The sequence below is a fragment of the Undibacterium sp. Ji22W genome, assembly GCF_049340305.1.
GTDB lineage: Bacteria > Pseudomonadota > Gammaproteobacteria > Burkholderiales > Burkholderiaceae_D > Undibacterium.
In genome coordinates this window covers 807,403-865,073 of the sequence record NZ_JBMPOU010000001.1, presented here as the reverse complement: position 1 = coordinate 865,073, position 57,671 = coordinate 807,403, and the positions used below count along the sequence as shown (strand labels likewise).

The following is a 57,671-nucleotide window of genomic DNA, read 5'->3' as shown; positions in this document are numbered from 1 at the left end:
ATTTTCAGGAAAAATCAATTGCACCACAAACTCACCATTCGCTTGTGTGGTCTGCAATTGTGCTTCGATATCGTAAAGTAATTTCAAGCGCTGGCGAATGTTGTCCAAGGCCATATGATTTCCTTTGGAAAGTTGCGCATGAGGATGATAGATGTTTGTCACTTTAATTTCAATTTTATCCAATCGTTTTTCAATAGAAATATGCACTGGCTTGTGGTTTATGGCAGGCTCTACACCGTAGTGAATCGCATTTTCTAATAAAGGCTGCAACAACAAAGCGGGCATTTTAGTAGTGCTTAGTTCTTGCTTAGTAAGGTTTTGAATATCCCATTCAACTTGTAAACGTTCGCCCAAGCGCAATTTTTCAATCGCCAGATATTGCTGACATAAAGTGATTTCATCCCCAAGTGTCGTCAAATTTCTGGTGTCGCGCATGAGGGCACGAAATAAATCTGCTAAATCTTCCAAGGCTGTTTCTGCTCTGAGCGGCTCGGTGCGAATAAGGGACAAGACTGCATTTAAGCTGTTAAAGAGAAAATGTGGTCGTATTCGCGCTTGCAACGCTTGTAAGCGAGCTTCTCCCAAGGCGGGTGAAAATGCCTTTGTGCGCATCTCAAAATAATGTTGCAAGGTCAGGCCAATGACAAAACAAAACAAAACTGCTTGTCCAATATCCAAATTGGGAAAACTATAGATAAACCACTCCATTTGCCTAAAGCCCAGTACGATCAGAAAGCAAATAATGGCAGGTATCGTTCCACAAACAATTCTTTGCATCCATGCAGTAACAGGTTCACGCTCCACTAATCGTCTGATACCACACAACGCAAACAACGAAAGCAAGCAAATTAATTCCACCAACATCGACGTTTCAACAAAATCTTGCAATGTTTGACCCCATCCTTGTCCGCGACCAAGCAAGCATAATAAAATTAATAAATTGACAGCAACGAGCGCCCTGACAACGATCCCCAAATTACAACAATCGGGGATATAGAGCTCAGATTGTGACGTTTCTTTGTTTGTCTGCATACCCATCCAAGTTTAAACAAGCAATTGATTCTTCTAATTTTTACTAACCAGTGCTTTGCTAACAGTTAGCGAAGTTAACCTCGCCGCTTAGCGTTATCGTTCTCAATGCAGTTCACGCGATATAAAATGTACTTAGAAGATTATGCGGTGAAATCTAAAAGGCGAAAGCGAGTCGCGGTATAATCTGCGACGAACTTTACACTACAAATCAATTTAACTGGCATTTTCGATAACATTGCTCATTAGGGCAATGGCAACATCGCGCGACACAATCGCAGTGAAAATCGGGAGGTAGCTTACCTATTCGGACAAGCAACGACAACTTGCGGATTGACCGCCCGTCGCCAACTAAAAACTTTTTGTGGTCTCATCATCTCTCTTATTTTATCGCTACTTTTACATCCACTATGACATCACAATTTTCTAAAAAAAGCGAGGCTTGGTCAGCGCGCTTCTCTGAACCTGTCTCTGATTTGGTGAAACGCTACACCGCCTCGGTGTTTTTTGACAATCGTATGGCCGCAGTTGATATCCTGGGATCGCTAGCACATGCAGAAATGCTGCAAGCACAAAACATTATTACGGCACAGGATTACGCGGACATTCAGCGTGGCATGGCACAGATCAGTGCGGAGATCGAATCGGGCAAATTTGAATGGTTGTTGGATTTAGAGGATGTGCATCTGAATATCGAAAAACGTCTGACTGAATTGGTCGGCGATGCTGGCAAACGTTTGCATACGGGGCGCTCGCGCAATGATCAAGTGGCGACCGATATTCGCCTGTATATGCGCACTGCGATTGACAATATCATCGACTTGATCGGTGCATTCCGTTTAGCATTATTAGATCTGGCGGAAAAACATAGCGACACCATCTTGCCCGGATTTACCCACATGCAAGTCGCGCAGCCAATTACGTTTGGTCATCACATTCTGGCCTATGTAGAAATGTTTGGGCGCGATGCTGAACGCATGGCCGATTGCCGCAAACGCGTCAATCGCCTGCCTTTGGGAGCAGCAGCACTAGCCGGCACGACTTTCCCGATTGATCGCCAACGCGTTGCCCGTACACTAGGATTTGACGATGTTTGCCATAATTCTTTAGATGCGGTGTCTGATCGTGATTTTGCGATTGAGTTTTGTGCCGCTGCTTCCCTCGTCATGACGCACATTTCTCGCATGTCAGAAGAGCTGATTATCTGGATGAATCCTCGCGTGGGGTTTATCGACATCGCAGATCGCTTTTGCACTGGTTCATCAATCATGCCGCAAAAGAAAAATCCTGATGTACCAGAATTGGCACGTGGCAAAACCGGACGCGTGAACGGCAATTTGATTGCTTTGCTCACTTTAATGAAAGGCCAGCCACTCGCCTACAACAAAGATAATCAGGAAGATAAAGAGCCATTATTCGACACCGTCGACACGTTGGTTGACACTCTACGTATTTTTGCCGATATGGCGACTGGCATCAACGTCAAGCCTGAAGCGATGCGGGCGGCGGCTTTGCAAGGTTATGCCACTGCGACCGACCTGGCGGACTATTTGGTGAAGAAAGGCTTACCGTTCCGCGATGCGCATGAAGCAGTGGCCTTGGCAGTGCGTACTTGCGTAGACAAAGCTTGTGACCTCAGCGATATGTCATTAGCCGAATTGCAGGCATTTTCTGCCTTGATTGAAGCGGATGTGTTTGAAGTATTAACACTAGAAGGTTCAGTCGCAGCACGCGATCATGTTGGTGGCACTGCACCAAATCAAGTGCGCCTGGCCATTACACGTTTGCGCACACAATTGACGAAATAAAACCGCCTCTGCACAGATAAAACTTTGCCTGCAGCTTTTAAAAAGACCCATTGATAATATCCGCTGATAAGGTCAACAAACATTAGTGCAATTCATTTATCATAGCAAATTAATAAAATAAATACCCTTCACGTCTTGTTGCAAACCAGGCAGCAAGACGTGATGACGTTTTGGATATTGGCATTGATGATTCACCCCATTTATACCGTTCGTATTCATCAGAAAATTTTGACGTAACACTAAAAACAAATAAAAAATAGGGAGACGATACATGCAAATTTTGATTGCCTTATCGAAAAAAATTGACCGTTTAAATGAAAGAGTAGGCAGTGCCCTGAACTGGGCGCTACTATTGGCAGTACTGATCTGTACCGGTAACGCCTTAATACGCTACAGCTTTAATAATAGTTCTAACGGTTGGTTAGAAGTCCAATGGTACTTATTTGCAGCCGTCTTTTTGCTTGGCGCACCGTACACCTTACGTCGTAACGAACATGTCAGAATTGATGTGATCGCTGGTCGATTCTCCAAGCGCACTCAAGTTTGGATTGATTTATTCGGTTTTCTATTCTTTCTGATGCCTGTCGCCGGACTCATACTCTATCTCGGCACACCGTACGCGCTACACTCATTTACACGTCAGGAAATGTCCAGCAACGCGGGTGGGCTGATTGAATGGCCTGCAAAATTCCTAATACCGATAGGCTTTGGCTTACTGGTACTCCAAGGCATTTCCGAAATCATTAAGCGTGTTGGCTATTTGCGCGGCCTTGTTGCGGCCAGTGAATTCGACAAGCACGCCAAAACGCCTGAAGAAGAAATCGAAGCTATCCGCCTTGCAAATGCCGACAAGCTCAATCAGCAAAGTACAGGAGCATCTGAATAATGGAAGCATTTTTGATCGCGAATCTGGCACCGATTATGTTCGCAGCCTTAGTTCTTTTTCTGCTGTCCGGCTTCCCTGTCGCGTTTGCTTTGGCCGCAAACGGACTCTTTTTTGGTTTAGTCGGTATCGAACTCGGACTTCTTCGACCTGAGCTGTTACAAGCTTTACCAAACCGTATCTACGGCATCATGTCGAATGACACCTTGCTGGCAATCCCCTTCTTCACCTTTATGGGCTTGGTCTTGGAGCGCTCAGGAATGGCGGAAGACTTACTTGACACCATCGGGCAACTGTTTGGCCCTTTACGTGGCGGCGTTGCCTACGCTGTGATTTTCGTCGGTGCTTTGTTAGCGGCGACGACGGGCGTTGTCGCCGCCTCCGTAATTTCTATGGGCTTGATTTCGCTGCCCATTATGCTCAAATATGGCTACGACAAAAAAGTTGCTTCCGGCGTAATTGCTGCATCAGGCACTTTAGCGCAAATTATCCCTCCGTCACTAGTGTTGATCGTGATGGCGGATCAATTGGGTCGCTCAGTCGGCGATATGTATCAAGCCGCTTTCTTACCAGGTTTGCTGCTAACGTTGATGTACGCTGGTTACATACTACTCCTCTCATTTATCAAACCTAAATGGGTACCAGCCTTGCCACCAGAAGCACGTAATTTACGTCAGGCGAATGGCGATAGCGGTGCAATTTCTCTTCTACTGTTGCTGATCGTTAGCACAGCGGCGGCACTGGCATTTGCACGTTACTTCAAATCCAGTCATCCCGATGTCGCTGCGGATGCCTTGGGCATTTACGCTGCAAGTGTCGGTATCGGTTTTGCATTTTGTTTTGCCTTCATCAATCGCCAATTAAAAATCGGCCTCTTATCGAAGATGGCAGAGCAAGTCACCTTTGTTTTAATTCCCCCACTCGCTTTGATTTTCTTGGTGCTAGGAACAATTTTCCTGGGAATTGCCACACCAACCGAAGGTGGTGGGATGGGAGCCTTTGGGGCGATTATCTTAGCCTTAATGAACCGCAGGTTAAATTGGAAACTGACGAAACAAGCACTCGATTCAACTTCACGTTTATCTAGTTTTGTGATGTTCATCCTGATCGGTTCTACAGTCTTCTCGCTGGTCTTCCGTGGTATCAATGGTGACTTGTGGGTGGAACATTTGTTGACAGGACTACCCGGTGGTCAAATCGGCTTTCTAATCGTGGTTAACATTTTGTTCTTCGTTCTAGCCTTTTTCCTAGATTTTTTTGAACTGGCGTTTATTTTGGTTCCTTTGGTTGGTCCAGTCGCAGAAAAATTAGGTATCAACTTGATTTGGTTCGGCGTTTTACTCGGTGTGAATATGCAAACCTCGTTCATGCATCCACCGTTTGGATTTGCCCTATTTTACCTGCGTTCGGTCGCGCCAAAAACCGTCAAAACCAGCGATATCTATTGGGGCGCGATTCCATTTGTGGTCGCGCAAATTATTATGGTTGGCTTAATTATCGCCTTCCCTAATTTGGTGTCAGTCGATAGTAAAGAAGCGCAAAAAGAAGAATTGCAGCTCAATCTTACCGTGCCAGATAGTGAACCGCTGATGTTAGATCCTCCAAGCGAACCTAGCAAAGAAGATCAAAGTGAGACTCAAGCAACACCCGCTCACATTCTTTAAGCAACTTAGACCTAAACAAAACAAAAACCGCTTAAACGAGAATCTCGTTTAAGCGGTTTTTGTTTTGAAAATAGCAAATTTATTACTTCAAACCATTTCCGTCTATTTCAACTTATGCATACTGTTAAAGCGTGAAAAGGTATCTTCTGCAAAACTAAACCAGGTCGTTTGATTTTGACGGAAAGCGACCCAATCGGTATAAATTTTCTTGAATTTTGGATTAACCGCGGCTTCTTCCGTAAACACCTCTTGCGCTGCATTGAAACAGGCTTCCATCACGGTTTGCGGGAATGGTTTCAAGACGATCTTACTTTGATTTAAGCGCGCCAAAGCAGAGGGATTACGCGCATCGTACTTCGCTTGCATATTTACATGCGCCTCCAAACTGGCGGTTTCAATCGCGGCTTGATATAGCTTAGGTAATTTATCCCACTCTTTTTTACCCACATAGAATGACAGTTGCGCGCCGCCCTCCCACCAACCAGGATAATGATATACCTTGGCGACTTTATTGAAACCTAATTTTTCATCGTCATAAGGGCCAACCCATTCCGCAGCATCAATTGCGCCCTTTTCCAAGGAGGTATAAATCTCACCGCCAGCGACCTGCACCGGCACGGTACCCAGTTTTGCAAGAACCTTACCGGCAAATCCACCGACGCGGAATTTCAATCCTTTTAGATCATCAACGCTCTTAATTTCTTTGCGGAACCAGCCGCCCATTTGTGTGCCGGTATTTCCGCCCATAAAATTGACGATATTGTGTTCGGCAAAAAATTCACGCATTAATTTCATTCCGTTGCCGTGCATCATCCACGCGGTTTGCTGACGCGAATTCAATCCAAATGGCACAGCACAATCGAATGCGAAAGTAGCATCTTTACCATAGTAGTAGTAAGAAGCTGTATGCCCCATTTCTACAGTGCCGTCTTTAACCGCATCTAATACCGCGTTAAAAGGGACTAATTCAGGCGCTGCATAAGGACGAATATTGAACTTCCCATCGGTCAACTCCTTTACACGACTACAAAAGGTTTCTGCTGCACCGTAAATTGTGTCCAAATTTTTTGGAAAACTTGAAGCCAAGCGCCAATTCAAAGTCGGTAGGGCAGCATCTGCGGCCAAACTTGGCGCAGCTGCACTAGCAACCGATGCGCCGACAGCAGCTTTTTTCAAAAACGAACGACGTTCCATGCAATCTCCATTCTTTTTGGTGAAAATGAGTGAGAATTAGTAAAAATAGTGAGTTGATAAACCCAAACTGGCAAATCAACATTTACAAAATTACAGGGCATTCTATTAACAACTTACACTTTAAGCAATCGCCAACTGTTGTGCATTGCGATGTTTCATTTTGGCGCTTCGCTTTTACGTAAAATTGACGCAAATTAGCTTCCAGCAATGGTCATACCATCGATCAAAATCGAACCCGTAGTTTTAGTTCCACGTGTCAAGATATCATTTCCTATCGCTACAATGTTTTGAAACATTTCGCGCATATTTCCCGCGATCGTGATTTCTTCAACTGGATACTGAATCACACCGTTCTCTACCCAAAAACCTGATGCGCCACGTGAGTAATCGCCCGTCACGTAATTCACACCCTGCCCCATCAACTCTGTGACCAACAAACCCGTTCCCATTTTCTTCAACATTTGTGCGAAATTATCACTGCGCTTAGTCAAGTTTGAAATTAAATTTAAATTGTGTGAACCACCAGCATTGCCGGTCGTTTGCATACCCAATTTACGTGCGGAATAAGTTGAAAGGAAATAGCCATTCAATACGCCATTTGTGACAACTTCGCGCTTCAAAGTCTTAACACCTTCGTCGTCAAATGGAGAGGAACCAACGGCGCCCAAAACATACGGGTCTTCCAGTATTTGAATATGATTCGGAAAAACTTGTTTTCCTAAAGTATCGAGCAAGAAGGTCGATTTGCGATACAAAGCACCGCCGGAAACAGCCTGGACAAAAGCGCCCAATAAGCCAGCAGCCAAAGGGGCTTCGAACAAAACCGGGCACTTACGCGTATCAATCGTGCGTGCGTTTAAACGAGCCAGCGCACGTTCCGCCGCATAGCGTCCAATGGCTTCTGGTGTCGCAATTTTCTTAGGATTACGATGTGAACTGTACCAGTCATCGCGCTGCATCCTAGAACCTTTGCCCGCAATTGGAGCGACCGAAATCGTGTGTCGGGAAAACGGATAGCCCCCCACGAAACCGCGAGAATTAGCTGCGACAAAATGAGATTGCTGCGCGTGTACACTTGCACCTTCGCAATTAGTGATACGCTTATCTACAGCATAAGCCGCGGCTTCAGTACGACATGCCAGATCAATTGCCTCTTCGGCAGTGACTAACCAAGGGTGAAATAACTTTAAATCTCGAGGATGCATTTCTAACATCTCTGCATCTGGCAAACCAGCACAATCATCTTCGGCGGTAAAACGTGCAATGTTATAAGCGGCCTCGACGGTGTCTTCCAAAGATTTACGTGAAAAATCCGAAGTGCTGGCATTTCCGCGCTTCTTGCCGACATAAACCGTGATTCCTATGCCTTTGTCGCGATTCTGCTCTATCGTCTCAACCTTGCCTTTACGTACACTAATCGACAAACCGCCGCCTTCACTGACTTCTACCGCCGCATCTGTTGCACCTTTGTCACGAGCAATGCGCAACATATCCTGGGTAATTTGTTTAAATTGATCCTGAGTATGGGTAAAAACTGGTTTAGACATAGCTTCTGTTTCTTTAGCTGAAAGGATAAAGAGAGTATCATAGCAGTCGTTTCAATAAGTTTATAGAAGATTTACCAATGCCAAATCCGAATCGAGGCTCTTGCGGCTATCAGTCCAATGAGTTTGAACCAGAATACGACCGTCCATCCAAATCCGAGCTCAAGCGTCAAATGACCGCCCTGCAAAAAATGGGGCAAGAGTTAGTTGACTCCGCACGCGATCGCGTCAAACGCGTTCCTATGCCAGAAGATGTACGTGACGCCATTCTGGAATGCCAGAACATCACTAACCACGAAGGCCGTCGTCGCCAAATGCAATTTGTTGGCAAAAAGATGCGCACTTTAGATGAAGCCGAAGTCGCGCTGATTCAAAAGACCATCGATAGCTGGAAAGGTGCTTCCAAGTCCGAAACTGCCGCCATGCATTCATTAGAACGCAAACGCGAAAAGCTGTTGACGAAAGATGAAGCCTTGACCGAATTGCTGGCGGAAAATCCTGAACTCGACGTACAACATTTGCGTACCTTGATTCGCAATGCACGCAAAGAGCAAGCAGAAAACAAACCACCAAAAGCCTATCGTGAAATTTTCCAGATTTTGAAAGAAATCCAGGCAAAGAATAAAGCCGCTACTGCATCCGACGATGATGCAGAAAACGACGAAGATGCAGAAGATGACGACAATTGATTTTGATCGGCCACTACGTATCGGGCTTGTTTCAATTTCTGACCGCGCCTCAAGCGGCGTGTATCAAGATCAAGGTCTTCCTGCATTACAAGCGTGGTTCGGCGCAGCACTCAGCACGCCTTGGGTAATGGAAACACGTTTGATTCCCGACGAACGGCCCGCTATTGAGCAAGCCTTAATTGACCTGGTCGATCATGCGCGCTGTGACTTAGTGATTACCACTGGCGGTACTGGCCCTGCGCGACGTGATGTGACACCGGAAGCGACCCTAGCGGTCGCCACCAAAGAAATGCCGGGTTTTGGTGAGCAAATGCGCCAGATCAGTTTGCAGTTTGTGCCGACAGCGATCTTATCGCGTCAGGTTGCGGTCATACGCGAAACCGCGGATCACGCCGCACTAATTTTAAATTTGCCAGGTCAGCCGAAGTCAATTAAGGAAACCTTGGAAGGTCTGAAAGACACTGATGGGAATCAATTGGTCGCTGGTATCTTTGCCGCAGTCCCGTATTGCATCGACTTGGTCGGTGGCCCTTATGTCGAAACCCATGAGGCAGTTTGCAAAGTATTCCGCCCGAAATCGGCGCTGCGCGTAAAGACTTCTGAAGTATAAATTTTTCTGAATAAATCATGACGACTGAACTCTTAGAAACTATAGAAATCGAAAGCGGAAACAACCCAACAGCCGCAGTCATTTGGATGCATGGATTGGGTGCCGATGCGAACGATTTTGTGCCTATCGTTAAAGAATTGGATTTACGTAATTGCCCGGCGATTCGCTTTGTTTTTCCAAATGCACCCCAGATCCCAGTCACTTTAAATGGTGGCTACATCATGCGCGCCTGGTATGACATCGCTGCTGCCGGCACGGATATCAATAAGCGCGAGGATGAAGCTGGCTTGCGGCTGTCACAGCAACAAATCGATGCCTTAATTGCGCGTGAAAACGCACGTGGCATTCCAACTGACAAAATCATTCTGGCCGGATTTTCTCAAGGCTGCGCGATGAGTTTGCAAACAGGCCTACGTCACCCACAAAAATTAGCTGGCATTATGGGCTTGTCTGGTTATGTACCACTAGCAGACAAAGTCGCCGCCGAACGTCACACCGCAAATCAAGGTACATCTATTTTTCTGGTGCATGGCACGGTTGATCCTGTTATTCCTATTCAACGGGCGCAGCAATCACGAGACTTGTTAGTGAGCCTTGGCTATCCTGTCGAATGGCATGACTACTGGATGCAACATTCTGTGTCACCGCAAGAAATCACTGACATAGGAAATTGGTTGCGCAAGGTGTTAGCTTAAACCGATGTCAGGTTTGCACTGAGTTAAAAAAAAACGAAAGGGCAAGGTTATCGACCTTGCCCTTATTTTTTATATTATTGTCTTTGAAGATAAAACTGCAGTTAACACCAAAACTACATTAACGCCAAATTTGACGTCAAATTAATTCTTAAACGCAGGCACTTTCCAGTACGTAATCGCGCGCCACAGCCACTCCATCGGTCCATAGCGGAACTTACTCAACCACCAATGACTAAACAGAATTTGTAAGATCACCACCAACGCCACAAACACCACTTGATGTGCGCGTTGCATGCCATAGTAACCAAGTCCATAACTATAAAAAACCGCTGAACAGATGATGGATTGCGATAAATAATTCGTCAACGCCATACGCCCGTATGGCGCCAACACCGCCACCTTTGAAAATACGCCTTTGCTATGTAGCATTAATACTAGGAGGCTGACGTAACCTAAGCAGGCTGGCAAGTTTCCGAGATATAGCAAACCCATCGCCAATAGATAAGGATCATTTTCCATACCTTGGACTGGTGCGACCGATAGCAAACTGCCCAAGACACCCAGTCCTATGCCAAACGGTAAACCGAATAAGGCTAATTTCTTAAACATTGATAAGTAGGCTTGGGTGTTAGCCATAACGCCTGAATGCACAAACCAAAAGCCGATCAAGAACATACAGTTGATTAGCACACTGAAAATTGCCACCTCTGCCCATTTTTCGGCAAACTCATGCGCGCGAAATTTCAAAGCTTCAAGGTAAGTCCCTTTGCTCAAAATTTGTGCTTCTAAACGATTGGACTCTTCTTTCTTTTTCAGTCGCTCATCTTCTTTTTTCTTTTGATCCGCGAGTTCTGTTGCTTTCGATTTTGTGAGAGATGCTGCACTGACTGAATTTGAAGCTGTAGCTGAAGTGGAGGCAGCCGCTAGGACTTCGGTTGCGGCAGAAGCAGTTTCAAGTTTCGTGGAAGCCTGGGACATTGAGGTGGCAGATGCAGCAGCTATCGTCGCCTGAGAGCTAGTTTGAATACTGGTCATTTTTCGATCAGCAGCACTTTGTCCGGCACCAAAGTATTGCGCCGCGCCGCCCATCGTCATCGATAAGAATAATGTGCAATACAACAAACTACCGATCTTCCAAGGCCTGTCTTCCTTTGGTTGATGTGAACGTGCTAACAAGTATCCCAATAAAAAGCACAAGAGGCCGAACACCCATGCGCCGCGTAACTTAGCCATCGCAGGAATCGCAAAAGATATTAAGCCAATCAAAAACAATAATCCGCCCAACAAAGCAAAAGCCACCGTAATCAGTGGCAATACTTTGCCACCTATCTTCAAAGTCTTCTCACTGCCCAAAAGCAATGCGATACAGCCATAAATGGCGAGGGCAACAGCAAAAGCACCAATAGGATTGATAGCAGGTATTGCCGAAAGTAGGCCCACGACAATCGCGGCAGAAAAAATCCAACGTGGTTTGCCAAATAAAATCAACAGCAATCCACAGGCTGCGATGGCATAGCTGTACAAAATATCGCCAGGCCAGATAAGCACGTGGTGCAAAATTCCAAAAATCCCTAAGGCGAATAAGCGTCGTAAATAAATTTGAAAGAAGGCTTGCCCTTTCACCTTACTGCGCGTCAACATCAGGGCAAATCCCATTCCAAACAAGAGTGAAAAGATGGTCCAGAATTTTCCTGCAACGAAATAAGCAACGGCATAACTTGCTAACCAATTCAGTCCGCTTAATCCCGCAGGCATACCATTTCCCAAATCACCAACTGGGCGATTAAAGAATTCAATATTCATCAAGAAGATGCCAATTAAAGCGAAGCCGCGAATGACATCCAATACGGCAATCCTCTCGGTCGCGGCAACGGGAAGCAGAATGTCCCTTGCTGTTTCAGTTTGTGTGACCGATATTGCATCTGACGGACTGTTGTCCGCTCGCTTAATCTCGTTGTGCATAAGGTTCCTCATTTGAAGGGCTCAGGGCTCAGGGCTCAGATCTAAGGACACAGATCTCTAGACTCGGAAAAATTAAAAAGCGCTTCAATCGAAATTGAAGCGCTTTTCACTTACCTCTTGATTATGCCTGAATGAGTATCAAAGCTAGATTTTTTTGATTCAATTCATCAAAAATTAAGTCATTTGATGGTTCAATGCGACACGTTCAATTTTCAACGCAGGGATATGCCAATACGTGATTGCTCGCCATACCCATTCCATAGGACCGTAACGGAAGCGGCCCAACCACCAGTGACTAAACAAAACCTGCAAACAGATCACAGCAATCGCAAAACCAAGTTGTTGTGCACGGCCCATTCCGAAATTACCCAATCCCCAGCCATAGAAAAAACTCGCCTGCACCAATGATTGCGTCAAATAGTTCGTCAATGCCATACGTCCGAACGGCGCCAAAACTTTGATTTTTGAGAACACTGAACTGCTATGCACCATTAAGACGACAATACTCACGTAAGCCAAACAAGTTGGCAAATTTCCCAAATTCAATAACATTTGCGTCAACTGCCATCCATCACCCGATACGCCGGGTGTATGACTGACTGCGATACTGCTGGCGAACAAACTTAAGCCCCAGCCAATCGGCAAACCAAACATCGCGATCTGACGGAACAAGTGCAAATTGTCGGCAGCTTTCGTGATGACTTTAGCGCGCACAAACCATACCCCCATCAAGAACAAAGCAATCGCTGAAAAAGCCTGACCTGCTGCATTAAATGGACCGTCTAAGAACTCCTCCCAACGATGTTTCACCACGTCGGTATAACTACCCTTAGTCAATACAGCGACGTCTTTTGCCATTTTCTGTTGGTTCTCTTGAATGCGATTGATGGTGTCGGCATCACGTTCAATTTTTTTCTGATCATCGGTCTTCACAACTTTCTTGTCGTCTTTTGGTTCTGGTTTTTTCGGAATCGGTTTTCCGCTGGCCTTCGCCAATTTTTCGGCCGCCTCTTCCGCATTCTTAATTACCATTTTTTCTGCCGCAAGCTTCACGGCTTCAGGTGAATTAAACACGCTGCGAATTGGCTTTTGATAAGCGATTACGCCAAACACCACACCAATCACAAACGGCAAGCTATAGATCAAAGCACCTGCGCGCCAGAATCTGGCTTCTGCGGGTTGATGAAATCTCGCGGACAAATAAGCCATAATGAAAAATGCGGCAGCACCACCAGTTAAGCCATTACGCGCTTCCTTCATAGGCGGCAAGACCCAGCTCGCGATAGCAGCGATTGTCATTAATAAAGCGATTGTTGTCGCAATCGCGGAAAACAATGGCATTTTTTTGCCAAGATAATTCACGATTTTTTCATTCCGGGTAAATAGCGCAATTAAGCCCATAAAAGCGATACCACCCACTACCGCACCAAATGAGTTCATACCAGGAATAAAGCACACACCAATCAAGGCAAATAGACTTGCGACTACCCACTTCCATTGTCCAAACAAAACGATTAATAAACCAGCAGCGGTGAATGCATAGCTATAGAGAATATCGCCTGGCCATAACAAAATAGTGTGCAATAAACCAAAGACACCCAAGGCCACAATACGGCGAATATACGGTTTCACGAAGGCACGTCCACTCTCTTCCGAACGTGTCAGCATCACTGCAAATCCCATGCCGAATAGAAGAGAAAAAATCGTCCAAAATTTGCCAGCAACAAAGAAATTGACAAAGTAAGTTGCGAGCCAATCGATGCCTGTGGCGCTAGCCGGAATACCTGAACCAAAATCTAAAAAGGAACGGTTAAACCATTCCACATTCATGAAGAAAATGCCGATTAGCGCAAAGCCGCGAACGACATCCAAAGCTTGTATGCGTTCGTTATCGGCGACGGGTTTAAATTCTGGAAACGGCTTAGAGGCCGCACTATTGCTTGATTGTTCCATTATTTGTTCATTTTCAGGTTGGGTTGAACAAAGACACAGTGGCTTGCGCCGGAGATGATGCTTAAATGTGTCAGCTTTTTTTATTGAAACGAACATGATCGATGAGCTTAATGCAAACCAACGAATACAACGCACAAGCAAGACGTTCGATAAAAGCAAATACTAAACTTCACACACTACAGAAACAAACAAGTTGCGACGAAACGTAAAATCAGCGGAACGAAATCCATTTAATTGGACTTATACTAAGGCCAAAGAATAGCAACAACAAATATCCCCAATCAAAACTAGTCCTCTTTCACTTCCATTGACCATGACTAACACAATGACATCGAGCAACGCTGACACCTGGCTTCACACTGTAAAACACCACTACACCTTCAAGCGACTTGCTAAGCTTAGCTTAGCTTTGCTCAGTCTACAAATTTTTTATCCTACAGAAGGTGGTGCGGCGGAACTTAAAAAGTATGATGCCGCAAAGCAAGTGAGTAAGATCCTGGCAGCGCAACAGTCGTGGCAAGTGAGCGGAATACAACAACCAGTACAAATATTGGTCGATCACTGGGGCGTGCCGCACATCTATGCAAAGAGTCAAGATGATGTGTTTTTCGCGCAAGGCTTTAATGCTGCGCGCGATCGCTTGTTTCAACTCGATTTATGGCGACGCCGTGGATTAGGGCAATTATCAGAAGTATTTGGAGCCAACTATTTAGAACAAGACCGTGCTGCACGTTTATTCCTATACCGTGGCGACATGCACAAAGAATGGGCGGCCTACGGTCAACAGGCTGAACAACTAAGCACACGCTTCGTAGCAGGGATAAATGCCTATGTTGATTACGTTCGGAAAAATCGTGATGCATTGCCGATAGAGTTTAAAACGCTCAACTATTTACCAGCGCATTGGTTAGCAGAAGACGTGGTACGCATACGCAGCCATGGTTTGACGCGCAATCTCACCTCTGAGGTCACACGTGCCAAATTTGCTTGCGATGGAAATTTAGGCGCTGACGAAGTACGTCAACGCCTGTCACCAAGCTGGATGACCAAAGTTCCAGATGGACTTGATCCTTGTTTACCAGATGGCATCTTGCGCCAATTTATTTTGGCAACTCAAAATGTCGAATTCGATACTAACACCTTACGACTCTCGCAAACATCGACCTCAAGTAGTGACAATCTTGTGCATCAATCGCCAGCACTGACTGCCGACGATGAGCGCCAGGAAGGCAGCAATAACTGGGTGATTGCCCCCACAAAAACCAGCACAGGTCGGGCGATTTTAGCGAATGACCCTCATCGCGCATATTCGGCCCCATCTTTGCGCTATATTGCCCATTTGAGCGCGCCGGGATTGGATGTCATTGGCGCCGGCGAACCTGCGCTGCCAGGAATTTCTATAGGCCACAACGGAACGATTGCCTTCGGCCTGACGATTATGAGCATCGATCAGGAAGATTTATATGTCTATGAAATCAATCCTGCCAATAAGATGCAGTACAAATATCGCGGCAAATGGGAGAATTTTAGGAAACAAGTAGAAGTGTTTCAGGTCAAAGACCGCGCAGCTCTGCAATCAGAGCTACTGTTCACTCGCCACGGGCCGGTGATTTTCCAGGAAACCAATAAGAACCGCGCATTCGCCGTACGCACTGGTTGGCTACAGGCCGGCATGGCACCCTATTTTGGTAGCATTGACTATATGCGTGCACAAAATTTCACCCAATTTAAGAAAGCCATGTTGCACTGGGGCGCACCAACCGAGAATCAGGTTTACGCCGATATCAAAGGAAATATCGGCTGGGTACCGGGTGGTTTGACACCGATACGTCCTAACTGGGATGGCTTATTGCCTGTGCCAGGCGATGGCCGTTATGAATGGGCAGGTTTTTTACCTGGCGACAAATTGCCGTCGAGCTACAACCCCAAAAGTGCTTGGTTTGCTTCTGCCAATGAAATGAATCTGCCGAAAGACTTTCCTTATCGCCAACGAAAATTAGGCTTTGAATGGCCTCATCCGGCACGCTATCAACGCATTGCAGATGTTTTATCGCAAGATAAGAAATTCTCTTTAGAAGACTCTATGCAATTGCAAAATGATGTTTTATCTTTGCCCGCGCAACGTTTGACCGCTATCCTCAAAACCTTAAAAGCGCACGATGACGCCACGCAAAAAGCACTACAAGTTTTACTCAGTTGGAACCACATCGAATCTGTCGACTCTGCCGCTGCAGCCTTATTCCAGGTCTGGCTCACCCAAACCCTGGCGCCTGCGTATAAGGAATTGATGCTGGATCACTTAGCAGTTCATGTCACCAGTATGCCGGACATGACGCGCATGTTAGATAACTTAGAAAGCACGAATGGCGGTGTTAGCTATCTGACACAGTTTGGCAACAATCCGCAACAAGCGAAAACGGCACGCGATGCGCTATTGCTCACTAGCTTGGGCACGGCTTATAAAAAGCTAGAGCTATCACAAGGCATGGATAACAAAAACTGGCGTTGGGGTAATCTGCAAAAAACTCTGTTCGCCCATCCATTTTCCAAAATGTTGGATAGCGCTAGTCGCACACAATTTGATGTCGGCCCTCTCCCGCGCGGTGGCAGTGCAAATACCGTCAATCAATCCACTTACCGCTTAAGTGATTTTATTCAACTGAACGGTCCTTCATTTCGAGTCGTAATCGACGTAGGCAATTGGGATAATTCCCGTGCCGTCAACGCGCCCGGTCAATCCGGTGATCCAAGCAGCCCGCACTATAGAGATCTGGCGGAGCAATGGGCTAAAGGAGAGTATTTTCCTTTGCTGTACTCGAAGCCGGCTGTTGAAAAAAATACGCGTCAGAGGTTTGAATTGGTGCCACTAAAATAATCATCATACAGAAAAGATTCCGTTGCTTGAGGTGCGAACACACTATCTCACCCAAAAACATATAAGAATATGATCTTATAGTCGTTTGAAATTGCTACCGCTTCGATTATTCTCCTCACTCGTCTTAGTTACCTATTTGGATTGAGAAACTTATGCCTATCTATCAAAGCAATGCCGACTCTATAGGTCGCACTCCACTAGTCAAACTGCAGCGCATCAGCGATGGTGCTGGTGCGACTATTTTGGCCAAAATTGAAGGCCGTAACCCCGCATACTCAGTGAAATGCCGGATCGGTGCGGCGATGGTGGCGGATGCAGAAGCGCGCGGTCTGTTAGGTCCAGGCAAGGAATTGATTGAACCAACCAGCGGCAATACGGGTATTGCGTTGGCATTTGTGGCTGCAGCCAAAGGAATTCCTTTGACCCTAACTATGCCAGAAACCATGAGCGTAGAGCGTCGCAAATTGCTGCTCGCTTTTGGCGCAAAATTGATTTTGACGGAGGGCGCAAAAGGCATGAATGGCGCAATCGCCAAGGCGGAAGAAATCCGAACCAGTGATCCTGATCGTTATGTTTTGTTGCAGCAATTCAAGAATCCCGCCAACCCTGCGATCCATGAGAAAACTACAGGTCCAGAAATCTGGAATGATACCGAAGGTCAAGTCGACATCTTCGTTTCTGGTGTAGGTACAGGCGGCACGATTACTGGCGTTTCACGTTACATCAAACAAACTCAAGGCAAGGCGATTCAAACAGTTGCGGTCGAGCCTACTGCTAGCCCGGTGTTGACACAAAAGCGTAACGGTCAGGAAATCAAACCAGCGCCGCATAAAATTCAAGGTATAGGCGCAGGCTTTGTGCCGGATGTATTAGACTTGTCGCTGGTCGATCTAATTGAACAAGTCAGCAATGAAGAAGCTGTGGAATACGCTCAACGCTTGGCAAAGGAAGAAGGTATTTTAGCGGGAATATCATGTGGTGCTGCGACAGCGGTTGCGGTGCGTCTGGCGAAGTTGCCGGAAAATGCAGGTAAGACTATCGTCGTGGTGCTGCCAGATTCGGGTGAGCGTTATTTAAGTTCTATTCTGTTTGATGGCTATTTTGATGCTTCAGGTGTTGCACTAGCATAAGCGGTAACTCTCACGACAAAAAATAAACAATGCATCGTTAGCCGCCACAAAAAAGGTGCCCAGCAAGTCTAATTTTCGACAGCAAAACCAAACTTGCCCGGCGCCTTTTTCATCATCCGAGAGCTTTCTTCTTTGCGCTATTTAGCCAAAATCTTTAAACGTCTCTAAATCAATCTGTACCGATTGATCTCCCGCCGACATCCAAATCTGTCCGTCTTGTATCGTGCACTGTAATTGCATGGTGCGTTCCGCCATTTTGGCGAGTTCTTGGCTAGTTTCAGACGCGATATTTTTTACACACAAATTCTTAGCCCGATCTAGGCGGCTATTGATTTGCTTCCACCAAATACTACTGGCATGTGCGAAACTATAAACCACGACTTTTTCGGCGCGGCCACAAGCCTTCAACAATCGGCGGTCGTCGGGTTGACCAACTTCCCCCCATAAGAGTATCGCGTCGGTATAATCCTTTTCCCAAAAATCTGGTTCCTCGGTATCGGAAATTCCCTTACCAAAGCTTAGGCGTTCTGTGGCGTGAATCGCGAAGGCCACGACTCTGACCATCATGCGTTCGTCGGTCTCTGAAGGATGACGAGCAATCGTCAAGCTATGATCGGCGTAATAGCCGCGATCCATATCGGAAATATTCAGTTCTGCTTTATAAATTGTTGATTTCAGTGCCATTATTGTTCTTAGCGTTTCAAATAAATTAGTAGAAAATTGGGAATAAAACGATGATGAGTTCCAGTAGGAACCAATCAGTTAAAAACCACCGTCTTATGTCCATTAAGTAAGATGCGATGTTCAACGAAATAGTTGACTGCGCGTGCGAGGACCACGCATTCAACATCACGACCTATCGCGGTGAGTTTTTCTGGGTCCATCGCGTGATCAACGCGCTCGACATCTTGTTCAATAATCGGACCTTCATCCAGATCACCTGTGACGAAGTGCGCCGTTGCCCCAATTAGCTTTACGCCGCGATCATGTGCTTGGTAATAAGGCTTTGCACCTTTAAAGCTGGGCAAAAAAGAATGGTGAATATTGATTGCACGTCCATTCAAAGCCTGACACAGAGAGTTCGATAATATCTGCATATAGCGTGCAAGCACGACTAATTCAGCTTGATTACCATTGATGACATCGAGTACTTTTTGCTCTTGTTGTTGCTTCTGTTCCGCGCTAGCACCTGCAGCCAATGGCAAATGATGAAAGGGAATATTGTAGCTCGCAGCTAATTGATAGAAATCCGTATGATTCGAAATAATCGCCTTGATTTCCACTGGCAATAAGCCACTCTTATAGCGGAACAATAAATCATTGAGGCAATGTCCTATTTTTGACACCATCAATACCACCCGTGGTTTATGGTGCGCGTCGTGTAATTGCCAATCCATCGACCAGCTCTGTGCGACTTGTGCAAATTCATCGCGCAATACCTGTTCACTGATCTGATGGTCTTCTTGCGAAAAATGCACACGCATAAAAAACAGCTGTGAATGCGCATCACCAAATTGTGCGGAATCGATGATGTTGCAGCCATGATTGGTCAAGAAACCGGAAACGCCATGAACGATGCCACGTTGGTCGGGACAAGACAAAGTCAAGATATATTCTGGACGCATAAGTTGCTTAATAGTTAAATTGGATCAAAGTGAATCAAAATGAATTCTATAATTCAAAAGGACAAGCTGCTCTATGAAAAATTTACACCGTCATTGTCTCATGTTCACGCCGTAAATTTTTGCTCCGCAAAATAAAAGCACAGTCGTTCTATTTGATGTATAGTCACTAGTCGACATCAATTGATCATCATTTGACGATCACTTCAGCGTATTTTTATCAGGAGATTGCCTCATGCCTTCCACTATGAATCGTCAAATCCGATTAGCCTCCCGTCCAGTGGGATTTCCCACTGCTGAAAGCTGGTCACATACTACCGAGCCTCTACGGGAGCTCATCGAGGGTGAGATACAAGTTAAAACACTCTATTTATCGATAGATCCAGCGATGCGTGGCTGGATGAATGGTGGTAAGTCGTATATTCGTCCGGTAGAAATTAATGAAGTCATGCGCGCTGGTGGTGTAGGGATTGTGGTCGGATCTCAATCCGAACGATTTGCAGTCGGCGACTATGTCTCTGGCAGCATCGGTGTACAAGAGTACTGGACCGGTATGGCAAGTGATAAGTACGCTGGTTTCTATAAAATTGATCCCACCCTAGCACCACTACCAGCATATTTGAATGCCCTCGGTATGCCTGGTATGACAGCCTACTTCGGTTTGCTCGATGTCGGTCAGCCTAAAGCAGGCGAAACCGTAGTGGTTTCGGGTGCGGCCGGTGCAGTAGGACAAACTGTGGGGCAAGTCGCGAAACAAAAAGGCTGCCGTGTAGTTGGCATTGCTGGTGGCAAAGAAAAATGCGATTTCGTCGTCAATGAACTTGGCTTTGATGCCTGCATCGATTATAAAAACAACTCGGTTAAAGATGGCCTGAAAGAGTTTTGCCCGAACGGCGTCGACATCTATTTTGACAATGTAGGTGGAGAAATTCTAGATACAGTGCTCACTCGAATCAATCTGAAAGCCCGCATCATTATTTGCGGCGCAATCTCTCAATACAACAATACAACAGCGATCAAAGGTCCTTCGAATTATCTCGCTTTGCTGGTGAATCGCGCGCGTATGGAAGGCATTGTGGTCTTTGATTACGTCAAACGTTATCCCGAGGCTGTCAAAGAGATGGGGCAATGGATGGCGCAAGGACAGTTTCACACCCGCGAAGACATCGTGCAAGGTCTAGATCAGTTTCCGGCTGCACTAATGATGCTATTTGAAGGCAAAAATTTTGGTAAGTTAATATTACAAGTTGGCAAAGCAGATTGAGGCATAAATAAATCTACGGAATAGAGCAAAAAGCGGACTGTACACAACCTTCAGTCCGCTGATGTATAAACAGAAACGACAAATTTAGCACTAGGAAAGCAGTACTACACACGCTTATATACAATGGCATACGCGTCTCTGATTTGGTATAAATTACGATATCGTCTTATTTCCGTCGCTCCAAAGATTTTTACACTGTCAAGATTGACACACCGCCCCAATAAGACATTGCCAGCTTAATTGCTACTGTGTAATATGAATTTGGGCATGTCTTAGCGTCTCTCTACGCATCTTTTTAGCTATATTTATCGCGAAATGCTGTGTTCTCGGCGGGGTTATATGAAAGCTTGTTCTCAAAAGCATCCAGTTCTCCGCCCGATTCATCGTCGCTTGTGGCTAGTTTGCTTGTTCATCGGCCTGATGCTGAATGGCTGGATACCCACAAAATTGCATGCACAAAACGTACAGTCATCAACCGAAATCGCGCCGACTGCACAGACTAAAAATACGGGCGACGCTCAGATCCCAGACTACAATATTCTAAGTAACTCTGACGAAGCAGCTTTCAAATTTAGCGGCTTCGGAACGCTAGGTGTCACCTACAACACCAGCCAAAAATTCGATTACTTGCGCGACTTATTACAAACAAAAGGCGTTGGATTTAGTCGTCGATTTGACCTCGGGGTTGATTCTCTACTCGGCTTACAACTGTCAGGCAGTATTAATGACTATCTGGATGCCACTGTACAAACCGTAGTTCGTCGCGGGAACAGAAATCTCCAACCAGATCTGAGTTGGGGATTTTTTAAATATTTCCCTAACGACAATCTCGATCTGCGCCTGGGTCGCATGGGTTTTGATGTCTATCCGTTAGCCGACTCCAGAAACGTCGCATATTCTTACACTTGGGTCCGTCCACCTGTTGAATATTTTGGTGGTCTGATCGTTAGTTATATCGACGGTGCAGATCTTGTTTATAAATATGCGGTCGATGCGAATCAGGTCAAAATCAAACTCTTTGCAGGCAGAGCAAACGAACGGATATTGGTACAAAGTCCGGACATTTATTTCTCCTTAAAAGGAGCAAAGATATGGGGTGGGCACTTAGAATTTCAATCGCAGAATTGGTTAACTCGTTTGGGCTACACTTCACTACGCTTCAATCAAAATTTTGTAAGCATACAAGGTCTGATTGATGCGTTGCAGTCTCCCCTATTTGTCCAAATTAGCCCGACAGCGCCCAAGTTGGGTGAGAATTTAAGCTTCAAGAACAAAGAGATACATTATTTGTCAGCAGGCGTGGTGTATGACGATGGTCCACTACAAGCACAACTTATGCTCAGTCGCCTGCATTCGCAGACTTTGAGTTTTAACTCTAATGTTGCTGCATTTTTTACGCTGGCATACCGGCTTAGGTCCTGGACGCCCTATTTCACACTTGCGAAAACACGTCCACTTAATTCCAAGAACGTCAACACCGGTCTGCCCGCTCATGTCCATCCTGCGATCGATCAGGTCGAAGCAGGTATACAAGGCTTTCTAAAAGCAACTCGCAATGAGCAAAACTCAATGTCCGTAGGATTGCGTTACAACTTGAATCAAACCAGTGATATTAAATTTCAGTTAGATCATCTGCACAATCAAGAACGTCTGATTATTCGCAATGCGCAACCTAATTGGGATGGTAAGGCCAACATTCTTAGTGTCAGCTATAACTTCATTTTTAACTGAGCAAACACCAACGTCATGTCGATCATAAGACAATCATGGATGCTGTTATTACTGCTAGCGGCTACTAGTTATAGCGGCTCACTCAAAGCGTCGAATGATTTCGTGGTGGTTGCTAACCCGCAGGCGGGTATCGACAAGATGAGTAAGGATGATGTCATCAATGTCTATATGGGACGCAATCGCAAACTCGCTTCAGGTATCAACGCACAACCAATTGACCTAGAAAGTCCACTAGCGGAGAAAGCAAATTTCTATAGCGTGATGGTGAATAAAGAACTTCCAGAAATCAGTTCCTACTGGGCGCGCCTAATGTTTTCGGGGCAAGGTTCGCCACCCAAGCAAGTCATGACAACTGAGCAAGCGCTGGAAATTGTTAGCAATGTCAAAGGCGCGATCGCCTATATCGATAGAAAGAAAATCGACAAGCGGGTCAAGATCGTATTTGATCCGCTGCGATCGTAGACACTTGTCACCTCTAAGAATTAGGCAAAAATATTTTATTTTCCGAAAGACAGTGTCCACGACAATTTATGCTCAAACCACGCAGACTTCTCCAATTACTACGCACCAGCATCGTCTATCGCAGCAGCTTTATCGTGCTGACGATAGCTTTGTGCGTCGGTGGTTTATTCGCGGCAGTAACCTATCTGTGGGAATCCAATACAGAGCAAGAGTTAGTCAAAAATCGCATGGGAACGCTGTTAAGTACGGTCGAAAACACCGTCAGTATTGCGTGCTACTTGTCCGATGCAAATCTGGCAAAAGAAGTTGCGCAAGGTTTATTAAAAAACGAAGACGTCGCCAGCATTCGGATTTTTTCCAGCAAACAGGTTTTAACCAATCTGCAAAAAAACAAATTTCTTCGTAACAGCAATCCTTTAATGGCGAACCTAAAAAAGGAATTACTGATAGAACGTCCGATTTATTCGCCTTTCAATCAATCTGAATCAGTTTGCCAGATAGAATTGAAGCCAGACATGGCTTTTATCCGCGCCCAAGTCAATCACAAAGCGCGCTTTACGGCCCTGCTCCTCATGTTGCAGGCATTAATCATGGCGGGCGCCGTCGTAGCCATCGTGATGATATTAATCACGCGACCGATTAAAACCATTTCTGACCGTTTACATCACTTGCCAGTGAATGCTAACACCAGCCTGCCATTACCGCCTGGGAACCAAAGAGATGAAATTGGACAATTAGTGCGTGACGTCAATACGCTGTTTTCTAAGCTCTCGCATATTCTGGCAGAAGAGCGAGATCTACGCATACAACACCAAATCGGTGAAAAGAAATTCCGCGCGATCTTTGATAATTCTGAGACAGGTATTTTTTTATTGAAACCAAATGGCGAAGTGATCTCGTCTAATCCAGCGTTCCTAAGACTATTTGCGATCCCGTCAGACGCCAACAATGAAACGATCAAGAATAGCCTGCTGCAAAATTTAAATGATTATGCTTTACGCCTGCAGGGAATGCTCGAAAATGCCATGTACGAAGATCAAGTATCGTCCGAAGATTTTGAATTGGCTGTTGGGTCGCCGCTGCAAAAAAAGTGGATTAACCTAGTGATCAGCACGGTAGAAGACAATGTTTTACAAGGACTAGTAAACGATATTACCGAGCGCAAGCAATTAGAAGAATCAGCAAATTATCTGGCAGTGACTGATCACTTAACTGGTATTGCAAATCGGCTAGGGTTTGACAAGGCGATTGCACGACTACAATTTGAAATGCATGCTACCTTGATCCAAAGCTTCTATGTGTTGATGATAGATCTGGATGGTTTTAAAGAAGTGAACGATCAATTCGGACACGATATTGGTGACAAAGTGTTGATTCATTTCACCCAACTACTTAGCGGTATAGTACGCAAATCAGACTTTATTTCACGAGTTGGTGGCGATGAATTTATCGTCATACTCAAAGACATTGAGGAAGTCAGCAAAGTACAAGAGATTGCTGACAAGATCATTGCTGAAGCGTCGAATATCATTCGTTTTGGCGACGCCATACAGATCAAGATCGGTGCAAGCATCGGCATCAATTTTGCAGACACAGCTGACTATGACATCACAAAAATAATGCATGGCGCCGATGAAGCCATGTATCAAGCCAAAAAAGCGGGTAAAAATCAATACTGTCTGTACAAGGCCTGAACAGTTTACATTCGAACCGATCAGCCTACGCTACCATTGGTATCACGAGATGAACGCTTGGATACATATCTGATAAATTAATCAAACAGTTTACGCAAATGATTCTTATGGCTTTATGCTAGCGACTTTTGCATCACTCGTATGATTATCCTTCAAGATGTTTTATACAGACCTCCAACAAAACCCGCTCTGCATGCCGCGTTCAAATGGGCAACGACTGTTCTCTGCCATTATGGCTGTCGGAATCTCGTTATTTTTTTTGATGCAATTGCACCGTGACTTTCTAAAGACAGCGTTACCGGCTGCAGGTCCAGTAGCGCGCATAATGTTACTTAGTTTTCAAGCGGAAAAAGCTAAGGCGAAAATTATACAAAAGGACGTTGTTGCAATCACTCCGCCTTCGCCCAAGCGCATTAAGACAACATCACAAGCAACTGCAATTCCACACACTACGGCGTCAACGATAGATCACAGCACAAAAAGCAATGCTGAAACAAAATCTACTACCGAGTTGGTGAATGTTTTCCCTGAAACACCAAACAGCACAGCGGCGACCAAACCTGTCGATCCAATGTCAGCTACCGCGCGTTTCAAGTACGACAGCAACAGCGTACGGCAAGCGTATGAGGCAAGCAAATCTGACATACAAAAATTAGCCGAGAAAAGCGGAACAAGCTTAGAAGATCCAAAATCGAGCAAACACGATAGATTTCAACAGGCCGCAAATCGTGCAGCTAAACCGGATTGTCTGCGTCAGGGTGGCAGTATCTTGTCACTATTTGTGGTCGCTTATCAGGTCGCAACCGATCATTGCAAATAGTCGTCGATGCTCGCTAACAATCTCGCCAGTAATCCCGCCAATAATCTCGCTAACAATTAGTCGTCGTCACCATCCGGCAAAGTCAAACGTCCCGTATGGTAATCGTACTCATAGACCTCTCCGTAACGACCCCATTCAATCGCTATTTCCAAGACGCGTTTAGCTTCATCTTCCTTCATAAATTCTTCAAGCAATTCCAGCAGTGGTGCTTCCGCCAAGCTTCCATTTGTTTCGGTTTCCAAATGGCGTCGGATATGACTCGCCAATGGAACATGCGTCAATAATTGCTGTCCAAACAGCTCTTGTTTATTTTGTTTGTCGGCTTCAACATAACGACTACCAAGAGGCGTCAAACTGATATCCCCTTGTTCTATCGTCGCTAAGCCAAGCAAGCTCAAAGCCTCATAAGTTGGGAACAATTCTTCATCCGACAATTCAGTTTCTTGCGCCAATTGCGGTAAGTCGGCACGGCCATGGAAGGGTGAATCGGCGAGTAAATCAAGAACCCCTTCAATCCGGCTGATATCCGTATCCGGCAAGCGATAGCCGAGATGATGCGTCGTTTCGCCAACACTGGCGTCATGTACATGACGCATGGTCATCAGACCGTATATTTCATCAATTAAGGTTCTCACCTCTAAAGACTCAACATCACGCGGACGTGGAAGATCGATCTTGACTTCGCACCGTACGCGACCTGGATCGCTCCCTAAAATAATCACACGATCCGCCATCATCACAGCTTCTTCAATATTATGCGACACCACCAAAATACCTTTAGTGGAAATCTTGCTGTGCTCCCACAAATCCAACATATCATTACGCAGGGTTTCGCCGGTGAGCACATCCAAAGCGGAAAACGCCTCATCCATCAATAAAACATCAGGGTTGGTCACCAAAGCACGGGCGATACCTACTCGTTGCTTCATGCCGCCGGACAATTCACGTGGCAAGGCGCCACCGAATCCTGCCAAACCGATGAGCTCCAACACTGCATCTGTCCGCAATTCACGTTCTGCCGCAGGCACACCTTGCGCTTCCAATCCTAATTCCACGTTTTGCTGTACCGTCAGCCATGGAAACAGTGCAAAAGACTGAAACACCATCGCCACACCTGCGACCGGTCCATCAATCGCTCGGTCGCGATAAGTCATTTGTCCTTGATCGGCCGGAATCAAGCCCGCCAATATGCGCAACAAGGTCGATTTTCCAGAACCAGATTTGCCAAGCAAGGCGACGATTTCACCTTCCTTTAATTCAAAATCAACTTGATCCAAAACCAATCGAGCAGTTCCATCTGCGGCTTTAAAGGACTTATTTACACCCGCTAATTGCATTACATTTTTTTGCGTCATTTCCTCGCTCCTTCATTTCTCGGTGTATTTCGTTTGTGCACAAGACTAAGTTAGCTCGCTTAGCTACGTTCATCCGCTAGCAAATACAATTTGCGCCAGAAAAATCGATTCAGTAACATCACAAAAATACACATCACACTCACGCCCAAAGCGATCCGGTGAAAATCGCCCGTCTCGGTCATCTGCTTGATATAACTACCCAAACCATCGGCGATTAAAGTCGTCTTTCCCCAAGTAACATATTCGGCCACGATACTCGCGTTCCAAGAACCACCACTTGCCGTGATCGCGCCAGTGATATAGGCGGGGAAAATCGCTGGCAGATAGACACGCTTCCATTTAAGCCAACCGCTTAATCCCAGATTGTCCGCCGCCAAGCGTAAATCATTGGGAATCGCGGCCGCGCCAGATACCACATTGAATAAGATGTACCACTGCGTACCAAATACCATCAAGGGACTAAGCCAGATATTCGGGCTCAAATCGAGACTGACCATGGCCAACACCACCACCGGAAACATCAAATTGACAGGGAAAGCAGCTAAAAATTGCGCCACTGCCTGCACTCTTTGCGAATACTGCGGGCGCAAGCCTATCCAAACTGACACAGGTACCCATACTAGCGACGCCAAGCCGATCAAAACCATCACCCGCAACAAAGTCAACGAGCCTAAGAAAAAGACATGCACCACCTCGCCCCACCCAACATCACTATGGATAAACACGATCAATCTATACGCGGCAATGAGAGCGACAAGTATTAACAAGCCATTGCCCAACCGTCCCCATACCGGAGATAAAGACAGGACGGACGAACTTTTAGATCCCCCGTCATGTGCGGTCTTAAACCAGATCAATGCTTTGCTTACCTGACGCCAGAAGCGACGCGCGCCATCACGAAACCATGAACTATTTCGCAGCCAATCCAACAACCATGACTGTTGCGCAGTGTCTCCCTGGGTTTCTTCAAAACGAAACTTGTCTGCCCATGCTAGCAAAGGTCTGAAGAACAATTGATCATAGAGCAAGATGCCCGCCAGCATAGCCATGATCGCCCAGGTGATCGCGAGGCCATTTTTGGTTTCGATCGCGAGCGCGATATACGACCCGATTCCAGGCAATTTGATGTCTTGTCCAGCGACAGAAATCGCTTCCGCAGCGACCAGAAAAAACCAGCCACCAGACATCGACATCATCATATTCCACAACAATCCTGGCATCGCAAACGGTAACTCCAGACGCCAGAAACGCTGCCAGGCGGATAAGCGAAAAATTTGAGCAGCTTCATTTAACTCAGAAGGCACAGTGCGCATCGACTGATACAAGCTAAAGGCCATATTCCATGCTTGCGAAGTGAAAATCGCAAAGATCGCGGCGCATTCAACTCCCAGTAAATCCCCCGAAAACAAGGCAATAAATGGCGCAATCGCAATCGCCTGAAAACCCAAAATCGGCACCGATTGCAAAATATCCAATAAAGGAATCAAGATACGTTCAGCCGCTTTATATTTAACGGCAACCGCAGCAAACACTAGACTAAAAAGCAAAGCAAACGCCAGCGCTGTGAACATGCGTAAGATGGTGCGCAACAAGTAGTACGGCAAATAACTAGGGTCCAAACTAATCTCTAACATTTGACCGATCATAAATGGCCGACTCATCTGCATCGCTGCAAATCCAAACGCCGTGATCACTGCCAATACGATAGGTAATAAAGCCCAATCCCAACGATTTGGCCCTTTTTCCTGCAATGCATGAAAGGACTTTTGCGGATTGAATAATTCAAACATAAACACTCCCTGATCGCACACGCTGTAGGCTCAATCGAGCGCCAGCATGCGCGAACAAACATCCGAGTGCGATCAGTATGAACTGTTAAACAGCTCAGGTCTTCGCACACAAATGTATGACAATCAATAACAATAAATTAGGGGGAAGTAGAGAAACCAGAGAAACAGCCAGAAAGGCTTTATCTACTCGCCAAGGACTGGCAAGTAGCGACAGAAAGTCTGCGATTAGCTTGCCAGAACCACATCAATAAATGATCGACAACTATAACTATCCACAGTGAACTCGCTGAAAATGATGAAGCGCGAAGGATAACACGGGCGAAATTTATATTGCAACGCAAAAAGAATTGGGAATTGAAAGAATTTGTAACTGATCAAAAAACGGCCTAAAGTTCTAAGCAGAAAAAAAGACGATTCACAGGCATCAAAAGTATTCGCAGCAGGATTACGCCTTGCTATTTTTATGTTCATTCACATTCCCAATATTTCTGTCTTGACAGAAATTTGAGAAATACCTACACTGCAAGCATGGAACTTACACCTGTCAAACAAAAATTCATACTTCACTGGGGCGAAATGGGCACTCTGTGGGGCGTCAATCGCACGGTCAGTCAAATTCATGCGCTGCTTTACATCGTGGGCACACCGCTGACTGCGGAAGAGATCGCTGATACTCTGGGAGTTGCCAGATCAAATGTATCAAATTCACTCAAAGAATTACAAAACTGGAAGCTGATCAAACTTGCGCATGTGATGGGGGACCGACGCGCCCATTTTGAGACTTCACTCGATGTATGGGAACTATTCCGTACGGTGGTACGGGAACGTAAAGAGCGCGAATTCAATCCTACAATTGCAACTTTGCAAGCCTGCTTAGACAGCCCCGACATTGATCAAGAAGACCGCGCCAGCAAAGCCCGTATTGCAGAAACATTGGCGTTGATGAAAACCTTAACGAGCTGGACAGATGAAATGCTGCGTCTAGAACCAAGTACCTTGATGAAATTGCTGAAAATGGGAGCGAAGGTACAGCACTTTGTACGCGGGGACGAAAAGTAGAACGAATAACAAAGCGCATCCGCAGAAGTAGTGATGCGCATTTTTTTAAACCTATATTTCTGTATTGACAGAAATGGCAGAAACAACGGAAATTAAGTAATCCTAAAAAATGCTACAGACAAGATCTGGATAAAAATACCGATCGAGAAATGATCATCAGTTGATAACCCAAGGAAACATCATGAACGACTACCCACTCACCCTGCTCTACGACGAATCATGCCCGCTCTGCAAATTGGAAATCGACAACCTGAAAGCGCGCAACGATCGAAATTTACTACGTTTTATCGATGTGTCTGCCGAAGATTTTGACGACAGCCAATATCTCGCCAGCAAAAAAGAAATGATGGAAATTATTCACGCTATCCGCCCCGACGGGAGCATCGCCAAAGGTGTCGAAGTCTTTCGGCTCGCTTATGGTGCCGTTGGTTTGGGCTGGATCACGGCTCCTACAGGATTACCTCTACTTAAACCACTATTCGACTGGGCTTATGTGCATGTTGCCCGCAATCGCTACCGTCTATCAAATCGTTTCTCTGCTTTTCTATTCAAAATCGCAGTAGATCGCGCTGCGCGACGCGCACAAAAGCAAAGTCAACAATGCAAAGACGGCGCTTGCCGCATCCCAACTGAGAAAGAGTAAATTCACTTGGAACATCAATGCAATGAACGAAGGAGAATAGTCTATGAAAATACTACTCTGCGGTGCACATGGTTTTGTCGGTCGCCATTTAAGTCGGACACTAGAACAGGCCGGACATACCGTGATTCACGGCGTGCACCAATTCAGCACCAATACAACAGAGCAAAGGCGCGAATTACTCATCGATTATGCCAAAGATACATATCTTGAAATCTGGGAAAAACGCTTCGCGGCATTAGGCAAAATCGATATCGTTATAAATGCAGTCGGTGTACTCATGCAGTCTCAGAAAACACCGTTCTCAGCACTGCATTGCGACGCCCCTATCGCCTTATTTCAAGCAGCAAGCTCAGCGGGCGTAAGAGGTATTTTGCAAATCTCCGCACTGGGTCCAGATGACAGGGAGCCAGAAACCAAGGCCAATTGCAAACCGCTTAGCGAGTACCTGCAAACTAAGCGCGCGGCAGATCAATTCTTAAGCCAGCTACACAGCCCTCATTTGATCTTACGTCCGTCCCTAATTGTCGGGATTGATGGAGCGAGCAGCCAGCTTTTCCGCAGCCTCGCCAGTTTACCTGTCATCGCTTTGCCGGGTCGTGGTGAGCAACAACTTCAACCCGTTCATATCGATGATATCTGTCATTGCGTGCGCACTTGGGCAACACAGGTTGCCGCCAATACAGCGGCACAGCATCAAATGATTCGCGCTGTTGGGCCACAACCGATCACGTATCGCGAGATGCTTCAACACTACCGTGATGTGATGAATCTATCGCCAGCCATGTTCATTCACGTACCCATATCAGCCATGCGCATCGGTGCCCTTCTTGCGCGTTATTTGCCACAGAAAGTTTTCGCACCAGAAACCTTGCAGATGTTAGAACAAGGTAATGTCGCCGACAGTGTTGCTTTTACTCAGTTTTTGGGCCAAGCGCCACGAGGCGCCAATACTTGGTTTGCGGATCAACAGGCAGAGGCTTTGGCGTCGGTAGCAATTGCTAGTTGGTCTCAACTTTTGTTTCGACTGATCCTCGCTTTTTTATGGATCAGCACCGGTCTTATTTCGCTTTGGATTTATCCGCGTGAAAACAGCCTGCACCTACTTTCCCAAGTCAGCATAAACGGGTTAGCGGCAACCATGGTTTTGTATCTAGCAATTAGTTTCGATGTGTTACTTGGCATCTCTACCCTCAGCCATCCTTCTAAAAATTTATGGCTATGCCAAACAGTCCTGATACTCACCTACTCCTTCATCATTGGCGTGTGTTTACCTGAGTATCTTGCACATCCATTCGCACCGATTCTGAAGAATCTTCCCATATTGGCGATCTTGTTCGTCTTGCTTGCCAGCGAAAAAAATAGCGCCAAATTCAATCATCCAAGAATAAAAACAAGGACTAAATTGAGGATCAAGCAATGAATACCTATCTCTTACTGAAAACCTTGCATATCATTTCGTCCGTGCTTTTGGTTGGCACTGGCTTTGGCTCTGCGTTTTATCTCTTTTTCATCAATCGCAGTAAGAACGTGGCAGCAATCGCCATCGTTGCGCGACTCGTGGTGTTGGCGGACTGGAGTTTCACCACGCCAGCAGTCATCATTCAACCTCTTAGTGGAATAGGATTAGCCTATCTTGCCGGATGGCCATTAGACACACCATGGATTTTATTGTCATGCGGCTTGTATACCTTCGCAGGAATCTGCTGGCTGCCCGTCGTGTGGCTACAAATCAAAATGCAAGCGTTAGCACTATCCGCCTGCAACCAGCAGCAAGCGCTACCAACGCAATATTGGCGATATACGCGCTACTGGGAAGCGTTAGGTTACCCTGCATTTCTGGCAATGCTGGTGGTGTTTTATTTGATGGTCAACAAACCAGTGTTGTGGGCGTAATCAATACTCAGCTTGATTAATCAACGCGCACTAAAACAATACCTAATCAAGCATCTCCTTCATCTCCACCTTCCCCATCCTCTTCTATCCCCAACAAACTCTGTGCTGCATCAGTCGGCAATGCTTCAACCAATTTCAATTTGCGTGTCATCTGGCGCGTGCGCACTTCGGCTTTGTCGATATTGTCAGCGGCTTTAACGAGGGCATTCTTGGTAGCTGCCAATACATCGCCAAATTTGCTGAACTCGGTTTTGACTGCACCCAATACTTGCCAAACTTCTGACGAACGTTTTTCCAGAACAAGCGTTCTGAAACCCATTTGCAAGCTATTGAGTAAAGCGGAAAGCGTTGATGGTCCTGAGATAGAAACGCGGTGCGTGCGTTGCAGCTCATCGGCTAGACCCGGTCGGCGCATCACTTCAGCATAAAGGCCCTCGGTTGGTAAAAACAGTATCGCAAAATCAGTCGTCAGTGGTGGCGATAAATATTTTTCCGCGATGGTTTTCGCTTCGTTTCGGATGGCGCGTTCTAACTCTTTTCCAGCCTGTGCTACACCTTCGGCATCGGCGCGTTCGGCAGCATCAAGTAGGCGTTCGTATTGTTCTTTCGGGAACTTGGCATCGATCGGCATCCAAACTGGAGCGCGCTCATCGTCTTTGCCAGGCAACTTAATCGCGAACTCGACACGCTCGCCACTATTCGGAATTGTTTCCACATTTTTTGCATATTGATCCGGCGTGAGCATTTGCTCTAAGACCATTTCTAATTGCACTTCGCCCCAGGTTCCACGGGTTTTGACATTGGTCAGCACGCGCTTCAGGTCACCTACGCCTATCGCCAATTGCTGCATTTCACCCAAGCCTTGATGCACCTTTTCTAAACGCTCAGAAACTTGCTTGAAAGATTCGCCTAGACGTTGTTCTAAAGTGGCGTGTAACTTCTCGTCGACGGTTTTACGCATTTCTTCCAATTTGCCTGCGTTATCGGCTTGCAGCTGTTGGATTTTTTGTTCCAGCGTAGAACGAATCTCTAACATGCGTTGTGCATTTGATTCGGTCATGCTGGTTAAAGTTTGATTCAAGGTATCCGCGAAACGTTTCAAGCTTAAACCTTGCTCATCGCGTGCGGTCTGGCCTTGTTGTATTAACGCTTGACGCATTTGTTCTAACTGCTGCGCATTGGTTTCGTTCAGCTTCGCCAATTGCTGTGAGAAGGCGTCGATTTGATTATTTTGCAGTGTCGCGACGCTAGTCAATTGTGCCGCTAGGGCTTGTTGAAACTGGGTGAAATTCCCGCCCAATTCTTGACGCGTGGCTTGCGCCGTTGATTGCACTTGTTCGCGTAAACCTCGCTCAGTGCGCTCTTGTGCTTGCTGTTGTTGGTTTAAGGCTTGTTGCAATTGCGTTTGCAAAGCCAGTAACTGAGCAGTCGAATCGCTGCCAGACTTGCGGAGTAATAAAGCAATTTGCAGGCAAACGACGATGCCTATCGCAATCAAGAGTATTGTTTCTGTGCTGGACATGGTGATGGCGATCAAATGAGGGAGGAAAACAGAGATGCCTATTATCCCTCAGTCGCGCTGGGAAATGGATTTATTCGGTTGGGAATTTGAGAGATGGGTGCTTGTTTATATTCGGTAGTGTTTAATCAAAAATAAGATTTTTATCGCAACTGAAACACCCTCACCGTCAACCTAGCCCTCTCCCGCTGACGGGAGAGGGGGGACTCTCAGCAAATTTTGCCCAAAACCACGAAGTCCTTCTATTGCCCCAGTTTTTTAGGCATAGGCGGTGCGACGCGCAGCTTGGTGTCACGATAGGTTTTCAGTCTATCGGTAACATCTTTAATCGCGGCATCTAATTGCGGATCTCGGCCTTGATTCACTTCTAGCGGATCAAGATCAACATCAATGTCTGGCGCGACACCTTCGTTTTCAACGCGCCATTCATTATCCGGCGTGAAGAAACGGAAGAATGGTACGACCAAATTGCCGCCATCGATGAGATTAGGATTGGCAGAAATACCGATCAAGCCACCCCAAGTTCGTTTGCCTATCAACGTGCCTAATTTTAAACGCTTAAATGAGTAAGGCAAGAAGTCGCCACCAGAGCCAGCATCCTGATCGATCAACATTGCTTTCGGCCCGTAAATCGCTGCCCCCGGCGTTTCGTAGATCATGCCGTCTCGGTCTTTCCATCCTGCCAGATACGGGCGACTCAACACGTCAGTAATGTAGTTGGCAGCTTGTCCACCGCCGTTGCGGCGTTCATCGACGATTAAGGCAGATTTTTCGGCTTGTGCGTAGAACATACGATTGAAGTATTGGTAGCCTTCAGCCCCCGTGTTTGGCAAATAGACATAGGCAACTGTTCCATCGGTTTTTCTCTGAACATAATCGCGATTTTTTTCTACCCAATGCCATTGACGTAAATCAGCCTCACTCGCGATCGCCTGAACGACGACTTCATGTGTTTGCTTACTCGTCAAATCACGTGTGATACTCAAACTCACTTGCTTGCCTACTTTATTTTCCAGCAGCGCATACAAATTTGTTTTTGCATCTAATGTCTTGCCATCAATCGCTAGAATGTAATCACCTTCTTTCACATCCAAACCTGGCACTGCCAATGGCGCTGGCGAGAAAGGGCTCCAGCGATCCCCTTTTAAAATAGTTTTAATACGCACGTGGCCATTTTCAAAACTAAAGTCAGCGCCCAGCAAGCCGACCCCCACTGGAGCCTCTTGATGAATATCACCACCGCCGACGCGATTATGTCCAACCTGCAATTCGCCTATCATCTCCACCAGCAAATCGTTCAAATCTTCACGTCTTTGTACGTGCGGCAGCAAGGCGTGATAGCGCTGATAAATGCCGTCCCAGTTGATGCCGTGCAGATTAGCGTCGTAGAAAAATTCTTTCTGCATCCACCAAGTTTCGTTGAAAATTTGTTCCCACTCGGCGCGTGGATCGATGCGCATTCTTAAGCCACTCAGATTAATAGGCTTGGGATCAATTTTCTCTGCTGCATCGGCGATCTCTAATTTGGCTCCCGTTGATTGCAACAATAATTTCTTGCCATCCGCGCTGAGACTGTAGTCAGCAATTCCCGCTTTGACCAATTTCGCTTTTTTATCTTCGGCATTAAAGCGCATCAAATTGGCAGTATTGCCGTTGCGATCGGCAGGTGGTTCATTGCTGCTGCCCGGTTGTGGCCGCTCTAAGAAAAATAGCCCGCCGTCACTCGCGACTTGCAAAGAACCATTGTTGCGCTCTGCAATCGGCAAAGCGACAATCCGTTGCTGTATCCCAGCCAAATCAACTTTAACTGCTTTTGCAGGCTTGACGACTTCATCCTTTTTATCATCCTTTTTATCATCCTTTTTATCATCTTTTTTTGCATCTTCTTTTTTGCCATCGGTACTAGCGACCTCGGCTTTTGACTCTTTCTTGATTTCTTCATCACCCATCTTTGGCAACATCGGTGACTTGCCATCTGCCGCTAATACTACTGCGTAAATCCCATTACGTAGCGGTCGTTCTTGGGAAGACATATCCAATCCAACATGCGTGGGCCCTGCATTGGTGGATGCCGTAAAGTACAAATAGTCTTGCTGTGCAAAAGCAGGATTATCGGCATCGCTCAATCCATCGGTGAGCGTGGTGGATTTTCCTGATTGGAAATCATAGAGCTTAATCTGAGAAAAATGATTCGCGCCAGTGACGGTATAAGCTAGCCAGCGGCTGTCACTTGAAAAGGAAGTCGCGAACCGTGCGCGTCTTGCGCTTTCATCTAATTTAGTAATCTTTCCCTGTGCAATATTCAAACTGAATAACTGCAAATGGTTATCTTGAAATACGATCGTCTGACTGTTTGGCGCCCAGTCGAGCAAATTGAAATAACCCGCTTTTCCTAGCGCGTAGGTTTTCGGGGCGCCTGCGCCAGTCTGATCGCGAATGACAATTTTATGCTCGATGCCAGCATCAGAGATATAGGCAATATTTTTTCCATCTGGACTCCAGATCGCATCCTTCTCACGGACACCCGCGCTCTCGGTCAAATTGCGTACCGAACCATCTTTGACTGGTACGGTAAATACATCGCCACGCGCCGTCACCACGACACGTTTGCCAGTCGGTGACAAATTAACAGAGGTGATATTTGCAGTCGCATCTTTCCACTGGGGACGTACTTGGTTCGCCTGCCCGGTTTGTGCACTTAAATCAATCGCAAAGGTTTTCGTTTTGCCACTTTGACTATCGAATTCTTTGAGTACGCCACCCGCTTCATACACGATGCTGGTGCCATTCGCGCTGATTGTACGGATATCCCACAAAGTCTCTTTTGTCACTTGTTTGAGAGTCTTGGTCTTACGATGGTAGCTAAACAAATTAGCTGCACCATCATTGCGGTCAGAAATAAAATAAATCTCATCACCGATCCACACAGGAGATTTGTCTGAGGCATTTTCATGCGGAATTTTGTCAAGCTTCTTATTTGCTAAGTCGATAATCCAAATTGGTGGCGTGGTACCACCACGATGTTGACGCCAGCCACTAGCCCCAGCATAGGCCTGTGGAAACGGACGATATGCCAGCAATTTTCCGTCACCAGACCAATTGCCCTCAAAGGCAATCGCCTCCATCACTTTTTGTTCTTGCCCGCCTTCTACGGCCACTTCGTACAAATGCGTACTACGGCTTACGCCAATTTCACGTCCCGATGAAAACACAATTCGTTTGCTGTCTGGACTCCACCCCACCACCATATCTACACCTGGATGCCAAGTCAGGCGACGCGGTTCACCGCCACTTACCGGCATCACATACACATCCGTATTGCGATCATACGAGGCAGAAAATGCCAACCACTTTCCGTCTGGTGAAAAGATAGGCGAAAATTCGGAAGCCGGATGTTGCGTCAGACGCTTAGGATTTTTACCATCACGGTCACTCAGCCAAATATCACCGCTATACACGAACGCGAGATGATCTTTGGAGACACTAGGTTGGCGTAATAATTGCGTGTCAGCTGCGGCAAAAGATGCGACAGACAACATCGCACCGCCAAAACAGGCGGCAACCAACACGCTGATGGAGGTTTTCGATGAGGTTTTCGATGAGGTTTTCGATGATTTTTTTATGAAGGAAGAAACTCGCATTGCACTCTCCTGTTAGGAACAATACTGCTGTAAAAGATAATTCTCTCAACCGGTTCGACTTTGGTTAACAGAAGATAGAGTAAAAGCGTGGCAGGAAGTTCAATCGAAATACCGCTGTTGTCAGATTACGTCGCCAGGCTGTGTTATTTTGTGCAATGCGAAAAGCTTGTTACACAAGTTGCACTGCAACATTCATCGCAGTGTTAAGTTCATCTCATGGCATACTAGGAAAAATTTTGATGAGAAAACAGGCATGTTCAGAAACACACTAAAAATCGCGCCAAAAGTCATACTAAAGCATTGCACACACCTTCTAAGTACCCTGAGTTTGCTGCTAATGATCAGCGCCAGTTTGACTTTAACGGCGAACGCACAAAACACACTTCCACCTTCGGTAGAAAATTTATTGAAGAAAGCCGGACTTAAGAATCAACAGATGCATTTGCTGATCTTGCCTGCCAACCGAGACACACCCATACTAAATTATCAGGCAGAAACTAGCGTCAGCCCCGCTTCGACCTTGAAATTACTGACGACCTTTATTGCGCTCGATGAGCTCGGCCCCAACTTTCGATGGAAGACACAAATTTACACCGAGGGCACACTGAAAGATGGCATCTTGATTGGGAATCTCTATATCAAAGGCGGCGGCGATCCCAATTTCACCTGGGATAAATTAAGCCAGTCATTACGTCAATTGCGTCAACAAGGGCTGCGCGAAATTCGCGGCAATCTGGTACTTGACCGGAGTTATTTTCAACCAAGCCGCCCCGAATTGAATGCTCCGATTTTTGACGAAAATCCCGATGCGTACTACAACGTCATCCCGGATGCTCTGCTTTTACATAGCAATATCAGTGCGTTTTCCATCAATGCCGACAGCAATACGATAGATGTGAAATTAAGTACGCCGATGAATAATGTGCAGATCACCAATCAAATGACGCGCAGTAATGCGCCTTGTAGTGAGTGGAAGAATGGCTGGTTATCACCAAAGATCAGCGTCGATGCACAACGCAAAATTGACATCAACATTAGTGGAGCATTTCCGAAAAATTGTCGTGTCGATGTGTACTTAAATCTGATCGAACGCAACGCCTACATTGCCAGCGTATTCAAAGCCTTATGGCAAGAACTCGGTGGCAACTGGGAAGGAAGTATCATCGATGGTGTCGTACCAGCGAATGCGAATTTATTCTTGCAAAAAGAATCTGACAGCCTAGTCGAAACCATTCGTATTACCAACAAATACTCGGATAACGCGATGGCGCGTATTCTATTTTTAACGCTGGGCGCCGAATCAGCATCAGCAAAAAACTTTGCGGATACGAGTCAAACATCGAATGCTGTCGTACGTGACTGGTTTGCACGGCACAATATTGATTACAGCAATTTGACGATAGAAAATGGCTCCGGCTTATCGCGTTTCGATCGTATCAGTGCTTGGCAATTAGCCAGTATTTTACGGGTTGCGGCAAACAGCAATTGGTATCCGGAATTTGCCAGTAGCTTGCCGATTGTTGGTATTGATGGCAGCATGCGCAATCGATTAAAGGCAAGTAAGGCCGAGGCCAGAGCCAGGATCAAAACGGGTTATTTGAAAAACGTGATGGCGGTGGCGGGATTTGTGCGCGATGTGCAAGATAAGGATTGGATCTTAGTCGCGATTGTCAACACAGATGAGGCGGTCGCTGCCAAAGCCAAACCAGCCCTAGACGAAGCGATCAACTGGTTGGCAAATGGCAGACCATAGTGTTTACGTGATCGAAGAATCGCTCTACCTAAAATATCGTCAATGAGTTCGGCAATCATTTTTCAACTGAGGCGGACTATTTCACCATTAAACCCCAAAATTTGTCGCCTGATCAGATAGTTCAGGCAGATCAAATGCAAGTCCGCTATATTGGCAGCATCACCTTTATCGATATACAGGCATTGTTTGCGTCATTTTGAAAATTGGGAAATCTATCATGATAGGCTTTTTACTCTGGATCATCCTCTTCATCTTGTGTTGGCCAATCGCTTTGCTGGCACTCCTGCTCTACCCGATTGTCTGGCTACTATTATTGCCACTCCGGTTGATTGGAATTACGTTGGATGCGGTGTTTGAATTGATACGCGCGATCGTATTTTTGCCAGCACGGGTTTTGGGTGGTAGACCACGCTAAGTGCTCATTTGGTGATGACGCGGTCATCGCCAAATGTGAATTCCGTTAGAAAATCGTAACGACGCAGAGAAATAGAAGTACGCTGAAATACGAGAGCGGTACGATGCAACCGCAAAAGAATCAATGCGTGGTATTAAACAAGTCTTGCAACTCATCACACCAATCTTCCGCATCTTCCAAACTGATGCCAAGATAATGGCAAACCATGACGCCGCCTTTATGCCATTCGGCAGAACGCTCTTCGCCTTCATATTTTTGAATCGCGTACTCAGCCAGCGTCGATAGCGCAATGAGGCCGCGTACGCCATCATCGGTTGCGGTATCTTCTAATGTTATGTAATCGTGATGCAGCAAAATTGCTGTGGAGACTTGTTCAGGCAAACCCCAAGTACGTGCCATCAAAGAGCCTATCGACGCATGATTAGTGATGTGATGTTGATCCTCAACTTCGGTCAACGGCACATCAAATTCATTATTCGCGTTTTTCCAGGTATTCGCATAATCCGGAAATCTTTCCATCAAAATCGGGACGCCGATATCGCAAAACAAACCAAAGGTATGCGCGACATCGGGTGAACAGACCGGAATACGGCGCACCATCGCACTTAAAGCCTGCGCCCGTTTACTAGAAAAATCCCAAAATTTTGCCATCGAACTGGCACTGCCAGGCACTGCCTGACGCGCAATAATACCCGTCATCAAAATACCGGTTTGCGTTGTCCCAATCAGATTGACCGCATGATCCACTGACCGAGCTTTGAGACGCAAGCCGAAGAATGACGAGTTAGTCAGCTTCAATAAAGATGCTGCGAGTGCGACGTCGTTGGCAATAATCTTCGCCATCCCTTTTGCACTGGGGTCGTCGCGATTTAATTCTTTTTGCAAATCAACCAACAAACTCGGGCGCGGTGGAATGCGTATGGTTTTTAACAAGCTATCCACAGCTTGTTTATCAGACACCACGGGTTGAACAGATTGATTCATTTGAACGTCAAATTGGGTTAAAAAATGCGGTTTTAGAAATTTCTAGCATTAGACATTATTTCCAGGTGGAAATCAATTCTAGAAAACCTTCTAAAATGAAATTTTAGCAATCAATAGTTATGAATAGTTATATTAAGACAATAATATGACAATAACTTGAGCTTACTTCATCGGGATCGGTGTTTGTCTATCGACGGGAACAGCAGTCACGCTATTTTGTGGTGAGCCTTCAATTAACTTGTCTGAATAAGTTAAATAGACCAAGGTATTACGCTCCACATCCACCATTCTGACGATACGTAATTTCTTGAACAAAATAGAAAGACTTTGATTAAATACTTCTTCCTGCTGTCTGAGTGGTTTTTCAAAACTGATTATTCCAACCTGCCGACAAGATATCGAAGCCTCTGCTTTATCCTCTGCCAATCCCAAACCACCTTTGATTCCGCCTGTCTTGGCACGAGAAACATAACAGGTAACACCTTTCACCTTTGGGTCATCATACGCTTCCACGACAATTTTATGATCAGGTCCTATCAATTTAAAGACCGTATCAACGCTACCAATTTTTTGAGCAGAGGCATAATTTACGGAGAGCAATAAACTGATTGCTAATAATTTCGAGAGCTTCATGGTGATCCTTGGTTGTATGAACTTGTGACTTAGTTACTCTACCTTAGTTACTCTACCTTATTTACTCTACCCTAGTTACTCTAACTTGCGCGCTCTACATCTGTTTGAGATTTTCGTAAATGTTCTGGCCTTCTACCACTTTTTTCATTGAACTGCGACAGCAGTTTCCTGCTACAATCGCGCCCCATGTTCTCCGTCTCCCTATTCCATCACTTACGCCGCGCTAATAAGCTCGTGATCGCAGTGTTATTCCTATATGGATTAACGCTCAGTGTCGCGATGGCTGCGCCTATGGTGGCTGGAAAAGGCATCAGTATGGTGTGTACCAGCACGGGGATCAAATTCGTCAACGAATCAGGTAAAATCGTTGACGGCAAAGCGACCACACACACTTTAGAATGTTCGTTCTGTGTTCCCACTGCGATTGCGCCTGAACTCCCCGTGTTCGATGTATGTCCACCCGCGCACACTTTATCCTACGCAACACAATCGATTCCCGCAGCACGACTCGCTGCGATAGTCTCTGCTCCCCTGCCCGCTCGTGGGCCACCGCTGTTCAATTAAATCAACGCTTAGTCGGCGCTTTAATTCGTTTTAGCGTCGCACATCGTTTCGAACTTTGCTCGCTGCTGGACTATTCACTTTGAATCTCACATTGAATTGTTGACGCGCAAAAGCACTGTTCTATTTTGATTTTTTCTGCGCGCAAATGCCAACGTCATTTGCGGCAGATCTTGAACACTTAGCTCATGAAAAATTCATTTCAACACAATGCCATCGCATTAGCGATTGCTGCCGCCTTCCCACTTTTCTGCACAACTGCATTAGCCGCAGACGATGACAAAACCAAGGACGACCAACAAAATCACAAAGACCAAATCGAACGTGTCACGATTAAGGGCGATCGCCCAACAACTCTGCCGACTGAAATTCCGACCACGATCGAAGGCATTAATGCCAAAACTTTAGAAACAACCATCAATGCCATCGATGCTGAAGATGCGCTTAAGTATCTGCCGAGTTTGCTGGTGCGTAAGCGGTATGTCGGCGACTACAATCACGCTGTTCTAGCGACCCGCGCTTCCGGCACAGGCAACAGCGCGCGCTCTATGGTGTATGCCGATGGTATTTTATTATCCAACCTGTTAGGTAACGGTGCCTCTTTTACGCCGCGCTGGGGCTTGGTCACGTCAGAAGAAATTCAACGAGTTGACGTCCTCTATGGTCCGTTTTCTGCGGCTTATTCAGGCAACTCCGTCGGTGCGGTAGTTGACTATGTAACGCGTATGCCAGAGAAATTTGAAGCTCACGCTAAGTTACTCGGCTTCTCAGAAAATTTCCAAGAAGGCGGCACTGACCAGCGCTACAGCGGTAAACAACTCAGTGCCAGTCTCGGTGATAAACAAGGCGCGTTTTCTTGGTGGGCGAATATCAATCGACTCGATAGCGATGGTCACCCGATTGCTTTCGCCAATAAATTACTTTCTGCTGGTATCGCAAGTACCGCAGGCACAGTTGTTACGGGTGCGATTCCTGGCAAGAATCCGCAAGGACTCGATTGGTGGCTAATCGCCTCAACCAGCCAATACCATACGATACAAGACCACGCCAAGATTAAACTGGCCTATGAGATCACGCCAACACTACGCGCTAGCTATACCTTGGGCGTCTGGCGTAACGGCATGAATAGCGGTGTCGAAACTTATTTGCGCGATGCGGCTGGCAATCCAGTTTATAGCGGCGAGGTGAATATCGCAGGCAAAAAATATACGATCAATCCTACCGATATTGCCAACAGCAAAAATCAGTTAGAACACGTCACGCATGGTTTGAATGTAAAGAGCAATACCAAGGGTGAATGGGATTGGGAAATGGCGGCTAGTTTGTATGACTACCAAAAAGACATCGCCAGAGCGCCGACTGTGGCAATACCGGTCGCCGATACTGGCGGCGCAGGACGTATCACGAATGGCAGCGGCACAGGTTGGAACACGCTGGCAATTAAAGGCATCTGGCGTCCCAATCCGCAACATACAACCGAATTTGGCTACCAACGCGAAGCCTATAAACTGCGTACCGTGGTATCGGATACCACGGACTGGATTAGCGCCGCTGCGACCAAACGTTTCTCCGCGTTTCAAGGCAATTCAGAACTGAACAGTGTCTACGTACAAGACGCATGGCGTATCAACACCGACTGGAAATCTATCTTTGGTGGCCGTTTTGAACAATGGTCTGCCCATGATGGCGCGCTTTCGAATGCGACCACCACTTTGCCTTTTGCCCAACGCGATGAATCTTACTTCTCTCCCAAAGCAGCGCTCGCCTATCGCGCCAATGATGAGTTGACGTTGAAAGCGTCGCTCGGTCGCGCGATTCGTATGTCTACCGTGTCTGAGCTGTATCAAGGTACGGTGTCTACCCAAACGATTGTCAACAATGATCCCAATCTAAAACCAGAAAAATCCTGGACTAGCGAGTGGAGTGCCGAGCAGTCATTAGGCAATGGCAAAGGCTTATTGCGCGCCACCTTCTTTCACGAAGATACGCAAGATGCCCTGTATTCACAAACGAATACCTTGGTCACACCCAATATCACGAATATTCAAAACGTCGACAAAATACGCACCAATGGTTTAGAGATCGCCTATCAAGCCAGCGATGTCGGATTGCAAGGTCTGGATCTGGCGGCCAGCATGACTTATGCAAATTCAAAAATCGTGAAGAACGATAAATTCCTCTTGAGCGTCGGCAAGTGGCAGCCCCGCGTCCCAACATGGCGCGCCAATTTTGTCGCCAGCTATCGCTACAACGATCAATTGAGTACGACGCTGGGCGTACGTTACAGCGGTCGCCAATACGGTTCGCTCGACAACAGCGATACCAACGCGTTCACCTATCTAGGCTTCTCTAGCTTTTTGGTGGCTGATCTACGCGTGCGCTACAAAATCGACAAGCAATGGAGTACCGCCATTGGCATCGATAATCTGAATAACAAAAAGTACTGGGCATTCCATCCTTACACCCAACGTAGTGTGGTGGCGGAATTGAAGTTTGATTATTGACAAAGCTGACACAAACAACAAATCGTAGGGTGCGCCGTGCGCACCATATCGCCACTATTTGCCACCGGTGCGGTGCGCATGGCGCCCCCTACTTATTGTTGTAAGCGCTGAATAACCAGAAGTACAGAGAGTTCCATCTTCACCTGCAACGTAGTGTGGTGGTGGAATTAAAGTTTGATTACTGACAGGACTAACATCAACGGAAAATAGTAGGGTGCGCCGTGCGCACCATATCGCCACTATTTGCCACCGGTTCGGTGCGCACAGCGCACCCTACTGACAAAGTCACGTTTTTTATTTGAAGAATTTATGCAAAATCAATTCAATCGCAGTGCCCTCTTACAACGCGTCTTTTGGCGACTGCATTTTTGGGCAGGCCTGATCACCGCGCCTATTCTACTGTTCGCAGCGATTAGTGGATTGCTGTATGTATTCACACCACAAATTGAAGCCTGGCGTCATGCACAACTCGATACAGTCGATGCAATCGCACCAGCACAAAATCTAGATGCACAAATCGCCGCAGGACGAGCGCAATTTCCTGGTGAATCTGTCCGTACTATCATTCCGGCTTACACCGAAACGCAAACAACCCAAATCATTTTTGGCGAGAAGAAAAAACGCAACGCACAGATTAGTCAAACTGCAAAAAACAGTGAATCAGTCGAGCATCAACATCATGCAGAAGCGACGACGCAAGCAAGTCCCTTCATTGCTTATATCAATCCCGGCACCTTAAAAATACAAGGCAGCATCGCCGAAGATGGCCGATTTAGGGAATGGGCGCGCAAATTACATTCCACCATGTTACAAGGTGATAGCTGGCGTTGGATTATCGAACTGGGCGCTAGCTGGATGATCATGATGCTCATCACGGGCATCTATTTATGGTGGCCGCGTGGCAAAGCTAGTTGGGCTAGTGTGCTGCGTTGGAATAGCAGCCAAAATCGTCGCGCCAACTGGCGCTATTTACATAGCATCATCAGTGTTATTCTCAGTATCGTGACTTTGGTGATTATGTTAACCGGCATCACTTGGTCTAAATACGCAGGTGAAAATTTTCGTGCTATGCAAACGGCATTAGGACAAAGCTCACCAAAGCCACCGAAAGACTTATATTCGACCTTTGTAGACGGCATGCCCGCGTTAAGCGCTCAGGCCATTTATCTCAAAGCGCGCCAACTAGCGCCCGCTGTGCAAATGCAGCTCACACCACCCAAATCAGCACAAGGTATTTGGCGCATAGAAAACTATGATCGCAGCCAACCGGAAAAACGCTTTCAGCTCCTACTCGATGCCTACACCGGTGCCGTGCTCTATCAATCTGGCTGGGGTAGTTTACCGCTACTAGTGCAAGCAACTGCGGTCGGTATTCCTTTTCATCGTGGAGAATTTGGCTGGTGGAATCAAGCGTTACTAATCCTTGTCGGATTCTCGGTCATCTTCTCAGTCATCTCTGGCTATGTCATGTGGTTACAGAGGCGCAAAGCACGTAGTATGTCGGCACCGGCCATCAACACCACGCATGCCATTGCAATTCCCTGGTGGATCTGGCTATTGCTACTCGCCTTGGGATTCGCGCTACCTGTGTTCGGCATAAGCTTATTTATTTTGATGTGCGTTGAAGCTGCGCTGATGTTCAAGCAAATTAAATCGACTACTGAGTCCAAATGATCATGACGCATACCTTACTTCAAGCACAAAACCGTCGCGCCTTTCTGCTTAGTGCGCTGGCACTAAGCCTAACGGCATGTGAAAAAAATGTCGTCAGTTTCAATAGCATCGACATTACAGGTGCCGACTATTGTCGTGATTTCAAACTGAGTGATGGCGATGGAAAACAGCGCCAACTCGCCGAGTTTAAAGGCCGCTATGTATTAGTCTTTTTCGGCTTTACACAATGCCCCGATATCTGCCCGACTGCGCTAGCGCGAGCAACGGCAGTCAAACAAAAACTAGGCAAAGACGGCGACCAATTACAAGTGATTTTTATCAGTATTGATCCCGAACGTGACAGCGCCGACCTGATGCGCGCTTATACACAAAATTTTGACCCTAGTTTTATTGGACTACGCGGCACCGCAGAGCAAACAAAACAAGTTGCTGAAGAATTTAAAGTCTTTTATGCTAAGGTCGCAACAGGCAGTAGCTACACCATGGATCATTCCACACTCAGCTATCTGTTCGACACCCAAAGCAAAATCAGATTAGCCATGCGGCACGAACATAACGCAGATCAATTCGCTGCTGATATTCGCCAGTTGATGAAACGAGCATCTTGAATTCTTTAGCGCCCATTTGGCAGTAAACTTATTTTTATGTAGTCCCCACCACCGAAAGGAAAGACCATGAAACACATCATTACGCCACTCTCTTTAGCACTTAGTGCACTCAGCGCACTCAGCTTAACGATCAGCGCGGCCGCGTTTTCTCAAGTCGCCGTCAAAGATCCGTGGGTACGCACCACCGTGCCACAACAAAAAGCCACAGGCGCCTTCATGCAGCTAACCGCTACGCAAGATATGAAAATCATTTCTGCAAGTTCGCCTGCTGCCAAAAACGTCGAAATTCACACTATGGAAATGGACAAAGACGTCATGAAAATGCGCCAGGTCATGAGCCTCGATCTGCCAGCAGGTAAACCAGTTGAACTCAAACCAGGCAGCTATCACGTAATGCTATTGGGCTTGACGGCACCAGTCAAAGAAGGCGATGTTATCCCACTGACCTTGACCGTTGAAGGCAAAGACAAAAAGACGCAAACGATAGAGGTGAAAGCGGTTGGCAAGGCGATGGCTGCTACGGCGCACAAAATGTAATTACCGTTCTTTTCGCAAATTAGAGTGGCAATTTGCGAAGCGGAGGTCTACGAATTCTAGACCTCATGCGTGTTCGTGCTGTTATACCTTTTTCTCAAGGTTATAGCAAAAAAGAGCGAGACACCATGCGGGTTTCAAGACATTTGGGACTTTGTTGCCTATTTTTTACGAATATGTTGACTTCGGTTTCTTTCACTTTAAAACAAGTTAGTTCTTATGGAGCAGATACTTGAAATTGCCGCGTTGGTTAGAACGCATTACCTTGAGAAGATGATTGCATCGTTCGAAGACTTTCGCGCATTGCATTCTCCGTCAGCATTAGAGGTTTTGTTTGAATTTCAACGCGAATGTGCTTATCCATTTAGACTATATCGCGCCGATATGGCGTCGAACACAGAAGATGGACCGAAACTCCAAGATGTAAATCCTGAAGGATATTTGAACTTCAGTGCGATCACTGAGAGCATCTCTGAAACTTTGCAAGTTACGCTTAATCCGATTGCGTGGCATGGAGTAGATTTTGAGTGCGACAAAGTGTTAACTGTGACTGACTTGGAGGGTTGGGCAATGAGGTGGCTCGACGTCGAAGATGAACATATACAAGATAGCGTAGGACTTCAAGGAGTTATTCATTCGGTGACAGCTCCGGAACTTCAAGGTTCGCCTACTGAATTTTCCGTTGACTTTGGTTCAGCTCCAGTTGAGGCGCTCAAAGAATTATTGGATTTGCTTTCGTCAATCGGCGCGACCTCGGTGAAAATCTGTTCCTCATGCTTAGGTTAAGATCTAACTCAACAATCGACACGGACGCTTCGCGCCCGTCATTTCAGCGTTGACCATGATGAATCAAGATGTGCTTTTAGAACGTTGGATTCCTTATAAACTACAAGCTGTAGAAACGCTTCAATTTGCTTGGGAATGGATAAACGAAACTAATGAAGTTCGCGATTTGCATATTATTGTCAACGGACAACTAAAGCTTCGTGGTAATGTGGCCACAGTTGCGAATCCCATGATTGAGGTAGGCCTCATTCACGCGAGGTCTTTGCTGGAGTTTTTAGGGCTGTGCGTACAAAACGGCAAACTCGCTCAAATTAAGAAACGCAGGCCCGATGACGTCGCGGTAGAGGACTTTTCAACTTCGCAGTACCCACTAACTAAGGTTGACCCTTACACGATACTTGCGGCCTATCCAGGTCCCACTCAAGAAGCTGAAGATGCTCTCATTGCAATATTTGAACTCGCCAATAAGGGCCTCGCTCACATAACTAAAGAGAATTTCTCCAAACTATGGACAGACCAACACCTCGATATTGCTTGCCGCGGCATTCCTGTCTTGCTGCATAATCGTCTCTATGCAAAACTTGGTCGCAACATTCCCAAAGCTCCCGAGGCAATTTCTAAACTATTTGACGCGTAAGGAAGAGTGACTTTACACGTTAATAATCATCGATTACGCAATCAACTTCATTGGCGAACTCAAATTCGCCGCCGGCGTCTTTGCCTTATGAACCGACATAGAAAGTCGATTAGAAGCGGGGCTAAGATGTTCATTGAGCTTAAAAGTATTAACCAAACTACTTAACTGTTCAGCCTGATCTTCTAAAGCGGCGGCCGCCGCGGCGGCTTCTTCAACCAGGGCGGCGTTTTGTTGGGTCACATTGTCCATGCCTGACACTGCCACATTGATTTGATCGATGCCTGAAGACTGTTCAGTACTGGCGTTACTAATCTCGGTAATAATATTCGATACGCGTTGAACACTATTCACCACTTCTTGCATGGTCACGCCTGCTTCATCGACCAATTTCGCGCCTAAATTGACTTGTTGCACTGAGTGGTCAATGAGTGATTTGATTTCCTTTGCGGCACTGGCAGAGCGCTGCGCCAGATTTCTGACTTCGGACGCCACCACTGCAAATCCACGCCCCTGCTCCCCTGCCCGTGCGGCTTCAACCGCTGCATTTAAAGCGAGAATATTGGTTTGAAATGCAATGCTATCAATAACAGAAATAATGTCGACGATACGTTTTGATGAGGCGTTAATCGTGCCCATTGTTGAAACCACTTCTGCGACGACGCTGCCACCTTTGACGGCGACTTTGGAAGCAGAGCTCGCCAATTGACTCGCCTCGCGTGCATTATCGGCATTTTGCCTTACGTTGCTAGTTAACTCTTCTAAGGAAGCCGCCGTCTCTTCGAGCGAGCTGGCCTGTTCTTCTGTGCGCGATGACAGATCCATATTACCCGTCGCAATCTGGCTAGAAGAAGTCGCAATGATGTCGGTGGCACCACGAACCTGACTGACGACGTTGGCCAGATTACTATTCATTTCCTTCATGTTATAGAGCAGACTTGATTGATCATCGTTTTTTAAGGCAATCTCTTGCGTTAAATCGCCTTGTGCTATCGCTTGCGCAATCCGCGCCACATCGATAGGTTCGCCACCTAGTTGACGACCGATGTAACGCACTGTCATCCAGCCAAACGTGATCGCACCCATCAAACCCAAAATCGTGACGACAATCGCCGTCAATCGGATTAGCTCAAAGCGCGCAATTGCCGCATCAAATTCTTCTTTGGCGACATCCATCTGCAGTTGCAATAGCGCATCGCCTTTCTCTTTCACTGGCAGCATGAGCGGACTCACTTTGTCTAACATGAGTGCATGCGCTTCAACAAAATTGCTGGCTCGCAGCGCACTGATCGTCGGACGCAAACCTTCTTGTAGGTACCGCGTTCTATAGGCCGCAAAATCGTGCGCCAGTGTCGCTTCATCGGGCGTCAAGTAAGTGGCCATATAGGCGTCCCACATCTTATTGGCGCTGGCAATATTCATTTCTAACTGCTGCACGGCGCGCTTTGCAGAATCGGGTTTTTGTTCCAACAAAGCCATCGCTATTTCCAGTCGATTGCTGACGACTAAGGATTGAATTTTGCCGATATCAACCGCGGGAACCGTCCTGTCTTCATAAATAGTCAGAATTGCGGCATTCGATTTGATTAAGCCATACATGCCTATACCACTCACAATAAAACAGACTATCGCCAAACTGGTGATTAGAAGAATCAGGCGGGTTGCAATTTTCATATTTTCGTCCTTTGTTTGGAGGTGAATGCGTGTGTGCACAACGACAGCACAGAATTGAAAATCCACCCTATTTCAATTTACATCTAAAAATACTATGCATATTCACAAGCAAATTTCACACCTAAGCTTGACCAATCCGTGATTTGAACGCACACTAGTCATTACTAGTCACTCGCCTAATAATTAAGTTTTATGGCCAGACCCTCGCAAAACATCGACCAGACCCTGCTGCAAAGTGGACGCGAACTGTTCCCCCATTGCGGCTGCTGCGACCTATCACTACGCGCCCTGACTGAACATGCTCAGGTGAATATGGGCATGTTTCACTATCATTTTCGTAGCAAAGACAATTTTTTGGCGATCTTGCTGCAATCGATGTACGAAGACTTATTTCAACAATTACAGGCAGAAACTCTGCATCCCGGGACAGCACTACAACGTTTGCGCCAGACCATGTTGTTATTGGCACGTTTGCTACGCGAACACGGCGGTTGGCTGAGCAGAGTGTGGACGGACGCTAGCCGGGGCGATGCCGCAGCAAATCAGTTTTTACAAAAAAATGGCGCGCGTCACATGCAGTTGATTTTGAGTCTGATTCTGCAGGCGATTCAGGATAAAGAACTTGAAGATATCGCACCGATGCAAGCCTTCACCTTTCTAATGGGATCGATTGCCGCGCCTATGCTGATTGCGCCGCGCGTCATGCAACTCGGGTTTGCACCCGATTTTTTTCAAGAACAAATGAAGGAAACCGTGCTCAGCGACATCGGCATCGCTGAGCGTGTCGATCGTGCTCTTTTCGCTCTGAAACAAAGAGCCGACAGCATCGCCCTTCCGCCCGAAATTTCCGTCAAATAAATCAATTAAGAATGAGAGTCCGCTATGTCCCTATTCCGTTCTAGAGCGTTACTAGTCAGTTTGAGCTGCTTAATTTGTATGTCCCTGGCCGCTTGTCAGCCCACACCATCGACCAGTTGGTCAGGTTACGTCGAGGGCGAATACCTGTATCTCTCCGCGCCTATCGGAGGCCGCATCGACAAACTTGGGGTCACAGCGGGACAACAAGTTGACGCAAACGCTTTCTTATTCCAGCTCGATAAAGAAGCCGAAGAAGCCAGTCGGGCAGAAGTCGCTGCCAGATTGATTGTCGCCAAAGCACAAGCAGAAAACGCGAACAAAGGCCGACGTCAAGATGAGCTAGCAATCACACAAGCCCAACTGGCGAATGCGCAAGCACAGGCTACGCTTGCGCAAAACGATCTGCAGCGTCAACAGCAATTGCTAACACAAGGCTTTATCTCCAAAGCCAAACTCGACGATGCGCTCACCAATGTTAAACTCACCCAAGCGCGTATCAAAGAATTGAATGCAGCATTAGCCGTTGCCAAACTACCTTCCAGAATCGATGAACGCAAAGCAGCAGATGCCAATTCCGACGCTGCGCAACAAGCATTGCGACAAGCCAACTGGCGCAGCGCGCAGAAATCGCAAAATGCGCCACTTGCAGGACAAATCGCCGAGGTATTTTTTCGCCCGGGTGAAGTAGTCGCGGCAGGCCAACCAATTTTATCTCTGCTACCTCCCGCGAATATCAAATTACGTTTTTTTGTACCGGAAGGTGAACTTGCGACGATCAAAGCCGGCCAAGCTGTGCAGATATCGTGCGATCAATGCGGTGCAGGAATCACCGCCACGATCACACGTATTTCTACCCAAGCCGAATACACACCACCGGTGATTTACTCGAACTCGCAACGCGCCAAACTTGTCTTTATGGTCGAAGCAAAACCCAACCCAACTTCAAGGCCACTGCTTCCGGGCCAGCCGATAGATGTGACGCGAATGAAATCTGAGGCGGAGAAAAAATCGTGAACCCGCTGGCGATAGATGTCAGAGGTTTAAGCAAATCCTACGATGATCGCAAGGTCGTCGATCAAGTCGACATTCAGGTAGCACAAGGCAGTATCTGTGGATTTCTTGGGCCCAATGGCAGCGGCAAAACAACCACGATACGCATGCTATGTGGTTTGCTGACTCCCGATGCAGGCAGTGGCACCTGTCTGGGTTTAGATATTTTTAAAGACGCAGCGCAGATCAAACGTCAAGTCGGCTATATGACGCAAAAATTTGGTTTATATGACGATCTCTCGATACGCCAAAATCTTGACTTCATTGCCCGTTTATTTGAACTACCACAGCGTAAAGAGGCCGTCGATGCTTGCTTAGAGCGTTTAGGCTTAACTGCACGCCAATCACAATTAGCAGGCTCGCTTTCAGGTGGTTGGAAACAAAGACTAGCCTTAGCTGCCTGCTTAATTCACCAACCGCGCTTGCTCTTACTCGATGAACCAACCGCTGGTGTTGATCCACGTGCCCGCCGTGAGTTCTGGGATCAAATTCATGATCTCGCGGCACAAGGCATCACTGTTTTAGTCTCAACGCATTACATGGATGAAGCTGAGCGTTGTCATGAGCTGGTGTACATCGCTTACGGTAAAATTTTGGCGCGTGGTACTGAAGCTCAAATCATCGCAGACTCCGGGCTGAAAGTGTGGACGCTGCAAAGTCAAGGTCGAGGGCAAGGGCTAGCTGCTTTACTAACGCCATTAAAGTCCTCGCCAGGCGTGCTGAGTGTCGCTGCCTTTGGTAATGCCGTGCATGTCGCCGGCTTGGACGAAAACTTAGTGTTAGCCGCGCTCGACAAAGTTCGCAATGACAAGTTAACGATTACGCCCAGCTCCGCGAATTTAGAAGATGTGTTTATTAGTATGATCGCCACCGCGCCGGACAATTTCACACTAGATAAAATTCGTACACAGGTGAAATCATGAACCGCTTCTCTTTTGCCCGAATGTTGGCGGTCTTCATCAAAGAATTTCAGCAGATGATGCGCGACCGTCTTACCTTTGCGATGGCGGTCGGGATTCCCATCATGCAGTTGATCATGTTTGGCTATGCCATCAACACCGATCCGAAAGGCTTACCCACAGCCTTAGTCAATCTAGATCATGGTCCACTAGCACGCAGCTTTTCTGTTGCCTTACAAAATACTGGCTACTTTCGGATTGATCATGCTGGCTTTAGTGAACGCGAAGCCGATGCCTTAGTTGAAAATGGCAAAGTGCAATTCATGGTTGTGATCCCGCCTGACTTTAGCCAAAAATTGATACGGGGCGAAAAACCCAGCATCTTACTTTCGGCTGATGCAACCGATCCTTCTGCTGCCGGCAACGCCATTTCCGCTTTGAATGCCATTGTGCCACTGGCCCTGCGACATGACTTAGTTGGGCCATTACGCTACTTACAAAACACCGCACCAGCTTATGAAGTGCGTGTCCATAAACGCTATAACCCGGAAGGTTTATCACGTTACAACATCGTGCCCGGCTTGATCGGTACGATACTCACCATGACGATGGTGATGCTCACATCGTTGGCAATGACCCGTGAACGTGAACGCGGCACCATGGAGAATTTACTCGCCACACCGGTGCGTCCGGCTGAAGTCATGGTCGGTAAAATTTTGCCCTATGTCTTGATCGGCTATATCCAATTGACCGTCATCATCAGCGCCGCGTTTGTGATTTTTGATGTGCCTATGGTCGGCAGTTTGCCGCTACTTCTAGCCTTGATCGGTATCTTCATTATGGCTAACCTTGCCGTTGGCTTCACGTTTTCGACCATCGCCAAAAATCAATTGCAGGCGATGCAGATGACCTTCTTTTTCTTCTTACCGTCGATACTCTTATCGGGATTCATGTTCCCTTTTCGCGCCATGCCCGTGTGGGCGCAAAACATCGGAGAGATCCTGCCACTCACGCATTTCTTACGCATCGTGCGCGGCATTTTATTAAAGGGAAATTCCATCACACAACTCACACAAGAACTTTGGCCTATGCTGGCGTTTCTATTTGTCGCAGGATTTATTGCGCTCAAACGCTATCGTCAGACGTTGGATTGATCACCGCAAGCCTTTCGGATAAAGTTTATCCTCATGCGGTGAAGAATCACGTGAAGCCAATAAAGTAAAGAAAATTGATTATTTTTGCACAGACTGATGTGGCAATTTTTTCCCGTTTAGCATCGCCCAAGTCATTGCCGCCATGACTTGGGCATTTTGGATTAAATTATCTTTCGCCACATGATCCACAGTATCGACCTGGCTATGCCACGTATGCGAACGATAATCGAGAGCGTCTTGAATTGGTGCAAATGCAGGTATACCTTGTTCAAAAAAAGCCTGGTGATCAGACCCACCGCCGGCCGCATACGTGATGTCCAAGCTGCTCAATTCTTTCGTTTGTTCTTTCGCGTCATTTAATGCGGTAAACCACTCATCGACCTTCATATCCAGAAAACCTGTGATGCGCCCACCGCCCGCATCTTGCGTGAGCATTGCCTGTATTTTTGCTTGCTCTGCTACATGCGCTTTCAGATAGGCTTTGCTGCCCAACAAGCCCTGCTCTTCTCCCGAAAACAATACCACACGCAAGGTCCGTTTCGGTTTCAACTTCAGTGCATGCATAGCACGCAATACCTCCATCGTCACCACCGTGCCGACACCATTATCCGTCGCACCCGTGCCTAAATCCCAGGAATCTTGATGTGCACCTAGCACCACCATTTCATCAGCTAACTCTGTACCAGGAAAATCAGCGATCACGTTATAAGCTTGCACGGCATCTTTACTCAAGCGCCCACCGAATTCAAATTCCAACTTTGGTGTAATGCCACGTGCGATGAGACGCTGCAATAAATTCGCGTGTTCTTTGGTAATGATCGCTGCATTCTTTTTATAACGAGTGCTGGGACCGCCATGCATGTCTTGCAGATTGCCCTCACGGCCAGAGACAAAAAATATCGCAGCGAAATTCGCTTCGAGTATCGCTTTATTCAATTCATCCGAATACTGTTTGAAGTTTTTTTCTTGCTCCGGCGTTGCTTTAGGTGTCGATAGAGCAAGCACAATTTTTCCGCGCAAACGTGGTGAAATTTGTTTAAATTCTTCCAGAGTTTTAACGTTCATCACCACTACTTCAGCAAACATTTTATGCGGACTACTTTCACTCCATGCTTGCTGTTGAACATCTAAAGCCATTCCATTCGCATTCAATAAGCTAACGCGTGCTACACCCCGCGTCCAGGCTTTACCGAATTCATAGGGTTCTTCATGCACATTTACCGCGCCATAAATTTTCAGCTTTTCCATCGCCCATTGCTGCGCTTGACGTAATTTTTTCGAACCGGTTAAGCGTGGACCTATACCGTCACACATTTCTTCCAGATTCAACATCAACTGATTGTTCTGGGCAATTTCAGTAAGCAAGTCTTTAGATGCATTCGTAGTATTAGTATTGGAAGTTTGAACAGCAATTGCTTGATTCTGCGCATAGACTAAGCTGTGCGGTAAGAAGATTGCGCTCACGGCGAAGGCGATGAGATTAAGTGGGCGTGAAATGAATGCGAACATAGTGGTCTCAAGTAAATACGATCGATTAAAAAGCGACGCTTGTCTACCGAAAGAGCGAGCCGAAAACCCGCTCTTCTCAAACAAAATTAACGACTAGGCATGGGTGGCATTTTCTTGACAAGTTCTTCCAATCCCCCCTTGTTGCGCGCCACAATCATTTCGTCAATTGCTGCCACACGGTTATCAGCATTCTTTACTACCAGAGATTCATATGCACGTAACACACCTTCTACACCGGCCAAAGTTTTAGCGTCGTTATCAGCTTCATTTTTCATCGGATCTTTGATCTTCTTTTGCAACTGAAAAGCGGCTGTACTCACTGTATGATGAAAGCGTAAAACTCGCATCAAATCACCCTTGGCAACACCATTATGAAACCAGAATACGCCTTTATCCGGGCCGAACATATAATCAGGCACGTCATCAGCCCATTTTTGAAACCAACGACCTTCGGCAGAATTCATTGTTGCTAACGGATCTTTGTCTGCCACCGCCGCCAATTTAACGATGCGCTCGCCTTCCTCCGCTGTCGCCGGACCACGTTCTGCTTGTGCAAGACCTGCGCCTAGCAAGCTACAAGCCACCACTGCGCCGATGCAAAATTGTTGAAGAGTTTGAAAAGTTGTACGTAAAAATGTCATGATGATTCTCCTGAAAAGTATGTATGGGAAGTCTTATGTCTAAACAAATCGAACAGCTGATTTACACGAACTATCGATGAGTGTGTTCTGAGCATAGTCAGGAGAGAGGAAATTAACTTACGAATTCCGATAAAAGCCACATTCGAGAGATGAAGGCCAAAAAATACGGCGTGAATTTTATGGCTAGTAAGTTAGAAAGCTCGGCATCGCCATGCGTTTTCGGTACGAGGCAATACGCAAAATCATGACACCTGCTCAATTTGCATATGAAGATGAAGCCCTTGCCCCCCTGACTTCTTCGTTGCGAAGCGAAAGCTAGCGGATCTTAGACAGCTGGAATGAGCTTCTTACTAAAAGCAGTATCAAAAATCGTGAGGTGCAAGCTTTTTGAAGGCAACTCATCGTTCGCTTCGACTTGAACATACAAAGATATCCCCATATTTAGAAAAAATCGAAAGTGATTTACAATAATACCAACAAAAATATACCGAAGCGAAACTCACTTTCAAGGAAAACTATGTCTCCAAATTTTCAGGCTTTATGCTATTTGAGCGCATGGGAACAAGGTTTGGTTTTTGAGGGTGGCTTGGCATGGGAATCTCAGTTACGCAAGTGCAAGTTAGATTATTCCTGGGCAAGCTTAGAGCGAATTGATTATTTCTTGGACATGCTACGTACGCAGAAATCTCCAGTATATGCAGATTTTCTAGCTAGGCAATCGAACGTAAATTTACTGCTATTTCTGGCATTTTATGTCGTCGAACTACGTACCAGAGTGAGTGGCGAAAATTTTCATCTGCGTTCCTATCAGGATGCACTTGAAAAAGATGCCGACATAAAAATATTTGGTGAGGGCTTTCATAGCTTGCTAATTGAAGAACGCGAAAATGGACAGTTCTTACCGTTAGTGTCGATCTGTACGCGCCTGTTTGAAAGCACACCGGATAAAAGCGTGGCATTTAGCGCAGGGATGCATATTCAGGCACCTACAGATAAGAAAAAACAGTTTGACGCTTTGCCACAAAAATCACTGATTCCTAATTTTAACGAACAATACGTAAACTTAGATCTCCCGGCAAGCTACAAGCGTTGGATAGAATCGCCAATCCCGCCAGAAATGTCTGCCACCGATCCACTCCAGCGTTTGAACCGCGACGTACCGAAACTACTACGATCTGGCCGCGTGGTTTGGGGTGCACTGGTACAGGCGAATAACCGCTTATTCGACCCTAAATTTTTTGGAATAGCACCAGGCGAAATTTTATATGATC

At 46.4% G+C, this 57,671-nt stretch carries 47 protein-coding genes (2 of these 47 only partly in view); 31 read left to right on the top strand and 16 right to left on the bottom strand.

The genetic code is table 11. The annotated features are described in order from the left end of the window. Positions 1 to 1,032, bottom strand: partial view of a histidine kinase gene (locus tag ACO0KW_RS03530; RefSeq protein ID WP_423050695.1) — the 5' portion only. The gene continues 6 nt to the left of window position 1, outside the view; 1,032 of the gene's 1,038 nt are visible here — the first part of the coding sequence; it begins with the start codon at positions 1,030 to 1,032; its stop codon lies off the left edge, out of view. A gap of 407 nt (positions 1,033 to 1,439) precedes the next feature. Between ACO0KW_RS03530 and argH the strand changes: the two genes are divergently transcribed. From argH to ACO0KW_RS03515, 3 genes are all read left to right on the top strand, one after another. Beyond that, positions 1,440 to 2,837: an argininosuccinate lyase gene (argH, locus tag ACO0KW_RS03525; protein WP_423050693.1), complete on the top strand. Its 1,398-nt coding sequence runs from the start codon at positions 1,440 to 1,442 to the stop codon at positions 2,835 to 2,837. Between the two features lie 271 nt (positions 2,838 to 3,108). After that, a complete protein-coding gene (locus ACO0KW_RS03520; RefSeq protein ID WP_423050691.1) occupies positions 3,109 to 3,723 on the top strand; it encodes a TRAP transporter small permease subunit in 615 nt (204 codons plus the stop codon). Then, entirely contained in the window at positions 3,723 to 5,384 is a 1,662-nt protein-coding gene (locus ACO0KW_RS03515; RefSeq protein ID WP_423050689.1) for a TRAP transporter large permease, read from the top strand. Before ACO0KW_RS03520 ends, ACO0KW_RS03515 begins: the two co-directional genes overlap by 1 nt. A gap of 102 nt (positions 5,385 to 5,486) precedes the next feature. Here ACO0KW_RS03515 and ACO0KW_RS03510 read toward each other — a convergent pair whose 3' ends face one another. Beyond that, the gene (locus ACO0KW_RS03510; RefSeq protein WP_423050687.1) at positions 5,487 to 6,578 is read right to left on the bottom strand and encodes a TRAP transporter substrate-binding protein; all 1,092 of its coding nucleotides are present in this window, start codon (positions 6,576 to 6,578) and stop codon (positions 5,487 to 5,489) included. Between the two features lie 194 nt (positions 6,579 to 6,772). After that, the gene (pmbA, locus tag ACO0KW_RS03505) at positions 6,773 to 8,125 is read right to left on the bottom strand and encodes a metalloprotease PmbA (protein WP_423050685.1); all 1,353 of its coding nucleotides are present in this window, start codon (positions 8,123 to 8,125) and stop codon (positions 6,773 to 6,775) included. A 77-nt stretch (positions 8,126 to 8,202) separates the two neighbouring features. Between pmbA and yjgA the strand changes: the two genes are divergently transcribed. The 3 genes from yjgA to ACO0KW_RS03490 are packed head-to-tail and all read left to right on the top strand — an operon-like array spanning position 8,203 to position 10,116. Next, entirely contained in the window at positions 8,203 to 8,811 is a 609-nt protein-coding gene (yjgA, locus tag ACO0KW_RS03500; protein WP_423050683.1) for a ribosome biogenesis factor YjgA, read from the top strand. Next, positions 8,789 to 9,421, top strand: a complete 633-nt coding sequence (gene mog / locus ACO0KW_RS03495; RefSeq protein ID WP_423051949.1) for a molybdopterin adenylyltransferase — start codon at positions 8,789 to 8,791, stop codon at positions 9,419 to 9,421. The genes yjgA and mog overlap by 23 nt, the downstream gene beginning before the upstream one ends. A gap of 17 nt (positions 9,422 to 9,438) precedes the next feature. Next, positions 9,439 to 10,116: an alpha/beta hydrolase gene (locus ACO0KW_RS03490; protein ID WP_423050681.1), complete on the top strand. Its 678-nt coding sequence runs from the start codon at positions 9,439 to 9,441 to the stop codon at positions 10,114 to 10,116. Between the two features lie 141 nt (positions 10,117 to 10,257). Here the strand turns inward: ACO0KW_RS03490 and ACO0KW_RS03485 are convergent, their stop codons facing one another. Next, positions 10,258 to 12,078: a DUF418 domain-containing protein gene (locus ACO0KW_RS03485; RefSeq protein ID WP_423050679.1), complete on the bottom strand. Its 1,821-nt coding sequence runs from the start codon at positions 12,076 to 12,078 to the stop codon at positions 10,258 to 10,260. 174 nt (positions 12,079 to 12,252) lie between these two features. Continuing rightward, complete coding sequence (locus ACO0KW_RS03480) at positions 12,253 to 14,031, bottom strand: DUF418 domain-containing protein (protein ID WP_423050677.1); 1,779 nt, start codon at positions 14,029 to 14,031, stop codon at positions 12,253 to 12,255. A gap of 313 nt (positions 14,032 to 14,344) precedes the next feature. Between ACO0KW_RS03480 and ACO0KW_RS03475 the strand changes: the two genes are divergently transcribed. Together ACO0KW_RS03475 and cysK are read left to right on the top strand one after the other, a co-directional pair. Then, positions 14,345 to 16,906, top strand: a complete 2,562-nt coding sequence (locus ACO0KW_RS03475) for a penicillin acylase family protein (protein WP_423050675.1) — start codon at positions 14,345 to 14,347, stop codon at positions 16,904 to 16,906. 152 nt (positions 16,907 to 17,058) lie between these two features. Then, positions 17,059 to 18,036, top strand: a complete 978-nt coding sequence (gene cysK, locus ACO0KW_RS03470) for a cysteine synthase A (RefSeq protein ID WP_423050673.1) — start codon at positions 17,059 to 17,061, stop codon at positions 18,034 to 18,036. Between the two features lie 141 nt (positions 18,037 to 18,177). On the opposite strand, the gene ACO0KW_RS03465 is transcribed toward cysK, so the two are convergent. Together ACO0KW_RS03465 and purU are read right to left on the bottom strand one after the other, a co-directional pair. Further along, positions 18,178 to 18,720: a YaeQ family protein gene (locus ACO0KW_RS03465; RefSeq protein WP_423050671.1), complete on the bottom strand. Its 543-nt coding sequence runs from the start codon at positions 18,718 to 18,720 to the stop codon at positions 18,178 to 18,180. Between the two features lie 74 nt (positions 18,721 to 18,794). Beyond that, positions 18,795 to 19,661, bottom strand: a complete 867-nt coding sequence (gene purU, locus ACO0KW_RS03460; protein ID WP_423050669.1) for a formyltetrahydrofolate deformylase — start codon at positions 19,659 to 19,661, stop codon at positions 18,795 to 18,797. A 232-nt stretch (positions 19,662 to 19,893) separates the two neighbouring features. Here purU and ACO0KW_RS03455 point away from each other — a divergent pair, with 232 nt between their 5' ends. The 5 genes from ACO0KW_RS03455 to ACO0KW_RS03435 all read left to right on the top strand — a co-directional run bounded on the left by ACO0KW_RS03455 (position 19,894) and on the right by ACO0KW_RS03435 (position 25,629). Next, positions 19,894 to 20,922, top strand: a complete 1,029-nt coding sequence (locus ACO0KW_RS03455; protein WP_423050667.1) for an NADP-dependent oxidoreductase — start codon at positions 19,894 to 19,896, stop codon at positions 20,920 to 20,922. 339 nt (positions 20,923 to 21,261) lie between these two features. Beyond that, positions 21,262 to 22,653, top strand: coding sequence for a hypothetical protein (locus tag ACO0KW_RS03450; RefSeq protein WP_423050665.1), 1,392 nt, complete (start codon positions 21,262 to 21,264; stop codon positions 22,651 to 22,653). Positions 22,654 to 22,668: 15 nt separating this feature from the next. Continuing rightward, a complete protein-coding gene (locus ACO0KW_RS03445) occupies positions 22,669 to 23,115 on the top strand; it encodes a hypothetical protein (protein ID WP_423050663.1) in 447 nt (148 codons plus the stop codon). A 68-nt stretch (positions 23,116 to 23,183) separates the two neighbouring features. After that, entirely contained in the window at positions 23,184 to 24,809 is a 1,626-nt protein-coding gene (locus ACO0KW_RS03440; RefSeq protein WP_423050661.1) for a diguanylate cyclase domain-containing protein, read from the top strand. 325 nt (positions 24,810 to 25,134) lie between these two features. Beyond that, positions 25,135 to 25,629, top strand: coding sequence for a hypothetical protein (locus ACO0KW_RS03435; protein ID WP_423050659.1), 495 nt, complete (start codon positions 25,135 to 25,137; stop codon positions 25,627 to 25,629). A gap of 56 nt (positions 25,630 to 25,685) precedes the next feature. Here the strand turns inward: ACO0KW_RS03435 and ACO0KW_RS03430 are convergent, their stop codons facing one another. Both ACO0KW_RS03430 and ACO0KW_RS03425 read right to left on the bottom strand, forming a co-directional pair. Beyond that, entirely contained in the window at positions 25,686 to 26,984 is a 1,299-nt protein-coding gene (locus ACO0KW_RS03430; protein WP_423050656.1) for a nitrate/sulfonate/bicarbonate ABC transporter ATP-binding protein, read from the bottom strand. A 59-nt stretch (positions 26,985 to 27,043) separates the two neighbouring features. Continuing rightward, a complete protein-coding gene (locus ACO0KW_RS03425) occupies positions 27,044 to 28,774 on the bottom strand; it encodes an ABC transporter permease (RefSeq protein WP_423050654.1) in 1,731 nt (576 codons plus the stop codon). A gap of 528 nt (positions 28,775 to 29,302) precedes the next feature. Here ACO0KW_RS03425 and ACO0KW_RS03420 point away from each other — a divergent pair. The 4 genes from ACO0KW_RS03420 to ACO0KW_RS03405 all read left to right on the top strand — a co-directional run bounded on the left by ACO0KW_RS03420 (position 29,303) and on the right by ACO0KW_RS03405 (position 32,369). Then, entirely contained in the window at positions 29,303 to 29,833 is a 531-nt protein-coding gene (locus ACO0KW_RS03420) for a GbsR/MarR family transcriptional regulator (protein WP_423050652.1), read from the top strand. A 181-nt stretch (positions 29,834 to 30,014) separates the two neighbouring features. Further along, positions 30,015 to 30,476: a thiol-disulfide oxidoreductase DCC family protein gene (locus tag ACO0KW_RS03415; RefSeq protein WP_423050650.1), complete on the top strand. Its 462-nt coding sequence runs from the start codon at positions 30,015 to 30,017 to the stop codon at positions 30,474 to 30,476. Positions 30,477 to 30,519: 43 nt separating this feature from the next. Continuing rightward, complete coding sequence (locus tag ACO0KW_RS03410; protein ID WP_423050648.1) at positions 30,520 to 31,896, top strand: SDR family oxidoreductase; 1,377 nt, start codon at positions 30,520 to 30,522, stop codon at positions 31,894 to 31,896. Then, the gene (locus tag ACO0KW_RS03405; RefSeq protein WP_423050646.1) at positions 31,893 to 32,369 is read left to right on the top strand and encodes a DUF2269 family protein; all 477 of its coding nucleotides are present in this window, start codon (positions 31,893 to 31,895) and stop codon (positions 32,367 to 32,369) included. The genes ACO0KW_RS03410 and ACO0KW_RS03405 overlap by 4 nt, the downstream gene beginning before the upstream one ends. Positions 32,370 to 32,415: 46 nt before the next feature. On the opposite strand, the gene rmuC is transcribed toward ACO0KW_RS03405, so the two are convergent. Continuing rightward, positions 32,416 to 33,891 (bottom strand): DNA recombination protein RmuC, encoded by a 1,476-nt coding sequence (rmuC, locus tag ACO0KW_RS03400; RefSeq protein WP_423050644.1) that lies wholly within the window; start codon positions 33,889 to 33,891, stop codon positions 32,416 to 32,418. 239 nt (positions 33,892 to 34,130) lie between these two features. Continuing rightward, a complete protein-coding gene (locus ACO0KW_RS03395) occupies positions 34,131 to 37,529 on the bottom strand; it encodes a S41 family peptidase (protein WP_423050642.1) in 3,399 nt (1,132 codons plus the stop codon). Between the two features lie 253 nt (positions 37,530 to 37,782). Between ACO0KW_RS03395 and dacB the strand changes: the two genes are divergently transcribed. Continuing rightward, entirely contained in the window at positions 37,783 to 39,282 is a 1,500-nt protein-coding gene (gene dacB / locus ACO0KW_RS03390; RefSeq protein ID WP_423050640.1) for a D-alanyl-D-alanine carboxypeptidase/D-alanyl-D-alanine endopeptidase, read from the top strand. Positions 39,283 to 39,499: 217 nt separating this feature from the next. Next, the gene (locus tag ACO0KW_RS03385; protein WP_423050638.1) at positions 39,500 to 39,697 is read left to right on the top strand and encodes a hypothetical protein; all 198 of its coding nucleotides are present in this window, start codon (positions 39,500 to 39,502) and stop codon (positions 39,695 to 39,697) included. Between the two features lie 120 nt (positions 39,698 to 39,817). Here the strand turns inward: ACO0KW_RS03385 and ACO0KW_RS03380 are convergent, their stop codons facing one another. Both ACO0KW_RS03380 and ACO0KW_RS03375 read right to left on the bottom strand, forming a co-directional pair. Next, positions 39,818 to 40,681 (bottom strand): HDOD domain-containing protein, encoded by an 864-nt coding sequence (locus ACO0KW_RS03380; protein WP_423050636.1) that lies wholly within the window; start codon positions 40,679 to 40,681, stop codon positions 39,818 to 39,820. Between the two features lie 162 nt (positions 40,682 to 40,843). Beyond that, a complete protein-coding gene (locus tag ACO0KW_RS03375) occupies positions 40,844 to 41,314 on the bottom strand; it encodes a CreA family protein (protein WP_423050634.1) in 471 nt (156 codons plus the stop codon). 186 nt (positions 41,315 to 41,500) lie between these two features. On the opposite strand from ACO0KW_RS03375, the gene ACO0KW_RS03370 reads away from it, so the two are divergent. From ACO0KW_RS03370 to ACO0KW_RS03340, 7 genes are all read left to right on the top strand, one after another. Continuing rightward, positions 41,501 to 41,878, top strand: coding sequence for a hypothetical protein (locus tag ACO0KW_RS03370; protein WP_423050632.1), 378 nt, complete (start codon positions 41,501 to 41,503; stop codon positions 41,876 to 41,878). A 185-nt stretch (positions 41,879 to 42,063) separates the two neighbouring features. Next, a complete protein-coding gene (locus ACO0KW_RS03365; protein WP_423050630.1) occupies positions 42,064 to 44,379 on the top strand; it encodes a TonB-dependent receptor in 2,316 nt (771 codons plus the stop codon). Positions 44,380 to 44,688: 309 nt separating this feature from the next. Then, positions 44,689 to 46,053 carry a PepSY-associated TM helix domain-containing protein gene (locus tag ACO0KW_RS03360; RefSeq protein ID WP_423050628.1) on the top strand — a complete coding sequence of 455 codons (1,365 nt, stop codon included), beginning with the start codon at positions 44,689 to 44,691 and terminating at the stop codon, positions 46,051 to 46,053. Between the two features lie 2 nt (positions 46,054 to 46,055). Further along, positions 46,056 to 46,661, top strand: a complete 606-nt coding sequence (locus ACO0KW_RS03355) for an SCO family protein (protein ID WP_423050626.1) — start codon at positions 46,056 to 46,058, stop codon at positions 46,659 to 46,661. Between the two features lie 66 nt (positions 46,662 to 46,727). Continuing rightward, positions 46,728 to 47,198 carry a copper chaperone PCu(A)C gene (locus ACO0KW_RS03350; RefSeq protein WP_423050624.1) on the top strand — a complete coding sequence of 157 codons (471 nt, stop codon included), beginning with the start codon at positions 46,728 to 46,730 and terminating at the stop codon, positions 47,196 to 47,198. Between the two features lie 216 nt (positions 47,199 to 47,414). Further along, positions 47,415 to 47,981, top strand: a complete 567-nt coding sequence (locus ACO0KW_RS03345) for a hypothetical protein (RefSeq protein ID WP_423050622.1) — start codon at positions 47,415 to 47,417, stop codon at positions 47,979 to 47,981. A 55-nt stretch (positions 47,982 to 48,036) separates the two neighbouring features. Further along, a complete protein-coding gene (locus ACO0KW_RS03340; RefSeq protein ID WP_423050620.1) occupies positions 48,037 to 48,618 on the top strand; it encodes a hypothetical protein in 582 nt (193 codons plus the stop codon). 33 nt (positions 48,619 to 48,651) lie between these two features. Here ACO0KW_RS03340 and ACO0KW_RS03335 read toward each other — a convergent pair whose 3' ends face one another. Then, positions 48,652 to 50,289, bottom strand: coding sequence for a methyl-accepting chemotaxis protein (locus ACO0KW_RS03335; RefSeq protein WP_423050618.1), 1,638 nt, complete (start codon positions 50,287 to 50,289; stop codon positions 48,652 to 48,654). 192 nt (positions 50,290 to 50,481) lie between these two features. Here ACO0KW_RS03335 and ACO0KW_RS03330 point away from each other — a divergent pair, with 192 nt between their 5' ends. From ACO0KW_RS03330 to ACO0KW_RS03315, 4 genes are read left to right on the top strand one after another with little or no spacing between them, the layout of a single operon-like run. Beyond that, the gene (locus ACO0KW_RS03330; protein ID WP_423050616.1) at positions 50,482 to 51,147 is read left to right on the top strand and encodes a TetR/AcrR family transcriptional regulator; all 666 of its coding nucleotides are present in this window, start codon (positions 50,482 to 50,484) and stop codon (positions 51,145 to 51,147) included. Positions 51,148 to 51,171: 24 nt separating this feature from the next. Next, complete coding sequence (locus ACO0KW_RS03325) at positions 51,172 to 52,161, top strand: HlyD family secretion protein (RefSeq protein ID WP_423050614.1); 990 nt, start codon at positions 51,172 to 51,174, stop codon at positions 52,159 to 52,161. Next, on the top strand, positions 52,155 to 53,120 hold the full coding sequence (locus tag ACO0KW_RS03320) for an ABC transporter ATP-binding protein (protein ID WP_423051947.1): 966 nt from the start codon (positions 52,155 to 52,157) through the stop codon (positions 53,118 to 53,120). Before ACO0KW_RS03325 ends, ACO0KW_RS03320 begins: the two co-directional genes overlap by 7 nt. Beyond that, positions 53,117 to 54,250: an ABC transporter permease gene (locus ACO0KW_RS03315; protein WP_423050612.1), complete on the top strand. Its 1,134-nt coding sequence runs from the start codon at positions 53,117 to 53,119 to the stop codon at positions 54,248 to 54,250. Before ACO0KW_RS03320 ends, ACO0KW_RS03315 begins: the two co-directional genes overlap by 4 nt. Positions 54,251 to 54,328: 78 nt before the next feature. Here the strand turns inward: ACO0KW_RS03315 and ACO0KW_RS03310 are convergent, their stop codons facing one another. Further along, positions 54,329 to 55,759 carry a M20/M25/M40 family metallo-hydrolase gene (locus ACO0KW_RS03310; protein ID WP_423050610.1) on the bottom strand — a complete coding sequence of 477 codons (1,431 nt, stop codon included), beginning with the start codon at positions 55,757 to 55,759 and terminating at the stop codon, positions 54,329 to 54,331. An 86-nt stretch (positions 55,760 to 55,845) separates the two neighbouring features. Next, the gene (locus tag ACO0KW_RS03305; protein ID WP_423050608.1) at positions 55,846 to 56,400 is read right to left on the bottom strand and encodes a hypothetical protein; all 555 of its coding nucleotides are present in this window, start codon (positions 56,398 to 56,400) and stop codon (positions 55,846 to 55,848) included. 517 nt (positions 56,401 to 56,917) lie between these two features. Between ACO0KW_RS03305 and ACO0KW_RS03300 the strand changes: the two genes are divergently transcribed. Then, a protein-coding gene (locus tag ACO0KW_RS03300; protein ID WP_423050606.1) for a hypothetical protein crosses the window boundary here: on the top strand, positions 56,918 to 57,671 show its 5' portion. Its footprint extends 515 nt past the window's final position; only the first 754 of its 1,269 coding nucleotides appear in the window; the start codon lies at positions 56,918 to 56,920; its stop codon lies off the right edge, out of view.

Coding starts and splice junctions, on each gene's coding strand:
- argH (WP_423050693.1), top strand. CDS start 1,440: ATGACATCACAATTTTCTAAAAAAAGCGAGGCTTGGTCAGCGCGCTTC.
- ACO0KW_RS03520 (WP_423050691.1), top strand. CDS start 3,109: ATGCAAATTTTGATTGCCTTATCGAAAAAAATTGACCGTTTAAATGAA.
- ACO0KW_RS03515 (WP_423050689.1), top strand. CDS start 3,723: ATGGAAGCATTTTTGATCGCGAATCTGGCACCGATTATGTTCGCAGCC.
- ACO0KW_RS03510 (WP_423050687.1), bottom strand. CDS start 6,578: ATGGAACGTCGTTCGTTTTTGAAAAAAGCTGCTGTCGGCGCATCGGTT.
- pmbA (WP_423050685.1), bottom strand. CDS start 8,125: ATGTCTAAACCAGTTTTTACCCATACTCAGGATCAATTTAAACAAATT.
- yjgA (WP_423050683.1), top strand. CDS start 8,203: ATGCCAAATCCGAATCGAGGCTCTTGCGGCTATCAGTCCAATGAGTTT.
- mog (WP_423051949.1), top strand. CDS start 8,789: ATGCAGAAGATGACGACAATTGATTTTGATCGGCCACTACGTATCGGG.
- ACO0KW_RS03490 (WP_423050681.1), top strand. CDS start 9,439: ATGACGACTGAACTCTTAGAAACTATAGAAATCGAAAGCGGAAACAAC.
- ACO0KW_RS03485 (WP_423050679.1), bottom strand. CDS start 12,078: ATGCACAACGAGATTAAGCGAGCGGACAACAGTCCGTCAGATGCAATA.
- ACO0KW_RS03480 (WP_423050677.1), bottom strand. CDS start 14,031: ATGGAACAATCAAGCAATAGTGCGGCCTCTAAGCCGTTTCCAGAATTT.
- ACO0KW_RS03475 (WP_423050675.1), top strand. CDS start 14,345: ATGACTAACACAATGACATCGAGCAACGCTGACACCTGGCTTCACACT.
- cysK (WP_423050673.1), top strand. CDS start 17,059: ATGCCTATCTATCAAAGCAATGCCGACTCTATAGGTCGCACTCCACTA.
- ACO0KW_RS03465 (WP_423050671.1), bottom strand. CDS start 18,720: ATGGCACTGAAATCAACAATTTATAAAGCAGAACTGAATATTTCCGAT.
- purU (WP_423050669.1), bottom strand. CDS start 19,661: ATGCGTCCAGAATATATCTTGACTTTGTCTTGTCCCGACCAACGTGGC.
- ACO0KW_RS03455 (WP_423050667.1), top strand. CDS start 19,894: ATGCCTTCCACTATGAATCGTCAAATCCGATTAGCCTCCCGTCCAGTG.
- ACO0KW_RS03450 (WP_423050665.1), top strand. CDS start 21,262: ATGAAAGCTTGTTCTCAAAAGCATCCAGTTCTCCGCCCGATTCATCGT.
- ACO0KW_RS03445 (WP_423050663.1), top strand. CDS start 22,669: ATGTCGATCATAAGACAATCATGGATGCTGTTATTACTGCTAGCGGCT.
- ACO0KW_RS03440 (WP_423050661.1), top strand. CDS start 23,184: ATGCTCAAACCACGCAGACTTCTCCAATTACTACGCACCAGCATCGTC.
- ACO0KW_RS03435 (WP_423050659.1), top strand. CDS start 25,135: ATGTTACTTAGTTTTCAAGCGGAAAAAGCTAAGGCGAAAATTATACAA.
- ACO0KW_RS03430 (WP_423050656.1), bottom strand. CDS start 26,984: ATGACGCAAAAAAATGTAATGCAATTAGCGGGTGTAAATAAGTCCTTT.
- ACO0KW_RS03425 (WP_423050654.1), bottom strand. CDS start 28,774: ATGTTTGAATTATTCAATCCGCAAAAGTCCTTTCATGCATTGCAGGAA.
- ACO0KW_RS03420 (WP_423050652.1), top strand. CDS start 29,303: ATGGAACTTACACCTGTCAAACAAAAATTCATACTTCACTGGGGCGAA.
- ACO0KW_RS03415 (WP_423050650.1), top strand. CDS start 30,015: ATGAACGACTACCCACTCACCCTGCTCTACGACGAATCATGCCCGCTC.
- ACO0KW_RS03410 (WP_423050648.1), top strand. CDS start 30,520: ATGAAAATACTACTCTGCGGTGCACATGGTTTTGTCGGTCGCCATTTA.
- ACO0KW_RS03405 (WP_423050646.1), top strand. CDS start 31,893: ATGAATACCTATCTCTTACTGAAAACCTTGCATATCATTTCGTCCGTG.
- rmuC (WP_423050644.1), bottom strand. CDS start 33,891: ATGTCCAGCACAGAAACAATACTCTTGATTGCGATAGGCATCGTCGTT.
- ACO0KW_RS03395 (WP_423050642.1), bottom strand. CDS start 37,529: ATGCGAGTTTCTTCCTTCATAAAAAAATCATCGAAAACCTCATCGAAA.
- dacB (WP_423050640.1), top strand. CDS start 37,783: ATGTTCAGAAACACACTAAAAATCGCGCCAAAAGTCATACTAAAGCAT.
- ACO0KW_RS03385 (WP_423050638.1), top strand. CDS start 39,500: ATGATAGGCTTTTTACTCTGGATCATCCTCTTCATCTTGTGTTGGCCA.
- ACO0KW_RS03380 (WP_423050636.1), bottom strand. CDS start 40,681: ATGAATCAATCTGTTCAACCCGTGGTGTCTGATAAACAAGCTGTGGAT.
- ACO0KW_RS03375 (WP_423050634.1), bottom strand. CDS start 41,314: ATGAAGCTCTCGAAATTATTAGCAATCAGTTTATTGCTCTCCGTAAAT.
- ACO0KW_RS03370 (WP_423050632.1), top strand. CDS start 41,501: ATGTTCTCCGTCTCCCTATTCCATCACTTACGCCGCGCTAATAAGCTC.
- ACO0KW_RS03365 (WP_423050630.1), top strand. CDS start 42,064: ATGAAAAATTCATTTCAACACAATGCCATCGCATTAGCGATTGCTGCC.
- ACO0KW_RS03360 (WP_423050628.1), top strand. CDS start 44,689: ATGCAAAATCAATTCAATCGCAGTGCCCTCTTACAACGCGTCTTTTGG.
- ACO0KW_RS03355 (WP_423050626.1), top strand. CDS start 46,056: ATGACGCATACCTTACTTCAAGCACAAAACCGTCGCGCCTTTCTGCTT.
- ACO0KW_RS03350 (WP_423050624.1), top strand. CDS start 46,728: ATGAAACACATCATTACGCCACTCTCTTTAGCACTTAGTGCACTCAGC.
- ACO0KW_RS03345 (WP_423050622.1), top strand. CDS start 47,415: ATGGAGCAGATACTTGAAATTGCCGCGTTGGTTAGAACGCATTACCTT.
- ACO0KW_RS03340 (WP_423050620.1), top strand. CDS start 48,037: ATGATGAATCAAGATGTGCTTTTAGAACGTTGGATTCCTTATAAACTA.
- ACO0KW_RS03335 (WP_423050618.1), bottom strand. CDS start 50,289: ATGAAAATTGCAACCCGCCTGATTCTTCTAATCACCAGTTTGGCGATA.
- ACO0KW_RS03330 (WP_423050616.1), top strand. CDS start 50,482: ATGGCCAGACCCTCGCAAAACATCGACCAGACCCTGCTGCAAAGTGGA.
- ACO0KW_RS03325 (WP_423050614.1), top strand. CDS start 51,172: ATGTCCCTATTCCGTTCTAGAGCGTTACTAGTCAGTTTGAGCTGCTTA.
- ACO0KW_RS03315 (WP_423050612.1), top strand. CDS start 53,117: ATGAACCGCTTCTCTTTTGCCCGAATGTTGGCGGTCTTCATCAAAGAA.
- ACO0KW_RS03310 (WP_423050610.1), bottom strand. CDS start 55,759: ATGTTCGCATTCATTTCACGCCCACTTAATCTCATCGCCTTCGCCGTG.
- ACO0KW_RS03305 (WP_423050608.1), bottom strand. CDS start 56,400: ATGACATTTTTACGTACAACTTTTCAAACTCTTCAACAATTTTGCATC.